Origin of the sequence: Psychrobacter sp. NPDC078409 (genome assembly GCF_050268505.1) — a bacterium.
GTDB lineage: Bacteria > Pseudomonadota > Gammaproteobacteria > Pseudomonadales > Moraxellaceae > Psychrobacter.
In genome coordinates this window covers 346,500-404,170 of the sequence record NZ_JBNNGW010000004.1, presented here as the reverse complement: position 1 = coordinate 404,170, position 57,671 = coordinate 346,500, and the positions used below count along the sequence as shown (strand labels likewise).

The following is a 57,671-nucleotide window of genomic DNA, read 5'->3' as shown; positions in this document are numbered from 1 at the left end:
GAACGCCGCTATTCAGGCATCTATGGCAGGGGAAGCGGGCCGAGGCTTCGCGGTTGTTGCTGATGAGGTACAGCGTCTAGCTGAGCGTTCAGCTAATGCTACTAAGCAGATTGAAACATTGGTAAAAACCATTCAGGCTGATACCAATGAAGCGGTTATGTCAATGGAGTCAACAACTTCTGAAGTTGTACGCGGCGCACGCTTAGCGAAAGATGCGGGTGAAGCACTAGAAGAAGTACAGAGCGTTTCTAATACTTTGGCTGATTTGATTCAAAACATCTCGAACGCTGCATTGCAACAGGCTGAGTCTGCGGGTCATATTTCTCACACCATGAATATCATTCAAGATATTACCTCACAAACTTCTTCTGGAACGATGGCAACAGCCCGTTCTATTGGTGAGCTAAGTGAAATGGCAGCAGCACTACAGGAATCGGTAACGGGCTTTAAGGTATCGAACGACGACGAGCTAGTAGATTATGAAGTGTTAGATACGGAAGGCGCATTGAAAGAAAGCGTTTAATGATTAGTTATCCTTTTAGGACAACGACAGCATTTGATTGTTCTGCGTATTGAATAAATTTGCTGTTGTAAGAGTGATAAAAAGAAGCCGTAATCATAATAGGTGATTTGTCTAGCTTAAATAACGTTAATAAGCCAAATCATCTGCTTAATATAGTTGAGCTGACATTGGGTAATACTTTGATGAAAGTCGACAGTTTGGATGTGCAGCGATGGCAGAAGTACATAGAGCAGGAAACTGGATTTGTGCTGCCAGACATACAGCTACAGTGGCTGGCCAATGCAATCGACTGTACGGCGATGTCGAACGGATTGAGCGTTCAACAATTATGGTATCAACTATCGAAAAGTGATGAGTTGCATCAGCAATTGCTAGATAAAGTACTCATTCATGAGAGTCGCTTCTTTCGACATAGACCCTCTATCGACTTTGTCACAGAGTATGCACTGCAGCATCATAAAGCGGACAACACTGATAGTTTGTTTCGTATTTGGAGTGTTGGCTGCGCAAGTGGACAAGAAGCTTGGTCATTGGCCATGAGCTTAGCCGCACAGCGATGTCAAGGCTATGAAATATTAGGGACAGACATCAGCGAAGAGGCTATTAAGAGCGCACGGTTGGGGCAATATGATAACAGGCAGCAAACTCTAATCCCGCAATTGTGTCAGCCGTTTGTTCAGCCGCTGCCTTCTAAGAGTACATTGAACAGATCGAAGCCTGACACACCAGAAGCGGCTAATAGTATGCAGGAGAATTGGCAGGTAGCGCCTGTATTGCAGCCACATGTCAGTTTTTCTGTACACAATATTATTGAACAAAAACCACCCACTACGCATCTTCAGAATGTGATTATTTGCCAAAACATGCTGCTATATTTTCGTAAATTTGATCAGCGTGATATTTTGGCACGGTTATCAGAGCAGTGCGCGTTAGAGGGATATATTATATTGGCTCCAGGTGAGGCGTTGTTCTGGCGTCCTTCAAATATGCGCCGCATTGCGCACCCACAGGTTAATGTGTGGCAAAAAATTAGTGCCTAAATTAGTGCATAGACGAGTTAGGATAAACCTATGAAAAACCAGCCCAATGACATAGTGACGTTTCAGTGGTTGCTACCATTATTTAATCAGCAGTTAGCACAGATATCTGACGGTTGGCAATTAGGTGAATCTAGCATCGACCATGAACAGCTGATATTAAGTTATCATCAGATTAGCGGTGCGCTCATCATACTTAAACTTCCTTTACTAGCAAATGTTGCTAGCAAGTTGAGTCAACTCGCAGGATTACAAAGTTGTGATGATTTTTCTATTAAAGAGCGCCGTATAGGTCAGTTCTCTCATCGATTGTTGCAACGAGAGATCAATCAGTATGCGCGTACAGGAATCTATCATATAGAGCTGATAAAAAGGGCAGTTGATGAGCTGACCCAAGCTTTGTCTCAACGAGACATAGAAACTGACATTCTTCTAAACATTAGTGATATTCAGTATGAATACACGAATGATCATGCGAATAACGAAAATATTATCAATAGTATTGAAGTGGCCGTGCCTACAGAACAAGCTACCGCTAGCTTGACAAGTGAGCAGTGTCAGCAGTTGCTACTCGTATGGCGTCAGCAAGTACAAGCATTACTAATCACTAATACAAATCAGTCATCAGCACTCAGTACCTTAGAAAAAGCTAGCCAATATCTTAGGCAGACAACACAAGATAGTGGTTTACAAAGACTATGGTGTTTAACTGAATTACTGCTACGTGATCTGGCCCGAAACGAGACACCACTTCCTGAGCGTTATGCTCCATTATTAGGTCAGCTTGATCAAGTTATAGAGTCTTGTGCCCAGTCAAATGAAGTACCTTCAACTATAGTTGTAAGATTGACCACCGCAATCTATGTCGAATTGAGTTATCTAGCGCACAGTAGCAAACGTACTCAGTCTATTTTGGATAAAGTATCTCAAAGTACCACGACAGCGTCTCGTTTTTTACCGCAATTATTAACTCAGCTTGATGCGCTTATTTTCAAGTTAGATGAGCCAGATACTTTGGTAGATCCTTTACAACATATCAGAGAACAGCTCAAAAACCGAGGCTGGACTTACTACGTGTCTCAGGTAGAGTCAATCCTTGCAGATTTAAAACAGTCTCTTGTATCAGAAACGAGTTTTGCGCAAGAGCAATGGCAAATTGAACGCAAGCTGCAAGAGTTATACAACGCTATTTATAGTACTGAGCAAACCATTTCACTTAAGATTGGTGATGCGACCTCTTTCGCTACTGTGCCTGAAGTGATGAATAGTAACGAGACAGAATCAACAGGTAAACATGGCTCTATTCCTACCGACGATGGCCTACGTGAGCTTCGAATTGCAGTAGAAGAGATAAAGCAAAATTTCAACGATTATATGCAACATCAAGATATTGGGTTATTACCAGCGTCTACTGAGTTTACCAGTATTGGTCAAGCTTTTGACGATATGGAATTACCAGAAATCCGTCATACAATAGGTGATATAGGCAATCTATTTGCACAGTTAACTACTCGTAATATTACTACCCCGAGCTGGAGTTTGGTGCAAGCGTTGGCTGAAAGCTTAACGTCTATTGAGCTATTGCTTGATTATCTTGCACAGCAGGTTTTCGACCAGCAGCTGCTTACTTTAGCAAACGAACATACAGCCAGAGCAACACAGCTTCTTGATACTGATATCGATTCACCAGAAGCGCTTAACGAGACTGTGTTCGCTCAAGAGTCAACTGTGACGAATGTTGTACGTTACGATGATAGTGGTGAGATCAGCCCTGTTATCAATATAGACGATACAAATGAAGTTGAACAAGATAGTGTGAGTCTGTCCAACAATATTGAAAGTGATGCACTAAAGCAGGCTCGTGAACACGTGAAGCCTGATAACTTCGACACAGATGAAGATGTCCACGATATCTTTATTGAAGAAGTGACCGAAATCATCACTGATCTTGAAGATTTTCTTCCTATTTGGGCGCAAGACTCACAAGATCTAACCCCATTGACCGAAGTGCGTAGAGGTTTTCACACTCTAAAAGGCTCAGGTCGTATGGTTGGTGCTTTTAGTATCAGCGAGATAGCATGGTCAATCGAAAACCTACTCAATCGTTTATTAGATAAAACATTGCCAGTAACAGATGATGTTGTAAATCTAGTGGTTGATACCACAAAAACTCTACCAGCATTGGTAGCAGATTTTTCAGCGCAGCGACCACCAAGCTTTGATCCTGCGATTACTATTTTACAAAGTAGTAATCTTATGAGTCGGCAGCCTGTGAACACCGGACTAACGCTAGCTGAACTTGCTCCTAAAGAGTTTATGTCAGATGATATAGAATTAGAAAAATCGCTACTAGAAATTGATGATTCTAATAACGATAGTACCGAGTTAGTCACTGACTCGAGTAACAAGGAAGCAAATACCAACGAATATCTATCTACGTTGGATATTCCAGAGAGCCTTGCTCCTTTTATTAGAGAGACCAATCAACTACCAGCCGATGCCAACGATGCAGATCCTGATATCAAAGAGATATTTATAGAAGAGGCCAATGAAGTATTAGCAGAAATTGTGCCGTTGTATGAAAGCTGGCAGAAAAATTTGACCGATCTAGAGGGATTAAAAGATATTCGCCGTGGTTTCCATACCTTGAAAGGTTCGGGCCGCATGGTAGGCGCTAACTATACAGCGGAACTGGCATGGTCTATAGAAAACATGCTTAACCGTGTTTTAGATAACAGTGTCGCTATCTTAGCTGATATGCGTCAGTTAATTACAGATGTATTGGCGACTTATCCTGACATGCTCATAGCATTTGAACAAGGTACTCAAGACTATCCAGCTGTTGTTCCAGTGTGGATTGCGTGTGCTGATGCATATAGCAAACAGCAGGGTAATGGATTTAGCTATGCTGCTTTGTTTGCACAGTCAGTATGTAGTTCTATAGGTGAGATGGAAGAAACAACGCCGTGGTCTGATACGGCTGAGACTGGCAATGCTTATGATGACAACAGTAATGAAGCAATAGACTCTACCTTACAGACCTTTCATTCGGTCAATGAAAAAATGGCAGAGGCAGCGGTTGTCCTTACTCCTCAAACTGAGGAAGAAAAAGCATTTTGTAAGATCTTTATTGATGAAGCAGAAGAGCTGCTTGATTGTATCGAACAGTTTGTCAAAGACAATAGAGAACAGCATCATATAGAAATCACAGATGAAATCGTACGCGCATTTCATACTTTGCGCGGCGCTTCGGGTTCTAGTGCTTTAGCCGCTATCAGCGAAGTCAGTGCGACCATCGAGCATAGCTTGGAGTCATTACAACAACAAGATATAGGCATGAATGCTCAGCACTTAGCAGCATTAGCCCAGTCAGCCACATTAATAGAGGGTTATCTAAATAACTATAAGCAAAATATAGAGCAGCACGATGTATCAACAGAGGACGATGGTTCGCAGAGTCAGCATGATATAGCGTCATTGCAGGCCATGCTTGATGAGCAATATGCGGCTAATGACACTACGGTCATGACCAATAAGAAACCTACAATAGAAGAGTTATTAGACAGTAATATTGATACGTTGCTCGATGCTGAGTGGGAATTAGATGATGCGTTAAATCATACTGATATAGAGCATATTCAAGACTATATAGAGCAGCAAGTTTCACAAATAGCTTCTCTTATGGAAAAAGCGCAAGCATTTCCAAAATTTGTCACAATTTTAGATGAGCTGGGTAATGCGTATCGTTATTTGAGTAATCATATCGATAAAGCCCAAAATCCAGACATTCAAGCAATATTGCATGCAGGTCACGCTCAGCTGATAGGCTTGTTTGATGCCTTAGCTGGAAGTACCTCCTTAAAAATAGATAAACAAGTCATTGATGATCTACAGAGTATTTATCAAGAAAGAGATGAGAACGAGGACGTTGGTTTCATCGTTAGAGCCGTTCCAGCAGCTGACCTACAGTTTGAGACTATTGACACTGATGCCGAGCTGTTAGAAATATTTTTAGAAGAAGCACAAGAGCTTGATACTGCACTAGATGAAAGCTTCAATAAGTGGCGTGCCGATATCACCAATATCAATGCGCTGAAAGTTCTACAGCGTCATTTGCACACGATTAAAGGCGGTGCACGGATGGCCGGTATCCGTAGTATTGGCGATTTGACCCACGAAGCAGAAAGTGTCTATGAGTCTTTTGTGGAGAACCGAAGAGCGCCAACCGCGCAGTGGCTTGAAATCATGCAAATGGTGCAAGACACGATGTCACTACAAGTGATGCATATTGTGAGTCATAAGAAATCTTTCTTTACTCCAGAGCTGATTGAACAGTTGCGTCAGCTTGAAAAAGCAAAAACGTTACCAGAGGTAGTCGATCTAGTCATACCAGTACCGAAAAATCATTTTGAACCTACAGAGCGTAGCATTGCTGCCAATGTTGTTGACAGTGATAATGAGGCATTGAGTACCCTAAGTTTAGATAGCATGATTAAACAATCATGGGCTAACGGACTCCCTGATCCTGATATATTAGCGGTATTTTTAGAAGAAGCAGAAGAGCTTACCAATCGTAATAAGTATCTGCACTTGTTTTTAAAAGACACGAGTAATACCACAGCGTTACAAGCGCTCCAACGTGACTTACATACCATAAAGGGTGGCGCACGCATGGTCACCGCCTCTGGTATTGCTGACTTAGCTCACGAGATGGAATCAGTTTATACAGACTTCGTCAGTAATCGACGTCCAGCCACCAAAAAAGTATTAGAATTACTGGTTGCAAGTCATGACTGGCTGGCTGATGCAGTATTTATTCTCCAACAACATGTTAATCCACCAACGCCTACGTTGTTGATTGAAGCATTGGAGCAGTTTGGTAGAAACCCTGATAGCCTAAAAACGATACCTAAAGAGTCTCTACAAGCCCAGCGTGAAGCAATCCTAATTGCCAAAGAAAACCAAGATTCACAGTATCTTGCAAAAGATATCAGTGAAATGCCGTCTATGCTTAGAGATACTCATGAGGAAGATCAGAGCGCTAGTAGCAATGAGATGATTCGTATCTCAGGTGGTTTGATTGAGCACATGATTAACTTGTCTGGTGAGTCAGCGATTAACCGTGCTCGTATCGATATGGGTATCAGTAGTCTAACAAACAGTATTGAAGAGATGGGTACGACAGTACAACGCTTGGCAGATCAGCTACGTCGTATGGAGATCGAGCTAGAAGCACAAATTTTGTCTCAGATAGATGAGGAGCTCATCGACAATGAAGACTTTGACCCTCTAGAGATGGATCAATACTCTTCTTTGAATCAGCTGTCTAAATCTTTAACAGAGTCAGCATCGGATTTGGTTGATATTAACCATACATTATTAGAAAAAACCCGTGATAGTGAAAGTCTGCTGTTGCAGTTATCTCGTACCCAGACTGAACTGCAAGACGGTTTGATGAATTCACGTATGGTGCCATTCACTCGCTTGACGCCACGTCTGGAACGTATCGTACGTCAAACAGCTAATGAGCTTAATAAGTCTGTTGAACTGACCATCATTAATGCTGATGACGAGATGGATAGAACCATCCTAGAGCGTATTACTTCACCGCTTGAGCATATGTTACGTAATGCTGTCGACCATGGTATTGAAACCACATCGACCCGTCTAAAGTCAGGCAAAGAGCGCAGCGGCCGTATTACTCTTGAGGTACATCGTGAAGGTAGTGAGATCGTCATCCAATTAACAGATGATGGGCGAGGCATTGATGTTGAAGCGGTACGTAGCAAAGCCATCTCTCAGGGTCTAATTGATGCAGACGATAATAGTCTGTCAGACCTTGATATTATGCAATATATTTTCAACGCTGGATTGAGTACTAGTCAGCAAGTGACTCAGATCTCTGGACGCGGCGTTGGTATGGACGTTGTTATTAGTGAGATTCGCCAACTAGGTGGCTCAGTATCCGTCGTTTCAGAGTTGGGTAAAGGCTCAAGTTTTACGATGCGCTTACCACTGACAGTAGCCGTGTCTGACGCGTTGGTTGTTCGTGCTGCAGATCGCTACTATGCGATTCCATTGGTACAGATTGAGCGCGTGGTTCGAGTGAATCCAGAGAAGCTTTATGACTACTATCAATCAAATGATGCCACATTGAATTTTGAAGACACTGAATATCGAGTACGTTATCTAAATGAAATTTTATCAGGCAATAAGTTGAATGAGTTGGTCGTAAATACCAATACTAGCTTACCGCTTATCATTATTAAAAACCGTACTGGACAGAATATTGCTTTGCAAGTGGATCAGATTGCAGGTTCGCGCATAGAAGTTGTTGTCAAACCTTTAGGCCAACAATTATCAAATATTCCAGGAGTTTCAGCTGCTACTATCATGGGTGATGGCTCGGTCATGCTCATCTTAGATCTGATCGCTCTGATGCGTAATGCGCAATTGGTCAAGAATATTACGAAAGCTGCTGATGCTAAAAGAGGACGTATAGAGTCTAAATCTACCATTTTAGTCGTCGATGACTCAGTGACAGTGCGTAAAGTAACCTCACGTTTCTTAGAGCGCCAAGGGTTCAATGTGGCAGTCGCTAAAGATGGTATTGACGCAATTGAAATATTGCAAGATATGACACCAGACATGATATTGCTTGATATCGAAATGCCTCGTATGGACGGATTCGAGGTCGCCACTCAAGTCCGACATAATAGTCGTCTAAAGCAAATTCCGATTATTATGATAACGTCACGTACTGGCGAAAAGCATCGTGAGCGTGCCTTAGAGATTGGTGTGAATGACTATATGGGTAAACCATTCCAAGAAAAAGAGCTGCTTGATAAAATGCAAAAATTACTAGGTGAAGGGGTCAGCCTGACTAATGAAGGATAATGCACGTGTTTTAGCGCTGCGAAAAAAAAATAGAAACGATATTAAAGTGATGGTGGTGGCAGAAGACCATCGCCAGCGCATGGCTTTTTCAGATACGGTACGTGGGTTCGGCTTTATGCTGGTCGGCTGTGTGTCACGAGCACAGTGGCAGGAAACAGGTGAGCTTTCTAATTCAGCTATCGATATTTGGCTGATAGACAGTGACTATGATGATAGTGTGGCAATAGCGACGGTGGCATCCAAACCAGCAGCAGTACTGGTGGGCTTCAGTCAAGCACCGTATCTAAATGAATCCCAAGAATATGCAAAGTGGCAACGTAAGTTAAAGCGTAAATTTGCTCAACTGCTTGACTTGCCAACACTGGTAGATGCTCCAGCTTACAAAAGTGCTGACACTGACTGGCATTATGTCGTATTTTTGGGTGCTTCTATGGGTGGCCCTAGTGCGGTTAAAGAATTCTTAGATAATGTGCCAGCCACACTGCCAATTTGTATTTTATTGGCGCATCATTTCAATCAGTCTATGATTGGTACGTTGCCCCGCATACTTAACCGTCATAATGACTGGCGCTGTAAGATTATCGCTTCTTCACAGCGGCTACGTGCAGGAGAGTGTCTGATAGTTCCTATTGATAAGCAGGTTGTCTGCGATTCAACAGGTCGCGTGATACTATTGGATCAAGATTGGCATGGTGAATATAAGCCTGCAATTGGGCAGCTGCTCAAAAATACCAGCGATGTTCATGGTAGCGAGCTTATTAATATTATATTTTCAGGTATGGGTAATGATGGTTCTCAATACTTGGACCTAATCCAAGACAATAACAGTCAATTATGGGCACAAGATCCGAACTTGAGTGCATGTCCAAGTCAGCCTCAGGCTATCATTGACTCAGGGTATTGTGATTTTGTTGGTAGCCCTACCGATTTGGCAAAAAAACTAACCGATTACATTGGTGAAAGGGCAGCTAGCCGTTCACATTAACTTATTGCGAGTGACGTATGACACAAATTTTGAAACATTCGTTTGAGGCTGTGAGTCTGTTGACTACCAACAACGGTATGCTTGACGTCACTATTGTTCCAGCATTTAACCAGCCGGACTGGATTATTCCAAGTAGCCTAATTTTGAGTGTGGATGAGTCCCAGCAGCAGGTTTCTAGATACGACTGGCAACAACAAGATTTGGCTGTATTTAATTTACTACTGCAAGATCAAGCTCCAGACAAAATGATTGTTTTGGAAGGTAATACGACTGATAACCGTTTTGCCTTACAAACGGCAGGTGACTTGCGTCAGCTGCAAGCACGAATTTCTGAAGTGAAAGATGTAGAGACACCTGAACAGTTTAGTACTACCAATGGCGGAGATTGGGAAGAGTATTTCGATAAAAATGATGTCTCATCCTACCTATATCAAACAGTAATGATTGATGACGAAATCTACTTAGTGCCAGATTTGGATAAAATTGCCTATCACCTGATTGATTTAGATGGCTAGATTCTCACCTGTATTTAAGGTATTCTCCATTCTATAAATAGTAAGCCAGTAATGTTAATGACTTCATCTCTTGAAGAGCATTAGCTGGCTTATAAAACTGATTAGAGATAATTCCTGATAAAGGTAGTAGAGTCACTCATGAATAATGCCAACTCGAATGTATCAAAGTGGTCGGTTAGTAGCCGTATTTTTCATTGGATTAGTGCAGCCTTACTGTTAGCCACATGGATAATGATACTGCTATATGAGAATTTAGATAGCAATCTGTTTATTGGATATCATAAAGCGTTCGGCGTGAGCCTGTTATTTTGGATGATTGCCCGAGTTATCAACCGCATTTTTACCAAGGCGCCACCACCGCTAGCCATGCCAAAATGGCAAACGCTCGTATCACAGCTGTCACATTTTGCTCTCTATGCCATACTGATTGCTATGCCACTGGTTGGCTTATTGATGGCAGTATATGGCGGTCGACCGGTTGATATTTTCGGTATCTTTCAGATCCCTGTATTCGTGACTCCAGATAGAAGCTTGGCTCGTTTTTACAATAACTTGCATACTGAGATTATCTGGCCGATGATTATTGGTTTTACGGTCTTGCATATAGCAGCCGCGTTATATCATCAGTTTGTCAAAAAAGACAATCTTATTGCCCGTATGAAATAATCTATAATCGATAAACATTAAAAAGCCCCAAGTATCAAACTTGGGGCTTTTTTTATTCGTTGTAAAAATACGTACTGTTAGAATGCTATTTCTTATGCTCAGGTAAATTGATATTCATCTCTAACACATCTAAGCTGTCTTCAGAACGATGGTTGATATTGACATCATCAATCTGCACACCGTTAACGTATTTGTTCACGACTTCTAAGATTTCACGTTTCATTTTCTCGATACGATCAACCGTTAAGCGATTGTTCAATCTGTTTTCGCTAGCAACGATAACTTTTAAACGCTCAGTTGCTAAATTTGCGCTACCTGCGTTACTGTTGTCGTCAGTACCAAATAGGCTACTCCAAAATCCTTTTTTCTTAGTCATCATTATCCCCCAAACCAGCGCTGTAATAGACTCTTTTTCTTCACGTCAATGTGACGTAGTGGACGCTCTTCACCCAAGAAACGGGCGACAATGTCTTCATAACATTGACCAGCAACAGAGTCGGTATAATGAATAACTGGTTCGCCATGGTTGGACGCTTCAAGCACTGAATGGCTCTCAGGAACAACCCCAAGTAGTGGAACTTTTAGAATATCATTTGAGATAGTATCGATATCCATCATCTCATTGGCAGCCGCACGTTCAGGATTATAACGAGTGATAATCAAATGCTCGCGAACAGTCCCTTGGTTCTCTTCTACTTTTTTCGTCTGACTTTGTAGAATACCGATGATTCTATCTGAGTCACGCACTGAAGAGATCTCAGGGTTAGTGACAATAATAGCTTCATCCGCATGATACATCGCTAGCTGTGCACCGCGCTCGATACCAGCAGGTGAGTCACAAATGATATAGTCAAACTGCTTTGAGAGTTCAGCCATTACCTCTGATACCCCTTCATCTGTCAGTGCGTCTTTATCGCGCGTCTGACTGGCTGGCAGGATATACAGGTTTTCAAGCTGTTTGTCTTTGACAAGTGCTTGCGACAAGCGCGCGTTTCCAGTGATAACATCAACGAAGTCATAAACAATTCTGTTTTCGCAACCCATGATTAAGTCTAGATTACGTAGACCTACATCAAAGTCGATAACAACCGTTTTATAGCCACGTAACGCCAAACCAGCGGCAAAAGAAGCACTTGTCGTGGTTTTACCCACACCGCCTTTACCTGAAGTGATTACAACTATCTTCGCCACAATGGCACACTCCTATGAATCAATGGGATATCTTTTATATAAATAGCAAAATTACATGTTATTCACCTAACATATATACACTATCTTCGAAGCTAGCCTAGCATAAATAAACAAAAATTTATAGCAGCTCGATACTAAAGCAGAAAAACAACCTATGTATCGCTCAATTAGCCTCTCTGCGTGGTATTAGTAGGGTTATAACTATGTTTTTTGGCTTGTCGAATAGAGCAGCTTAACTACCTTAGTTTTCTATAAAGTCACTTCACGGTGTATTATTTTTAATAGCGTCTTAAGCTTCATCCATCACGGTAAATACTAGGCCTTCGCCTTCTACAAATTTTACTTGCACTGACTTGTCGATGACATGCTCAGGTAAGTTGTCTCGTAAGCAATAGGTTCCTGCTACTGACACCAATGACGGATTAAAAACTTGGCAGAATATACGGGCATCTTTATCCCCTGTTGCGCCTGCCACCAAACGCCCTTGTGCACGGCCATATACATGTAAGCTATTATCAGTAATCGCTTCAGCCCCGCTATTGATACTACTGGTCAAAATTAAGTCGCCACCAACGTGATTGAGGCTTTGTCCTGAACGCAGCATTTGATCATAGATTAAGCTAGTAATATGCTGAGTACTTACCAATGTCTCGGTGGGCATATTAGATAGTGTGGTTTCAGTAGCAGGTTCGCTCGTGGTAGAAGTATCATCGACGCTATGAGCATTAACTGCTTCGGCGTTATCGTTTTCTGGTGATGGTTGGGTAGGGATGGGGGCTTTTTTACTTGGTAATATACGCTCAATACGCTTACCATCTGCTGGAAATATCGCTAAGCGCTGCTCACGTGCTTGCGCATCAAGCATACCTGTCACCACGCCAATAGGCTGCAATCCCCATGCCCATAACAGCTCTACTAGTGCTGACAAATCCTGCTCAACGTCACTATCAATAAGGATAGGGATATTGCTCGATTTATTACTGAGCGTTTCAGTTAGCTGAGCTTCTATAGCTGCTAGATCGCTTGTACTAAACTGTACGCGTGAAAACGTCAGCATCTTGCCGTAGAAAGCTAGCGCTGGTGCAGTCTGGTTATCGTTAGCTGAAACTGTCATATACAAACCCTTAAAAATAATTCTGTCACGGTATTATGTCTCTTATTACATCATGCTATTAGACAGCTAAACTATAGATTTAGCATATCTTGGTGCTTCCATTGCTGCACTTTTACTTGCGCTTCAAACGCAGTCAAACTGTCATCAATGATACTAGAAATTAAGGTATCTAGCGCTGTATTATTGGTATCTATTTGCGCAATACCGCTAGCAATTTCCATCATTAATATATCCAAGCGCTTAGGGTCTAAAAGTCGCTTGTTTAATGCATTTACGACATTCTCACCGATATTGTGCCCGACGTGATGCAGCTGTGATTCAATCAGGCTGCCCGCGATAGGTATCATGCGTAGATAGCGGCGCAATTCAGGTGTGTTGGCCAATCCTTCTTCAATAGCATTACCCATTTCGCTCGCCAATATACTGCCACCACCTGATGAGGCGGTTAGTTCCTGCAGTTTCGGTGCAAGCTCTGTACGCAGCATGGACAATACAGCCGCTTCAATCTCATTTCGATTTTTTGCAATCGTCGACTCAATGAATGATTTATGCGTGTCTGAACTGGTTAGCTCTTGTCGAAAGTTCTGTATCGCTGTCAAAATAACGCGATCGGAGAGCTCTTCTAACAGTAGATCAATATAGAACTTGATTCGGTTGATCCACGACTGCGGCAGTACTTGATAACCAAGCTGATATAGACGTCGTCCGATAACGACCGCTCGCAGCAGTCGCAAAGCACGTAGCTGCGGAAAACAGCCTAATACTTCGTACCAATGAACGAATGGGAAAAAGAACCAGCGATAATAGACTTTTTGTTTGATGGCAATCGCCCAGCGCAATAGCAACTCAACGACCAAAAAGATAGTAAAAAACCCTCCAGCAGTGCGTAGAGGATCATGTAGAGTGCTCTGATACCAATTGAGCGCTTCACTGATGGTTAGCCATTCTGCAGCATTACTACTAAAATTGCTCATCAAAATAGCGTCGATACTGATCAATAGCAGATCAATACTGATGGCAATAATCATGATGATATCGTAAGTGAGCTTAAAGCGACTCGGCTTTGGATGGTTAGGTTTTGGTGGCTCATCACTTATTGGATAAGGAGGCTGACTCAAAACAGATTCGGTAGCTAACGGCGAGCTAGTAGTAGAGGTGGGCACAGTCATACCTTATAAGTAATAAATGGCACAAAGAATGGGTCAGAAATCGATATTTACTACCATTTACTATTAAAGTAGACATCGAAAATCTATGAGTTCATGATTAGTCACATTATCAATGAATAAGGCTAAAAAACAACCCATCTTTGATTAAAATTTACTTATGATGCATGGCTGTTTTAACAGTAAACATCACAAGTAAGATATGACTATTGTGACACTCGTACCCGTAACTTTGTTCCTCAATAACTTTTTATCTCGTTATCGATATTTACTACTTAGTACGCTTGCATAGACTGTGCTTGGTATTTTATAAAATTTAACAGTCAGCCAGTTTAATATTGCTGAGTATCCTTATTAGGCATCTTGCGTTTTGGGATTGGTTTCAAAATCTGCCAACATAGTGCTAATTCGTTCATCTTTTTGACGCCACACCTGTTCAACCCAGTCGAACATTTGAGCTTTTGCATCCTCGTCATTTTCGTAGCCACCTTGCTTGATACTTTCGAACAACGCATCTGGTATATCGATGTAGCGCAAGTCAACGCCCAAACGTTTAATATTGCCTTTCCAAAGATCCCCGTAGCTTGGCACACCATCAGGGTATACGATTGTCATGTCTAGTATGCCATCGATATCTTCACCTAGTGCGCTGATAGCCAATGATAATCCGCCTGCACGAGGTTTTAATAAGTGCGTATAGGGCGATTTTTGCTGCGCTTGTTTGGCTTTGGTAAAACGAGTACCTTCCAAATAATTTAATAAGGTAAACGGTTTGTCTTTTAATAGGGCGCAGGCACGTTTGGCTTCTTCGATGTCTTTGCCTTTTAGTGCAGGGTTTTTGGCGATGGCTTCTTTTGAGTGTCGGCGCATCATTGGAAAGTCTAAAAAGTAAAAAGCTTGACCAACGATAGGGATGTAGATTAGCTCAAACTTAGTAAAAAATCGCGTGAGTGGCAAGCGTTTTTCGCCAATATACTGCACGATGCTGGTATCGACCCATGATTGGTGGTTGCTCACCAGTAGGTATTTACCATTAGTATGAATATCGTCCGGTAGGTTGATACGCCAATCTTTGCGAGGCAACATGTTATCGATCAAGGCACTGTTGCTACTGATCCAGTGAGTAGCAATTTTTATGACGGCTTTGTCTGCAATAGAGGCACCAGTAATGACCTTGCCAACACCCATTAGCCATAAAGGAATACTACCACCGAAGCTATTGGCGGCGATGACACCAGTGGCTGTTGCAAGCGACACAGCTTTGCCCAGTTTAGGCGAACGTTTATGCATTTTTCGAATGGTAGATGTCAATCGCATGCTCAATCCTTTTCAGTCTATCTGATTAATAATTAGCCGTATGTCGCTGAATCTGTCCTAGTCAAGTCAGGAATATTATGAACGTAAAGCTTTAAATCATGACTATTTAAAGCGGATAAATTCAGCGATATAATTTTAGCAGAAACATGTTGTAGTGTACGGTTGTAAACGTGACTAGTGGTAGCAAGGCGCGAAGATTTGACCTATAAAATCATTGAAATATAACCTGCACTTCTCATACATAGGTATGACAAAATATTACACAGAGATAGGTTGTAGTTGCCATAATAATGGGGAATGTAGATAAGTACTTAAAAAAGATTAATGGACAATCTTTATAAAAAGCACGATTTTTTAAACTTAAGAGGAAATATTATGCGTAATACTTTAATGATTGCAGCAGTAGCATCAGGTCTGGCACTTAGCGGTTGTACAACAGATCCAAACACTGGACAACAGCGTTTAAATAAAGCTGCTCTAGGTGGTTTAGTTGGTGCAGCAGGTGGTGCAACTATCTCAAAAGCAACAGGCGGCGACAAAACTGGTCGTGATGCGGCTATCGGCGCAGCACTAGGTGCAGGCGTTGGTTACTACATGGAGCGTCAAGCTCGTCAGCTTGAGCAGCAAATGGCTGGCACAGGCGTAACTGTCGAGCAAAACCCAACTACTGGTAACATCGATTTGGTTATGCCAGGTAGCATCACGTTCTCATTTGACGATGCAACCCTTAGCTCATCATTCAAGCCAACGCTTGATAAGCTTGCTTCAACGATGAATCAGTACAACCAAAACACAATTACTATCGCTGGCCACACTGATAGCAAAGGTTCAGCATCTTATAACATGGGTCTGTCACGTGATCGTGCTTACTCAGTTGCTAATTATTTAACAGCTCGCGGTGTTGCTTCAAACCGTGTAAATGTTGTTGCTTACGGCGAGTCACGTCCAATCGCAGACAACAACACCGAATATGGTCGTGGTCAAAACCGCCGTGTTGAATTAACAGTTAACGCACCACAGAGCGTAAACTAATCAATAGTTATATGTAGCTATTGAGTATGTGCTAGATATTTGAGCACATATATTTCAAAAAGAGTCAGCAATATGCTGGCTCTTTTTTTGTGTTTTCAGTTTGAATAAAATAGTGATGATTGATAGATATAGTTAATATTAAATTAAATATTGATAATGATTATCAATAACACTATAATTTGTCAGTGTTTGCTATCAATGCAATATTAAACGTCTTATCGTGCGCACTGAGAGTCAATGTGCATGGCTAAGATAGCCTGCTGTAACATGGCTTGTTTATCAAAATAATTGAGGCTACTTAACCAAAACGAATTTTTTGCTATATTTCTTGAGGATATGTATGACGATTACCACAGTAAAGAGCCGTAAGCTTTTACCAACTACTTTAGCTGTTGCACTTGCAGGATTGTTAATGGTGTCAGGCTGTACAAAGCAAGCCGATGAAGACACCAATGCTGCGACAGAAACGCAAACAGAAGTAGCAAACGCAGAGACGGCTGATAATACAGAGATGACTGCTGCCGAAAAAGCACATATTGATAGATTGATTATCAGTTATGCAAATATGGCACACGCCGCTTATAAAGATTCGTTAGATACGGCTAAAGCGCTACAAACTGCGGTAGAAACATACGTGGCCACCCCAACACAAGAAAACCTTGATGCTGCAAAGGCTGCCTATAAAGCAGCACGTCAACCGTATTCACAAACTGAGATTTTCCGTTTTGATGAAGGCTTTGTGACTGCCAATGACAAACGTGCTATCAACAGTATCGATAGCTGGGAAGGGCAGATCAATGCTTGGCCACTTGATGAAGCACTGATTGATTATGTTGGTGATGACTACGAAGGCGAATATAACAGCCAAGAAAACATCATCAATAGCGACAGCATTACTGTTGGTAGTATCAAGCAAGATACCAGTACGATTACGCCTGAGCTACTCGCAGAAATGAATGAAATCGGTGGTAGTGAAGCCAACGTAACGACTGGCTATCATGCGATTGAATTTATGCTGTGGGGTCAGGATAACAATGGCGTAAAAGAAGGCGCAGGTAATCGTCCAGTCACTGATTATGTGACTGAAGCCGGACAGTGTACTAGTGGTGAGACCGTCAATGAAGATGCCGGTATCTGTGAGCGCCGTGGTGAATTCTTAACTGCTGCAACTCAACTATTGGTTGATGATTTGACCGCGATGGAAGCCCAGTGGCAGCCTGATACTGAAAATACCTTGCGTAGTGATTTGATAGCGCGCAAATATGACAATGGTCTGCGCCAAATTATGTATCAAATGGGCAGCCTAGCACTAGGTGAGCTTGCTTCTGAGCGTATGCAGGTCGCTTTTGTTACTGGCTCTACCGAAGATGAGCACGAATGCTTTAGTGATTTGACCCATTTAAGCTATGCCAATAATGCGCGCGGTATCCAAAACGTCTTTAATGGTAGCTATACAACAGTCGCTGGTAAGACAGTGGGCGGCTACGGTATCAAAGATTATCTAACGGATAACGGCCACACAGAAGCTGCTGATAAATTGGCTGCTGAGTTCAACAAAGTAGAAGGCGCGTTTAACGTTATCGTTGAAAAAGGCGAAAAAGACGGCATCAAGATTGACCAGATGATTGCAACTGTCGGTCAAGCCAGCCAAGAAGGCATCTCTGCTGAAGAACAAAACGTCCGTCGTGGATGGGTTGAAGCGGGTATCACTAGCTTACAAGAGCTGACGGCCAGTATCGAAAACGCTGCAAAAGCCGTTGGTATCGATAATCTAGACGCAGATGCAGGGTCACAGTTTTAAGAAAAAATTTAGGCTAGCGGTCCTTATCTATAAGCTAGCGGCACTTATTTAAAAGCCTTTCATTGGCTTTGCGACGTTTTATTAGTCGTTATAGGTCAGTAACCGCTGTTTATTAGATACTTAGATTAGATATAATACGTGCGTTGTCAGCCACCGTTGGCAACGCATTTTTACGAGCATTAAATAAGCCAGTTGGCCGGTGTACCATTTCATTATATGTCGATAAGCAATGATTGTGACGACATATAATGAAATGGTATGACAAAATTTTAATGGTTCTACTCTAGCGCTAAGGCACTGAATTTCTATGAACGCCAATTATGTTAACCCCTCTGATTCTCCTCTTGCTACTCAAATCCTACGACATATACCTTCTAAGCTTGCGCTAATTATCGCCAGTGCTATGGCCATCAGTGCGTGTCAACCATCTGAAAGCGTTTCTGACGACACTTCTGACCATGTTTCTGATAATACTTCAGAGCAGGCCTCAAGTAATGAAAGCAGCAGTGAAAAAAGCCAAGCGCTGTCGTCCGAACATGTCAAAAATATAGAAGCACTGGCAGGCGTGCCGATGCAGCAACTGGTAAGCTTTGACCCTCAAGAGATCAAGCAGGGCGGTGACTCTGGTATTAGCATTAGCAGTGCTGAAAGCTACTCAAAGCCTTCATCGAATCTAGCAGCTTCTCGAAAAGGGTCGTTCTTTATTGGTAACGCGTTCTTTAAGCAGCCGTGGGTCGTTGCACCTGCTAGTACTGATAGTCGTGATGGGCTGGGTGCATTATTTAATGTGGCCGCTTGCCAGTCGTGTCATGTCAAAGATGGGCGCGGTCATGCGCCGATGACTGCCGATGACGATGCTGATAGTTTGTTAATTCGTCTGTCTATGCCAGCGACGACCGATGAGCAGCGCCAGCAGCTACAGGATTCGCTGATTGAAAAGGTGGCTCATCCTATGTATGGTGGCCAGCTACAAGATCGCGGTATTCAGGGCGTGCCTGCTGAAGCGAGAATTGCGGTGCAGTGGACAGATAAACCAGTTACCTTTGCTGACGGATATGTCGAGACGCTGCGTGCACCAACGTTTAATTTGACCAAACCTGGTTACGGTGCTTTTGACGATGACATGATGGTATCACCGCGTGTGGCGCTACCGATGATTGGGCTTGGGCTGCTAGAGCAAATACCTGACGATGACATTAAAAAACAAGCCAGCGACAGTAATGATAGCGATATCAGTGGTAAGTTTAATTGGGTCATGGATCCACAAACGGGCAAGCGTGCGCTTGGACGATTTGGGTGGAAAGCGGGTCAAACCAAACTTATTACTCAGAACCAAAGTGCCTTTAACGAAGACATGGGTCTGACGTCGAACATCCGTCCTAACGAATCCTGTATGCCAACGCAGACCGCTTGCCTAAATGCAGCGACAGGTGCTGATGAGCAGGGCAATGGTAAGTCACCTGTGGAAGTAAACGATGAGGTCGCGAAATTTGTAGAGTTTTATACTCGCAATTTAGCAGTGCCGCATCGCCGTAATGCAGATGATAAGCTTGTGCTGGCTGGCAAAAAGCGTTTTTATGACATGGGTTGTCAAAGCTGTCATACGCCAAGATATCAGTTGCCAAAAACCGACGATGATCATCTTGAGCAGCATGGACAAGTGATTTATCCTTACACAGATTTGCTGTTGCACGATATGGGCGATGATCTCGCTGATCGTACGATTGCCGATAAGCTACCACCGAAAAGTGCCCAAGTTGAATTTTTAGCCAACTCTTATGAATGGCGTACGCCAGCACTTTGGGGTGTAGGGCTTGCGCAGACAGTTGATCCTCAAGCAACGTTTTTGCATGATGGCCGTGCCCGTACGTTGATGGAAGCTGTTTTGTGGCATGGCGGAGAAGCCGAAAAGCAAAAGCAACAAGTATTGAAGTTAGACAAGCAAGGTCGCGCAGAGCTTAATGCGTTCCTAAAGTCGCTGTAATAAAGTCGCTATTATAAAATCAGTATAAAAACGCTATAAATTACTACCTATAACATTACCGAGAAACCTATGAAAATAAACCACGCTTTGGCAATGGCGCTATCTGCATTGAGTGCTGGACTGCTGATCAGTTGTGTCAAACCTGCCGATGACAACAAAACTGCAGATGTAGACAGCCAAAAAGTTGTGCAAGACAGTACAGCTACTGACAGCTCAGTAGAAAATAGCAAAGAAAGTACTGAGCAAATCGTTGCAGTAGATATCAGCCCTGAGACTGCAAAAACGTATTTGACGCATGTGGCAGACGATATCGTGATTCCTGCGTATGCTGATGCAGCAAAGCAAAGCGATCTGTTGAACGAATTGGCGCAGAAGCATTGTACCCAAGCTCCAGTAAGTGGCGATGAGCTACAAGCATTACGTGCGCAGTGGCTAGTGTTGGCACAAGCATGGTCAAGTGCTGAGATGGTCAACTTCGGTCCTGCGACTGCTAGCATGAGCAATCTATACATCAACTACTATCCTGACGAGCGCGGACTCGTACACAGTGGCGTGGCTGACTTAATCGCTGCCAATCCAAAACTAACGCCAGAGCAACTTGCTGGCGAGAGCGCTATCGTACAAGGTGTACCAGGATTAGAAGAAGCTTTGTTTGCTAATGATAGTCTAGACGCTGGTCAGTGTGCTTATGTGATTAGCGCCAGTAGTGCGTTGAGCACGCGTCTAAAAGACATCGAGAAAAACTGGCAGCAAAACGCGACTGATTTATTGGCAATAGACAAAACAGCAGAGAGCGATAGAGGCCTAAATCAGTGGATTAACTCTCTACTGTCATTGATTGAGACTATGAAGTCTAATGCCATTGATCAGCCGCTCGGTCTGACAGGTAAAGCAAAAGGTCATCTGCCTGCTGCTACTGCTGGTCAGAGCCGCGCTATTATCAATGCTAAGTTAGATACTATCAACAAAGCCATGACTGACCCAGTACTGACGGCTATTCTTGGCAGCAATGATGAAAACAAAGTTTCGGATAATTTATCGACCGCATTAGCTGATACAACCGCATTATTAGCACAAATGCCAGAAGATTTATCGGAGGCTAATAAGGATGATCAACAAGCGTTATACGATCATCTGACTGATGTCACTCGTCTGATTAAGCGCCAGTTAATCCCAGCACTTGGTATCCGTGTGGGCTTTAACAGCACTGATGGCGATTAGACAATGTCTACTATCGAAGCGGGTACAGCAGTGTCAGCAGTCCAGACTCATGACCAGATGAACAGGTCTAATCGGTCTGGGAGAACTTCGTCAGCTCATGAGCTTTTGACGACTTCAGTGCTGACAGCAGTGGGTACGGCGGCGCTAGTCGGTATTCACCATCGTTATCGTAAGCAGCAGCATCCAGATGCCAGTCTACAAGATTATGTAGATGGTATTCGTACGCAGTTGCAGGTATTACGAGCGGCACCTGATTCAACGCCGAAGCTTTCACGCTTACGTTATGCTTGTGAGCAAGCAGCGGCAACATGGAAGCAGACTTATCATGCTGTAGGTGATGATAAAAGTAACACGCTTGACTTTGCTGTCATGCATACGACAACGATGCTGGCGCGCCCAGTCAGCTGGGTCAGTGGCGTTGCATCACTACCAAAAGATCATGCTACATCAGGCCAGAGTGAGCACGACTTTGGCGTGGTAGGTATTGATGCTGACAGACAAATCGTTTGGCAGACGACTATGCCTGAGCGTGTCCACGACATCGTTGTTCAGCCTCTGCCTGTCAATATATATGAAGCTCAAACTCAGCATAGCACTGTTGATCAAAGACGTGATGTCGTCGTCATGGGTCGTCGTCCAAGCGAAAGATTCTGGGTGCTTAATACTTCGAATGGGCAAGTACAACATGCAATTACAGCTGATGTAGACCGTCACTTTTATGGTCATGCTTGCTACAGTTTAGATGGCAGCTTGCTCTATGTAACTGAGAACGACACAGTGAGTTTGGCAGGTAAAATTGGTATCTATGATGCCAATGACGCTTATGAAAAAGTAGCAGAGTTTGATTCATATGGTATCGGGCCGCATGAGCTGATTATGCATCCTGATAGCGAAACGCTCGTCATTGCAAATGGTGGTATCAAAACCGAGCAGGCTTCACGCGAAGAGCTCAATCTAGATACCATGCGACCATCACTGGTTTATCTGAATCGTCATGATGGCACATTGCTTGAGCAAGTGACTCCAGAGCATAATCAGATGAGTGTGCGCCACTTAGCCATGCACAATGACGGCACAGTGATGATCGGTATTCAGTTCCAAGGTGAAAAACATATCAATGTACCGTTAGTGCTGACTCATAAACGTGGTGATGCCAGCTTTACACCACTCACTATGCCAAATAATCAATGGCAACGCTTTCACCAATATATCGCTAGCGTGGCGGTAGATAGTGAGCGTAACCTACTGTGTGTGACCACGCCAATTGGCGGCTGTGCGGCAATTTATGATTTACATACCCGAGAGCTAATTGATGATATAAGCCTGCCAGATTGTGCAGGGGCTTCGGTGTTAGCTAATTCTAGTGCTTCAATGAGTAAAATTGATAAACATACCGAGCCGACAGGATTTATTGTCAGTGATGGTCAAGGTCAGTTAACAGCGCTAAGAGTAAATACTTTACCAGAAGTAAAGTTAGACGTAGGCGACATTGAACTTCATGAGCGGATTATAAAAGACAGTCAACTGCATATGATGTCGTTTGACAACCATTTGCAAGCACTATAATACATGACGTTCAATAAGAACGGCAGATGAACAGGTATGGCGATTAATAACAACTATTACTAGAACGGTAGTAATAGTCAGCCAAGGAGATAGAGCATTAGCTTAGACACCAATTTAGACACTGTCAGACAGCAGCTTGCACAAGCAGGCATCGAGCTACATATCAGTAAAAAGCGTGTTAAAAATATCAATTTTCGCTTAAAGCCTTATACGTTGATGGTCTCTGCACCGATGCATGTCAGCGCATCACAAATATTGCATGCTGTGGCTAAGCGGGTGCCTTGGGCTATTGAAAATCACCCGCAGGTATTAGAACAATATAGACGTAGACACAATACGTCATCAGACTTTTTAACTGCTAATAACTCAGTTTTATTATGGGGTGCAGAGCAGTCATTTACGCTAAGCCCCGATCAAAAAATTACCTATTATCGGCAACAACTCTCCGAAGTCACACCTGCACTATTTGAAAAGTGGCAGCCAATCGTTGGCGCTTATGCCAATGAGATACGGTTAAAAAAAATGCACACGCGCTGGGGCAGCTGCAACACGCGCGCAAAGCGAATTTGGCTATCGGTTTATCTTCCTGCCTATCCTATCGAATGCACCGAATACGTAATCGTTCATGAGCTGTGCCACTTGCATCATGCCAACCATAGCCGTGCGTTTTGGCAAACCGTTGCCACAGCGATGCCAGATTACCAGCAATGGCATAACATCCTAGCGGGCAAGACAGGACAGCTGGACTAAACCTATCATTTAACTATCTAAATAGCCCTAATAAATATCTCGATATCATCTGTGTAACATTCATTATGCAGAGCATTAAGTCCTATTTTTATCATCATTTTTTAAAATAGGGATACGCCTTTAAAATAAGGACACGTCTACATAAGCCTGATATGATAAGGAATAACGGTACAAATTGTTTCGTTTAATCAGCAGGTTTATATACAGGGATGTCATATGGAAAACGTCAACCAAGCGGATTTTTGGCAGCAGCGTTATGAAAAGAACAGCATCGGTTGGGATATGGGGCAGGTATCGCCGCCGCTCAAAGCTTATATCGACCAGTTACCTGAGAGCGCAAAAGATCAGGCGATACTAGTGCCAGGTGCGGGTAATGCTTATGAAGTGGGCTATCTATATGAGCAAGGTTTTACCAATGTCACGTTGGTTGACTTTGCCCCTGCACCGATTGAGACGTTTGCAGAGCGCTATCCTAATTTTCCTTCTGAGCACCTGATCTGTGCGGACTTTTTTAGTTTGTTAGCTGAGCAATATCAATTTGATTGGATACTTGAGCAGACGTTTTTTTGTGCGATTAATCCATCACGCCGTGATGAATACGTGCAGCAGATGGCAAAGCTGTTAAAGCCACAAGGTAAGTTGGTTGGGTTGTTGTTTGACACGGATTTTGGACGGGAAGAGCCACCATTCGGCGGCAGCAAGGAAGAGTACAAACAACGTTTTCAAAGTCATTTTGATATCGATATTATGCAGCCCAGCTATAATTCACATCCAGCACGGCAGGGTAGTGAGCTATTTATAAAGCTGCGAGCGAAGCAAGCTCGTACTTGATATTATCTCGAGCTTGCGTCTCTAACTGATTATAATAATGGTCAGTCAGATAGAGTTTGGGATGTGCTAGTAATCCTTGTAACACTGCAGTGCGCCCATCACGGTAGCTGTCATCGGCGACGTGTGCATATTCTTGACGTATCGCCTTTGCATACTGCCTGTAGGTAGGCCAAGGCGCACCCAAAATACTCAAATCCATATCTAACAGATACGCAGCATCATTATATTTGTCACTGTCTACCAACGTATCTATCTGATGATTAGCCGTCATCATAATGAGAGCGTGAATCTGTTGGCATTGCTCTGGACTGAGATATGAGCTCAAGGCATCTGTCGCAAAATCTGCACTTTTTAACTCGTTATCGGAGCGTGTTGGGTCATATATCACATCATGATAGTACAGTGCCAATGCAATGATATGCGGCTCAGACAGAACCTGCTCAATATTCTCAAACTGAACTAATAACTGCTCAATGTGATTGAGTGTATGATAAGCACGTTGTGGTTCGCCATAGCGCGTCACGATATCTTGCCAAAGCCTATCTATTTGCTTTGGCGAGATATCGCTGGTCATAGCTGACAAGTGCTGTGCAAAGTACTTGCCAAGCACATCATGCTTATTTGAGACAGTTTTCATATGTCGTTTTTCACTATGACCGTGGTAAAAATGGTTTGGTTATTCTTTGTTAGCTACTGCGTCTTTAAATGCTTTGTTAAATACATCACCTAGCAAGCTAACATCATCGACACGCGCATAGTTTAGACGGGTGACAAAGGCAATATGGCGATGCGGCCCATCTTCAGCCAATGGTATGGCGACGGCATTTTGGTTTTGCAGGTGTAGCTGATCGAGCGCCATTTCAGGCACGAGCGTTGTGCCCATATTGGCAAGCGCCATTTGAATCAAAGTATTTAAACTGGCATCTGAGAAGCTTGATTTCATTTGTGCGCGGTCGAAATGACAGACAGACAGAGTCTGGTCAGTTAGGCAATGGCCTTCACCAAGTAACATCAGGTTGGCAGTTGCTAGTTCATCAGCATTGATGGTATCAAGCTTGGCATGCATGTCGTCTTTTGGGAACACGGCAAAGAAGTCTTCACTCCAAAACTCAAAACTATGCAGCCCATCTACCGCATACGGCAACGCAATGATAGCCGTATCGATATGACCATAGCGTACTTGCTCAAGCAACCGCTCTGTCTGTTGTTCGACGATGGTCATACGGAACTCTGGATATTGAGCACGCAGCGCAGGCAGTACTTTTGGCAGCAAATAAGGTGCAATCGTCGGAATGATACCGACAGTCATAGGATAGGCAAGCGGCGTCTGATGGCTATGAGCACGCGTGGTCAAATCACTCACCTCAGAAAACACTCGCTGCGCACGCGTTAGGATGTCTTGACCGATAGGGGTAATCAATACCTGCTTATTATTACGCTCAAAAATCTGAGTATCTAGCTGTTTTTCTAATTCTGCGATACCCAAACTCAGTGCAGACTGCGAGATATTGCAATCCTCAGCAGCACGTTTAAAATGACGATGTTTGGCGACGGCTAGGGCAAACTCAAGTTGTCGTAAAGTAATCATAAAACCTCTCTTTTAATGGGTTTTTAATGCAATTTATTATGTTTGGTCAACCTTTATAAGGTAGCAAATTACCAATTAAGCACCAATGATAAAATGTAGAGATAATAGTTTAACAAGTTTAATAAAACAAAACATCACATTAAAAACTTTTAACTGGATTAACCATAGAATTCGCGTATAGTTTGTCAAGTAGCCCAGAGAGCTAGAGGGCTAATTGAAAAAACCATATAAATAATTTCCAATTTACTTAACTATAGAGGAGCCAACCATGGCGTCTATCATCAATCAAGAAATCCCAGAATTTTCAGCAGATGCATACGTAAACGGTGAGTTCAAAACCATCACTTCAGAAGACGTAAAAGGCAACTGGGCAATTTTCCTATTTTACCCAGCTGATTTCACGTTTGTTTGCCCAACTGAGCTAGAAGACATGGCCGCTCATTATGACGAGCTAAAAGGCCTTGGTGTTGAAGTGTACTCAGTATCTACTGACACGCATTTCACGCACAAAGCATGGCATGATTCTTCAGAAGCTATCGGTAAAGTACAATACCCAATGATCGGCGATCCTACTGGTAAAATCACCCGTGGCTTCAACGTCATGATTGAAGAAGCAGGTTTGGCTGAGCGCGGTACATTCTTAGTAGATCCTGATGGCTTGATCCAAGTCGCTGAAATACATGCTGGCGGTATCGGCCGTAGCGCGAAAGATATGCTACGTAAAGTAAAAGCAGCACAGTATGTTCGTGAAAACGACGGCGAAGTTTGCCCAGCAGCTTGGGAACAAGGCGGCGACACATTGAAGCCAAGTCTTGACCTAGTTGGTAAAATCTAAGTAGACATTTCATACTTAGATAAAAGTAGCGCCGTATCTTAAACATCTGATTTAAGGCAGTGCTACAAATAAAGACCCCATTAACATAAGTTGATGGGGTCTTTTTACGTCTTAAACATAGGTATTGTTAGAATTATTTTTTTAGCATATCTCTAAGTATAGACGCAATATTAAGCGCGAGACTGTGCCTTATTTTTATCAATGGTTTTATAAATCTCGTCTTTAAGCTGTAGCTTTCGTCGTTTCATTTGTTCGATTTCTTCGTCGCGACTGGCATGCTTGACCACATCGTTTTCAAGCTTATTAATTTGCCTATCTAGAGTCGTATGCTCGTCAAAGATACTCGCAAAATGCGTGTCCTTTTGCTTAAGCTCATCGATAATATCACTGTGATCTTGCCATGTGTCTGTCATTGTCATGTTGTCATCCTTGTTATTTAGTGCAGGCTTAGAATAAGCGTAAGCACGTTATGGTTAAGACGCTTATGATGGTGAGACTTTTTTTGGAAGGGGTGAAAGTTTAATGGTAATAAAGATAGTTACTTCACGATATTGATAATGCATATTGCTATCAATACCATTCGATTGTAGCGAAAAAATAGACCATGTACCATCACTATCATTTGTTTGTGTATTTGTATTTAATTATTTAAAACAATAAACGATTGGTTTTATAAAACATAAAGTTTGAGTTTCTCAGCTTGCCGAAACTCGCTAAACGCTTGATAATAGACACATCAAAGGGCAAGAGCCCACTACATATAACCTTTTATACAAAATTATTAACACCAACTATTTCGTATTTAGACGCGTAGCATGACAGCTGCCGTTACATATTCAGTCATAATGAGGAACAAACATGATAGATCAGAATTTATTAGATGCCGTTAAGAGCTATAGCGAAAACATGACACGTCCAATTACCTTTGTACTAGGTAATGGTACGCATGTAAAACGTGCAGAATTGGTAGATTTTTTGACCAAGATTGCTGGAACAACAGACAAAATCAACTTCGATGCAGAAGCAACTGACGATAGTTTGCCTAGTGCGATTAGTTTCAAAGTAGTCAGTCACATTGATGGCGAATCAAACGACACTGGTATCGTATTCAGCGGTATCCCAGGTGGTCATGAGTTTACGTCATTGATTTTGGCCATTCTGCAAGCGGGTGGTCATACGCTAAAGTTGGATGAAGGCATCCAAAAGTTAGTTAAGCGCTTTAATAAGCCATTACAGTTCCAGACCTACGTGTCATTGTCATGCCATAGCTGCCCAGAAGTTGTTCAAGCATTGAACCAGTTCGCGCTATTAAATGATGGCATCAGCAATGAGATGATCGACGGTGCATTGTTCCAAGAGCAAGTAGAAGCGAACAAAATCCAAGGTGTACCAGCTGTATTTTTAAACGGTAAGCCATTTGCTAACGGCCTAATCGACACTGCTAAATTGATCGGAAAACTGCAAGAGCAGTTCCCTGACTTATTGTCAGAAGTAGAAGACGATGCTGAGCAATTAGAGCAGCAAGACGTTACTATCATCGGTGCTGGCCCTGCAGGTGTGGCTGCTGCTATTTATACAGCGCGTAAAGGCTTAAAAGTTACAATGGTTGCTGATCGTATCGGTGGACAGGTAAAAGACACGCAAGACATTGAAAACTTGATTTCAGTGCCGCTAACCAATGGTACAGATTTATCTACTAACTTTGTTAAGCACTTGGCTGAATACAACATCACATTAAAAGAGCATGTGAGCGTTAAAGAAATTGGCGAGACTGAAGAAGAGAACTACAGTATTCACCTAAACACTGGTGAGACATTTAATACTCGTAGTATTATCTTAGCGACAGGTGCTCAGTGGAGAAAGCTTGGTGTACCGGGCGAAGAAGAGAATATCGGCAAAGGTGTGGCTTTCTGTGCGCATTGTGATGGCCCATTCTTCAAGGGTAAAGATATCTCAGTAATCGGCGGCGGTAACTCAGGCGTTGAAGCAGCACTAGATTTGGCAGGTATCGTTAATCACGTTACTGTACTCGAGTTCGCTGATGAGTTGAAAGCTGACCAAGTACTGATTAATAAAGCCAAAGAGAAAACTAACATCGAGTTCATTACCGGTGCAGCGACACAAGAGATCAAAGCGACTGATGGCAAAGTATCGTCTATCGTCTACCAAGATCGCAGCACAGGTGAGACTCATGAGCGCGATTTATCAGGGGTGTTTGTACAGATTGGTTTAGTACCAAACACTGGATTCATCAAAGGCTTCGTTGATCTAAACCGCTTTGGTGAGATCGAAATCGATGAGCGCTGCCGTACAGATCGTAAAGGTATCTTTGCTTGTGGTGATGTAACCACCGTGCCATTTAAGCAGATTAACATTGCGATGGGCGAAGGTAGTAAAGCGGCACTGTCAGCGTTTGAATACTTGGTCATGCAGTAAGCTGTTCAGTTTAGTTTCAGTATAAAAGGCCACCTCGGTTGAGGTGGTTTTTTTGTGCTATTGCATAAATACTTTTATATAGAGGAAGTCCTAATATTTAGAAAGTGGTCATTTGTATGAGCCAATAACCCGATTTCACTCAGAAAATATCAGTATTTACGTTACAAATTCGACATTTGCATTACAAACTCGTGTTGTTGATGCAATAATGTATGCAATAAAACCTAACATAGCGTCATGAACTATAAGGAAAGTAGGCATGGAATACATTGAAGCTTTTTTCGCCCTAATTGGGGATCTAACGTGGGGCTGGGCACTCGTGCCTATGCTAATTATCTTTGGTCTATTATTTACCATCGTAGGTAGGTTCGCTCAGTTTAGATATTTTAAACGTATGTTCCGTGTGTTCAAAACGGATGAAGTAGGAGACGACGGGATTTCTGCCCGTCAGGCGTTGCTCGTTTCTATCGGTGGACGTGTAGGCGGCGGTAACATTGCTGGCGTTGCGGTTGCCATCTCTTTAGGAGGACCGGGAGCGGTATTCTGGATGTGGGTTGTGGCTTTAATTGGCATGATGACCAGTATTGTCGAGTGTAGCTTAGCCCAGCTTTATAAGCGTAGAGACAATGATGGTAACTTTCGCGGTGGCCCTGCGACCTATATCTTACATGGGCTAGGTAAAGACTATCGCTGGCTCGCTGTCATCTATGCGATCTCGCTACTACTGTCTTTTTCTATAGGGTTTGTGGCGTTCCAAGGCAACACGGTAGCAGGCTCAGCACTTGAAAGTTTTGGGATTGACCGCTGGATAACGGGTCTGGTTCTGGTGATTGCAGGTGGATTTATTGTCTTTGGCGGTATTCAGCGCATTGCAAAAGTAGCCGACGTTGTCATTCCTGTTATGGCATTAATCTATATCAGTATGGCACTTATTATTATTGCGTTTAACTTTACAGAACTGCCTGCACTGATGGTAATGATTGTCAAAAATGCTTTTGGCATTGAGTCTGTCGTGGGCGGTGGTATTGGTGTGGCGATTGAGCAAGGTATGAAGCGTGGTTTATTCTCTAATGAAGCAGGTCTAGGTTCTGCGCCTAATATTGCCGCCACCGCTTACGCCACTCATCCTGTTAGTCAGGGTATCTCGCAATCACTGTCTGTGTTTATTGATACGATAATCGTATGTAGTGCCACCGCATTTATGATTTTACTGAGCGGCGTATATCAACCAGGTGCTGAAGTCGATGGTATTGTACTGGCACAGCAAGCGCTCACGACCCAGCTTGGGGATTGGGCACAGTATATTCTCACCATATCGATATTGCTATTTGCCCTAAGCTCTATCATGTATAACTATTATATGGGTGAAAATGCCATTAATTTCTTGGTCAAAAAGAATATTAAAATGGCGACTCTGATTTTGCGAATTGTGGTGATTGCGGTATTATTCTTGGGCGCAGTGGCTCCTGCAGCAACCGCAGTGTTCTTCTTCGCTGATCCGTTGATGGGCGTGCTAGCGCTAGCAAACTTATTGGCCTTGATAATGTTGTTTCCGCGAGCTAAGCGTCTACTTGACGACTTTGCAAGTCAGTTAAAATCAGGGATTAAAGAGCCGTTATTTGATGCGCAAGAGTATGAAAAACTGGATCTCGATCTGAGCGCATGGGGTAAAAAAGCGGTAAAAGAGGCGTTAGACCAAAAACAGTAGTACTCGTAGGATTTATTTGTTATGAAAGAAAAAAACCACTTTAACTGAGTTGAAGTGGTTTTTTTATGCAAGATATTATTTATGCCTAAAATGAATGGTTATTCGCCAATACGCCAACTATCGACATTATCTCGCCTGCTTCATCTTCTTCAATAATACGAGTTTCTATCAGTGCTGATTGTTGCCATGCCTGTATGTGTGGATGATTTAACATAGTTTGGCAATACTGCTTGGTAAGTGGCTGCAAAGTAATATCAGATGCATCAGCATAAGTCTGTAATCGCAGCACCACTGGAGCAAAAAACACATCAGCTGCTGTGAAATCTCCGAATAAGAAACTGTCTGCTGAGCGAGTTTTTAAACAATCGGCAAAAATGTCTTCGATACGAGCAATATCAGCCAAACAAGCATTACTTGGTTGTATCTTAGCCGTTGCTCGTATATTCATCGGCATCTCGTTACGAATACCTGTCAATCCCGAATGCATCTCAGCCACGATGCTTTGGCAGTAGGCGCTATTTATTCTACTTTGATTACTATTTCTTTTTTCAGCGTTAGATTTATCAACACCTGTCCAAATATCAATATCCGTAAAGTACTCATTGACATGCATAGCAATAGCTAAGGTGTCCCAAACGGTTATTTTATTATCTTTTTCGCCATAGACTAAAATAGGTACTTTACCTGTTGGCGAATGTGATTCGAGCGTTGGAAGTGCTGATGGATGAAACAACTCAACAAGCTGCTCATCAAAATCAACATTGAATGCTTTGAGCAACAGCCATGCTCGTAGCGACCAAGATGAGTAGTTTTTATTACCAATAATTAATAACGGTTTTTCCATCATAGAGTCCTATTAAGCGATAACAGTAGCATTTTATTATGTACTCAATATTGAGTATTGACCAGTCTATAAACCGAGCTATATTTCTATCATTTAGATCCTATTCCAAAAAAAGCGCCCCTCCAATGTTTGGAAGGGCGCTTATTTAGACGGGCAATTATTTAGAAGGGCGCTTTTTATTTCTCGTACTTACTACAATCAGTTCTTGTTTTTGATTAGGAAAATAACGGGCAGCGCAACGACATACATCAGCACACCGTACAAAGCAGCAGGCAGTGCTATAACTGGCAGTGTGCTCACACCCATGATGATGGGGGCTAAGGTAATAGCCGTCGTGCTATTTTGGATACTGGTTTCTATCGAGATGGTTTTGGTATCATACCAGCTGAGCTTTAGGACTCTAGAGATCGAGATGCTAATAGCGAATAAAATAGCAATGATAAAGATCAGCTCTAAACCAATTTGAGTGAATTGTGTTTGTAGTAGTTGCCAGTTAGAGGCAATAGCAGCAAAGACAATTAGTACAAAAAACACGCTAGCCAAGCCGTTAAGCAGACTGCTGCGACGTACCATAAAGTCCGTAAATTTGTGGCGAGCAAGCATACCAAGAGACACTGGCAATGTGGTCAATAAGAACATGACTAGGCCAATCTTTATCGCGCTAATAGAGTTCGCCTGATCTTTCATGAAATGATCAAAAGCCAACGTGATTAAGATAGGCAATGTAATGACCGATAGTATGCTGACTACACCGGTCAACGCGATAGAGAGCGCGACATTTCCTTTGGCATAGTAGGTCAGCATGTTGCTAGTGACGCCGCCGGGACAAAAACTAATCAGCATAATCCCAAAAGCGATCGCTGGTGGCGGAGCCGTTACTAACACGACTGCGAGCGCAACCAACGGTACCAACACAACTTGATTGATTAAGCCAACAAAGAACGCTTTTGGATATTTGGCAATGACCTTAAAATCACTCAGTTTTAGCCCTGCTCCTAGAGTGAACATAATGTAGGCAAGGGCTAGTGGCAGTAATGCTAGCGCGGTATTATTCATCAAACATTCCTTGTAAAACTAAAATGCCATATCAAGATGGCGTTTTGAAAGTAAATAGCAGCGGGGCAACCTTGTCACCATACAGCTGCTCACATTCCATGTGTTTTGGTATTTAATCGTCTAGCTATTGAGGTGTCTCAACCACTGCTAGCTCATGCATATCAAATGATAATAGCGGTATTACGCTCGCTTAGTAACCCACTTGTCGTGACTATCGAGGTTGGTCAAGGTTGTTGGAAGCTATCGGGAAATGATTAGGCAGTGACTAGGTAGTGAGCGGGCTGTTTGTAGTTAATGCAACTTTGAGCATAATGATAAGCGCAGTAAAAAGCCCACAAGATTCTGTGGGCTAAATACTTTAGTTGTTTAATCAGTTTGTACTGCTTTAGTCGTCTAGTAAGTCCATTTGCTTAGCGGCTTCATAGATACCGTTTGAGCGGTTACCTGTGCGGCAAAAAATCAGCATTGGCTGCTCAGCTTGATTAAAGAAATCTGCAAACGTTTCAACGTGAGTTTGATTCAGCTCATTACCTGCAAAAGAAATCTCTTTATAAGCAAGACCAGCTTCTTTGGCTGCTGCTTCGATTTCGGCACTGGTTGGCTGATTTGGCTCTTCACCATCAGGACGATTATTAATAATGGTCTTGAAACCATTTTCGGCAATCATAGGCACTTGGTCAGGCGTGATTTGTCCGGTAAAGCTAACTTCATGGCTCATAAGAGCTCCTTTTTTTTATTGGTGTTGTTGGGTTTATAAAACGTGTTGGTTCGAGCGACGGTTGTTATAACAGACCTTGCATCAATGCGCTTTGGTACAGTAGCTTGGCGCGTGCCCCAGTACCGCAAAACATTAATATAGGCTTGGGCATTGAGTGATAGAAATCGGCAAACTGCTCGACCGTCAGCATACTTAGACGCTCATCATCAAACGGTAGATGCTGATACGCTAGGTTTGCCTGTTCGGTAGCCGTTGCCAAATCGCAGCTATTAGGCTGTGTTTCAATCTCGGCATCTGGGCGAATATTAAGCACTGAGCGATAACCAAGCTCAGCAATCTTAACGCATTGGCTTGGGTATATTTGCTTATAAATCGTTAAATCATCGGTCATAAAATAGGTTCAGTTATATTTGTTAAAGTATATTTATTATTGAGGGTTGGCTAAGAATATCAAAAGACTATAAATCAGCATTTTTTAGGCCGATTTCTAGGTTAATTGATTCCCTATTTAGTGCGTCTAGCATAACACAGGCGCTATCGTAGCGATATTGTGTTGTAAGCGACAATAGTAATTGAGATTGAGTGAAACTAATGTAGCAGCGACTTTGTTATGAACAAAATATAGATTACTTTAACGCATCGACAGCATCTAAGGTACTCAGATAGACTTGCCCTGATAGCTCGCTAATCAATGGGGTGTGACCGATGATGTCCATCACAGGACCTTTGATAAAGCTAAAGTGTAAGCGCTTGTTTTGCAGCGCAAGCTCTTTATTTAAAGTACTAAGCATTTCTTGGGCGGTCAGATCTATGTGATTGACGGCGGCCATAATCAATATAATTTCATTGGCAGCGGGATATTGCTGCATGGCATTGAGGATGCGTCGATGTACAGATTCACTATTACCAAAGAACAAACTCTCATCGATACGCAACATCAATAAATTGTTAAAAGTTACGACGTCATGGCGATTGATATTACGAAAATGTCCTGTACCGCCCAGCTGACCAACAATGGCGACATGTGGCTTACTCGACTGCCAGATGAGACTGGCGAATGACACCATGAGACCAATGACAAGTCCCGTGTTTAGACCAAATATCAGAACACCGACGAACGCAGCCAAAAAGCTAGCACCATCTAAGCGATCGCGCTGCCATGCGGATTTTAAGGTCGCAATATCTATCAGGCCAATGATAGAGGCCATGATAGTTGCGCCCAGTAGCGCATAGGGCAGTGGGGCTAGCGCATTGCTAAAGGCTATTAGTGCGGCAATCATTACCAGTACGGTGACGAGACTGGCAAGTGGTGTCTTCGCGCCTGAGTCGGCATTGATAGCCGTACGCGAAAAGCCTCCTGCAACTGCAAAACTTTGGAACAGTCCACCAGACAGGTTGGCCAGACCCAGTCCAGTCAGTTCACGATTGGCATCAAAGCTCTCACCGCGCAAACGAGCATAGGTGCTGGCAACTGAACTGCTCGACACAAATATGATCAGTGCCATTAATCCTGCGGTTGGCAATAGCTTCAGCGCTTCTTGTAAGTCAGAGATATGCGGTAACGTAAAGCTCGGCAGACCTTGTGGAATACGACCGATGGTCGCGACACCATGCGTGCTCCAATGCAGTGCCATACTAAGTACGATAGCAATGCCAAGTAGAATAAGCGGAAATAAGCGCTCTGCCCATTTGGCATACGACGATGATAGCCACGTCTGCCATATCCACTCACTTGCATAGCGATTGGCAACCAATAGCGCAAATGCGGTAATACCGATAGCTAAGGTCAATGGATGCAGCTGGCTGGCATAGCGTTGCATGGTAGATAGATACCCAATCAAACTATTGCCAGTGACCGGAATGTCGGTCAGATATTTGAGCTGACTGACAAATATAAGGACCGCTGCACCGCTTACAAACCCTGCAGACACACCGCGACTGATAAACTGCATGATCCAGCCAAGTTTTAACCGTCCTGCAATCCACAGCAGTGCACCTACCATCAGTGCCAATAGGCTGGCCATCAGTGCATACTGTTCAGTGCCTTGCTCGGCATAAGGCAGTAAGCCACTGGCTGTCATGATAGCGGTAATGGCAACAGGTCCTACGGCTTGCACGTTGCTAGAGCCGAGCCAAGCATAAACGAGGACAGGTACGATCGCTGCATATAGGCCATAAACAGGCGGCAGTCCTGCAAGCACTGCGTAACCTAGGCTCTGCGGTATGACCAACACACCCACCACTATGCCTGCGACGAGATCAGTCGGCAATGCTGAGAGCTGGTATTGACGCAGCCAAGCTGGAATCAGATGAGCGACGATAGAGGACATATCAATCACCACAGTAGATAGTACAAATAATTAGGCGAGGGCAGCGTTATTCTGCTTTGGCACAAAAACGTTGATACAGCAAATCGAGTACAGCTAGCGCATCCTCGCTTGCGATACTATAGTAAATTTGCTTACCTTCGCGGCGTGTGGCGACCAGCTCGTCTTTACGCAATATACCCAATTGCTGCGATAAGCTCGGCTGTCCAACCCCGACCAAATCCTCCAGCTCACCGACGCAATATTCACCTTGGGTCAATTGACAGAGAAGAAGGAGGCGATCAGGGTGCGATAGCGACTTTAGTAGTTGGCTGGCTTGTAGCGATGCTTGCTGCATTTGCTTGGCAAGATCGGCAGGTACTAAATCTGCAGTATCAGATGACCCATCGTCAGTGGGACTGCGAGTAGGTGTACCTTCGGCTGAAATAGAAGTAGTCAGAACAAATTCCTTACATTAGATGGTAACAAATGTCATGATGTTTTGAACAATATATAGTTGATTATCAATGATATCACGCTACATAGCAAGTTATCATTAATTACATTATATAAATTGATAAATTGTATGGTGGTTGTTATATTGGTGGCATCAGATAAGTCGTAGGAACGCATTATATACGACTGAATATCATATTTAAGGGTTAATTAAAGATAAAAATCCCTATGATCAATATATGTATAAATAACTTATGTATAAATAATCAAAGAGGCCGCCATGCAAGTTCATTCTTTTTTAGATAGCGATACAGAAACCTATACCCACGTACTTGCTGATACTGAGCAAAAATTATGCGCCATTGTCGATCCTGTATTGAACTTCGATGCTAAATCAGGCCGAACCAATACTAGCAGTGTCGATGAAGTGATTGAGTTTGTACGTGAGCAAGATTGGACGCTTAAGTATATTATCGAGACCCATGCGCATGCAGATCATTTATCTGCCGCCATCCATGTAAAAGAAAGCCTTGGCGGACAGTTAGTCATCGGTCAGCATATCACCGAAGTACAAAAAATCTTTAAGCAAATTTTTAACTTTGACACCAGTTTCCGTACTGATGCCAGCCAGTTTGATATCTTGACAGACGAAGGCGAGACCTTAGAGCTTGGCAATATTACTATCACTGCGATGTATGTACCCGGTCATACGCGTGCCGATATGGCCTATCTAGCCGCTGATAATGAGAAAACAGTGGTATTCGTTGGGGATACGTTGTTTGCGCCTGATGTCGGTACAGCCCGCTGTGATTTCCCTGGCGGCGATGCCAAAACGCTTTATCAATCTATTCAGAAGCTGCTAGCACTTCCTGAAGATACCGTCATGTATCTGTGTCATGATTATCCGAGCAAAGGTCGTCAGCATTGCCCAACGACGACGGTAGCCGCGCAAAAACTAGAAAATATCCATGTCAAAGACAGTATAAACGAAGCGGAGTTTGTGCAGATGCGTGAGCGCCGTGATGCGACTTTAGATATGCCTCGTCTTATCATTCCTGCTGTACAAATCAATATCGATGCCGGACATTTCCCCGAGCCAGAAGACAATGGTACGCGCTATCTAAAAGTACCGATCAATGTCCTTGGTGGATAAGTTAAACAGTTTAATAGATGAAAATCATTACCCGATGCAGCTCTACGTAAGTATCGTATGATTGATATCTATAAGAATGCTAACCTGTAGACTGTCTGTTTTTAGATGTTATGTATGACCAACTCAAGCACTAAGTCGGCAATAACTGGAGAAAGCAATGAACCCTTACGAGCGCTATGTGTTGCCAAAGATGATAGATATTGCCTGTAGTACAGGTAATGTGATGAAAGCACGTTCCAAAATTGTTCCGCAAGCGCTTGGTAACGTGTTGGAGATTGGCATTGGTAGCGGTCTGAATTTACAGTTTTATGATCCTGACAACGTCTCTTCTATTATCGGTGTGGATCCAGCGGCTCAAATGCAGTCGCTGGCTCGTGAGCGTGCAGCTGGCATTGGCATTCCGGTTGAAGTGATAGCCGTCGATGTACAAGGTATCCATGCCGATACGGATCAATTTGATACGATTGTGATGACTTTTACCTTGTGTAGCATTGATGATCCAATAGCGGCGCTTCAAGAAATGGCGCGAGTGTTAAAACCTAACGGACGCTTATTATTTTGTGAGCATGGCGTAGCGCCAGATTCTTCAGTTGAGCGTTGGCAGCATCGATTGACACCTTTTTGGAAACCTATAGCAGGTGGGTGTCATTTAGATCGCGATATTCCGGCGCTTATTAGAGAAGGTGGGTTTGCTATTGATGAGTTGAGCGAAGCGTATTTGCCCGGTCCACGACCAATGAGCTATGTGTATAGCGGTGTGGCACAGCAAATCGCATAAAGGATAAGCCCAATTAACTATGCTAAAATTATTCATGTAATCAACGCAACGACGACTACAGCTATAACTACAGCAAGCAACGTAAATAGCCTTTAGATAAGAGCGTTCATGAACAGTATTTAAGACAATAAAATAATTAAAATAGGAATTAAAGAATGAGTGAGCAAAGTTTTCATCTAGTATGCCCACATTGCCAAGCAACCAACCGTGTGCCTGCTGCACGATTAAGCGCTGCGCCAAAATGCGGTAAATGTGGCCAGCCATTATTGACTGCCAGTCCGCATGAGCTAAATGCGCAAACAGCCAATAAGGTCATCCAAAAGAACGATGTGCTAACTATCGTGGATTTTTGGGCGAGCTGGTGTCAGCCTTGCATCATGATGGCGCCAGAATTTAAGAGCGCTGCTAGTCAATTACCGCAAGTAGTCTTTGCTAAGGTACAAACGGATAAATACGAGCAGGCAGCCGCGCCTTATAATATTCGCAGCTTGCCAACGATGGTTGCTTTTAGAAATGGTAAGGAAGTCGCTCGACAGTCGGGCGCATTACCAAGTCATCAAATCATCCAATGGGTGCAAAGCTTACAGTCGTAGTATTAGTCAGACTAGATTACTTCTTCTCCAAGCTATTTATCCAAATACTTATATTTTCTTATAAAAAACCGTAGCTATTATAAAAAAGCCAATACGCGATCTGCATATTGGCTTTTTTGCTGTGTCATGTACTATTTTACGGTGTCAGGCACTATCTTAATCATTTAGATAGCTTTGCATTTGCTTAAACTTACTCACCATAAATCTTAATGCCATTGGCAAAGCTACAACGCTGAATGCGCGCCGACTGGACAATTGCATCACGCTCACCATAGAGACGCGATAATTTCGCATCACGTGCTTTGGTATTGTTACTTTTGCCTAGACCAAAGCTGATATTCGGCGAGATACCCCAGCGTCCGGCAGAGACACCAACACCGACGCCTGATGCCGATAGGGTAGATTGCTCATTGCGAGCCGCTTCGACATAGCGGTTGACGCGAGTGTACTCTTGGCCAAGTGCTTGGCAATTATAATTTTGATAAGTACTTGGCGGTACATATTGCGGGGTGATGTTACCAGTAGAGGCACAGCCTGAGAGCGCAAAAATGCCAGCTAGTAGTGTCGCTGTCGTAAACGTTTTCATAATGGCTCCAGTGGCTAAGTGATTGTATTTATATCTATTTAAGATAGCAAAAATAGCGCAATTAAGATATTGAAAATCCATCGATGATGAAAAATTTTCGCATCATGTCATCAAAATATCGACAGCTTTCTAAAACGGTTGCTTATTAAAACAGAAAATCGCTTATTAAAATAAGTTTGCTGGTTTGGCAAAGGCAAGTATTACGATCCCGATATAGGCAACGGCAGCGATAAGAATACCTGTTTTTCTTTGTACAGGTGTCGCATCAACCTTAAATGCTTTAATGCTTGAGCTAATAGCCGCGATAAGTAAAATGATTTTGGCAAACACCCACTGGACAGGAGCGTTGACACCCATCAGTTGCATTAGCATCATTGCACCTGACAGGATAAGCAGGGCATAGATAATATGCGTGGCTATTTTGACTGCTCGTGGTGCGCGGCGGTCTGCGCTGAGTACTAAGTAGCTTTGATATAAAAATAGCACAACAGTCAGCGCTGCCATCAGCATATGTAGATGTTTCATTGAATATTGCTCCCTCTAAAACTGCAGTATATAGGCTAATTTAAAATATGTAGTTGCGATTCAAACATAATCGGCTATTTGTTTTGACCAGCACATAATGGACTCGCAGGGCTTTGACCTTGCCATTCTGTCGGAGTATAGGCATGGATAGCGAGGGCATGTACTTGGCCGCCTTGCGAGGTGAGTAAAGGCGTGACTAAGCCGTATATAAGCTGATGACGCCCGACCAGTCGTTTACCTTCAAATGCATCGCTAACGATAGTGAGTTTAAAGTGGCTTTCTTTACCTTCAAAGTAACCGGCATGCGACATCGACTCATTGAGCAGTTCGATGTGCTGCGGCGCAAGCGCTTGTAATTCGGCATGAAGTGCGTCGGCAGTAGGTGTGGTACTCATAACAATCCTTCAATGTATTTTGCGCAATTTGATTGGGCAATCTTCAAATAATATTTATCGGCATTATAACAGACACTATAAGCGGGATAGCGTGCGATTGCCAAATCGAACAATTGCAAACCCTGCCGATTACAGTGCTTATCAACTACAGTGCTTATCAACTGCAATGCTTGTCAATTATAAAACCTGCAATGTCTGGCTATAACTAAAAAAGCAAAGCACAACGCTTTGGCTGTACTTTGCTTCTATGATATCTAAACACGCGCTGCTAAAGCGTAAAGGTAGTTAATTAGCTACTTATTAGCGGCGCGACTGTTGATATAGAGGCGTAACTTTTGGCATCAATGACTGTAACTCTGCGATACGGCTGCTGCTCGTTGGGTGAGTGCTGAGGAATTGTGGTGGCTCACCTTGGCTTGCTTTTTGCATTTTTTGCCACAGGGTAACAGCCGCCTGAGGGTTATAACCTGCGCGTGCCATCAGCTCGAGACCGATCTGATCGGCTTCGCTTTCTTGAGTGCGACTGTGGGGTAGGCTCAAGCCTAAATTACCAGCAGTACCAGCTAGCTCAGCCTGTCCTTGTGATAAGCCAAATATACTGGCAGCCAGACCGATACCAGTTTGAGTCGCATACTCGCGTGACAGACGCTCGCGTGAATGCTCACGTAGTGCATGAGATATTTCATGACCCATGATGGCAGCAATCTCATCATCAGTGAGGTTCAGACGATCGATGATGCCTGAATAAAACATAATCTTACCACCCGGCACCACAAATGCATTTAGATCGTTAGACTTGATGGTGTGTACTTCCCATTGCCATTTGGCTGCATCTGCGCGGTAGACACCAACTTGACCGACTAGACGGTTGGCAATATTTTTTAAGCGGTTTAGCTGAGCAGTATTGGTATCTAGCACACCTTTTGATTTTGCGTCTTGTATTGTTTTGGCATAGCTTTGAGCAGATAGCGCCAATACTTGCTCACTAGACACTAATAGCAACTGCTGACGATCAACACCAACTGCGCCAGAATTGGTAGTGCTGGTACAACCAGTTAAGGTCAGTGCTGACAATGAAGCGGCCATCACTGTCGTGGTTAATAACTTCTTCATAAAATATCCTCTCTATAAGATGGAAAAACGTAAAGTCAAACAAGTTAAAAAATAGTGCAGCAGATGTGGGAGCCGTGTTTATTGATCTTTTAGTAGTGCTTATTCATCCGCTTAAACAGTAAAAGTTTACCTTAACTGCCATTAGACATAAGTATAATAATGTTAACCACCTAAAACCAAGATAGGAAAAGTAACAATAAAGCGTATGATTGTAAGTGCGATATCTTTTTATTAGAGTGCAAATAGTGAGTTTTTACTTTATCGATTGTCTTATGACCGTTATAAAGCTAAAGGAAGTAAAGCCCAGACTTAAGGTTCTATAATTAATGTGAAATATTTTTTATATTATCAAAATTAATTCCTGTTTTTAAATCAATTGCTTATGTTGATTTATCCGATAAAAAGGGCATTTAGCTAAAAATATTAGAAATAAATTCTAAAAAAGGTGTTGACACCCACAGAATATTTGCTAAAATAGCCAGCCTATCGAGACGGAGTAGTTGTTAACAACGCTACGGATTGATACTAAGCGGGAATAGCTCAGTGGTAGAGCATAACCTTGCCAAGGTTGGGGTCGAGAGTTCGAATCTCTTTTCCCGCTCCAAATATGGCTTGAAAAAGCGCAAAAAGCCTCACTTCACAGTGAGGCTTTTTTTTATGTGTAAAATCTGTCCTAAGTCAGCTAATAGCAAAAACTAAAGCTAACTATAAGCAAGACAGAGTCTAGCCATAATAAATACTGAAGAATTGACGCATAACTTAAATATTTGAGCAAATTAAACCTATAGCAACATAAGGGCATCCAATGCCACCAAAACCCCTCACATTAATCAGTGCCAAGCTCGCCTTTATCATATCCGCCATCGTTATCGGTATCATGGGCATCACCATGATCGGCTTTGGCTGGGTACCGCACTTGTCTCTTATATTGGCCATCTGTGTACTACTGGCTATTGGTATGTACAAAGGACTCAGCTTTGATGACATGCAAGCACAAATGGCCTCAGGTGTTATGCGTGGTATCGGTGCTATCTACCTGTTCTTCTTTATTGGTCTGATGGTTGCGGCTCTGATGATGTCAGGTGCTATACCTACGCTCATGTATGTAGGCTTTCAGCTGATCTCACCTGAATACTATTATATTTCTGCCTTTATCTTAACCTCTATTATCGGTATTGCACTGGGTAGTAGTTTGACGACTGCAGCGACTTTGGGCGTAGCCTTTATTGGCATGAGTAATGCGTTTGATGCCAATGTGGCGATAGCGGCTGGGGCAGTGGTATCAGGGGCATTCTTTGGTGATAAGATGTCACCATTGTCTGATACTTGTACGATTGCGTCATCCGTCGTGGGTATTGATCTGTTTGAGCACATTCGTAATATGATGTATACGACAGTCCCTGCATGGATATTGACGGTGATATTGTTTTGGATGTTCTCAGGACAAACGACCAGTGCTGATCTGAGTCAAGTGACTATATTGCAAGGTCAGCTGATAGACAGTGGTCTGGTACATGGATATTCGGTACTGCCATTTGTGATATTGGTAGGGTTAGCGCTGTTTCGGGTCAATGCGATTTATACGATTATCTGTACGATTGCCGCGGCACTTATTATTACTTATGTACATAGCTCACCAAGCTTTGGTCAATTAGGTGGTTACTTGTTTGCAGGCTATGCTCCTGCTGAGTCATTAGAGCTAGGGGAAGTAGGTGGTATGCTGTCGCGTGGCGGTGTACAGAGTATGTTCTTTACTCAGGCGATTGTGATACTGGCATTAAGCTTAGGTGGTCTATTAACGGCATTAGGGATTCTGCCAGCACTACTATCTGGTATTAAAGACACATTGACGACTTCAGGGCGAGCGATATTTGCGGCAGCGATGTCGGCACTAAGCATTAACGTGCTGATCGGTGAGCAGTATTTGAGTATTCTATTGTCTGGTACGGCGTTTCGGTCAACGTTTGAGCGCTTACACTTACATCCTAAGAATTTGTCTCGGACGATTGAGGATGCAGGAACGGTGATTAATCCATTGGTGCCTTGGAGTGTGTGCGGGGTGTTTATCAGTCAGGCGCTAGGGGTGCCAGTATTAGATTATCTGCCTTATGCGTTCTTCTGTTATTTGTCGTTACTGCTGACACTGCTATTTGGATTTACGGGGCTGACGATTAGTCGGGTTAAAGAGGGGACGGCGACCCAAAATCAATAGCAATTGATATCGTTAGGGATAATAAGAGTGTTGACTAATATTGATCCCAGTACGGATTGTCACCGAATTGCTCGGCAATAAAATCAATCAAGTAACGACAACGCTGCGACAAAAAACGATTTTTTGGATAAACAGCATAAGCGGTTAGGGTTGGCAATTGATAGTGTTGGAAGACAGGTACAAGCTCGCCAAGTGCCAGTTGTTTATAAGCTATAAAGGTTGGCACAAAGGTAATGCCATGACCTTTGACTGCCAAATCTACTAAGAACTCACCATTGGTGGCTTTGATTTTGGCATCTATCATACGATGATGACTTCTGCCTTCAGTATCCACCAAGTTTATACTATTGGTTTGACCGAGACTGTATTGCAAAAGCGCATGGTTGTCTAAATCGTCTAGCGTCTCAGGCATGCCCATTCTTGCCAAATAATCGGGACTGGCGCAAATCACACAACGAATCAATGCCAACTTTTTCGCTTGATAGCTAGAATCTTGTAGCTCGCCGATTCGAATGGCCAACTCATAGCCTTCTTCAATCAAATCGATACGTCGGTCAGAAAAATCCAGATCGAATCTCAGATTGGGATGTTTATTGGCGTATTTATCAATCACATCGTTCAAATGCATGAGTCCAAAGGACAACGGCGCTGTCATTTTTAGCGTACCTTCAATACGCATAGGAGCGTCAGTAGTATGCTCATTGATAGCGTCAACTGCACGCAAGATATTGTTCACTTGCTGATAATATTGCTCACCAGCTTGCGTCAATTTAGATTGGCGGGTAGTACGGCTGATTAATTGACTGCCTAAACGCTCTTCCAACTCTTTAAGTCGGCGACTGACGGCTGATTTTGCAATATTTAACTGCTCAGCAGCTTTGGTAATACTACCTGCCTCAACAATGCGTACAAACATCGCCATGTCTTCTAATTGACCCATTATCGATGCCTCATGATTGTTCTTACACCAAGAACTTATATTTGTGATTATTGCTGTTTGTCCCATGCTAGTCAACGCCTATAATCGCGCTATTCTCTACTTAGAGACATGATTAAACACACTTTTGGAGCATTATTATGGACAAGTTACAGCAATTTAGCGCACCGCTCGGTCGTCTATTATTGTCAATCATTTTCATCTTTGCAGGCATTGGTAAAATCACAGATTATGCGACTACTCAAGGCTATATGGAGTCAGTAGGTGTGCCTGGTATGTTATTACCATTGGTAATCGCGTTTGAGGTACTAGGTGGTATCGCTATCTTGCTAGGTTATAAAGCTCGCCCAATCGCTTTCTTGTTTACTGGGTTTAGCATCGTGTCAGCTATTCTTTTTCATCAGTTCTGGGTTGATGAGTCACAGATGATCTCATTTATGAAAAATATTTCGATCGCAGGTGGGTTTTTGATGATTTTTGCTCATGGTGCGGGTGCTTACTCAATAGACAATAAGCGATAAACAATCAATAGCTGAGTTACCTCTTATACGCTTACGAAGAACAATCATAAAGGGGTAGTTTCAAATAAAGAGCGTCATGAACATTTTCACAGAAAATTTCAACAGCAGACAGTTTTTTATATAAGCATAACTTAAAGTAATTTATATAAAGTTAGCTGTGCTAATATATGTAAAAAATCTGTAGTACATTAGAACTGCTCTAATTGTTCTAAAAAACAGAATAGTTAATTGCATTTAGTGTTGTTTATCTATGTAGAATTAATAATTATAATAAGCCCATTGTTTAAATAGATTAATCGATAATAAGTATATAGAGGATTAATCTGTTGATAGCTAAGGACGAATTATGAAAACAATCTATCATGCAGCAGACTCACGTGGCGATGCCAATCATGGCTGGCTTAAAAGCAGACATACCTTTAGCTTTGCCAATTATCATAATCCTGAGCGTGTGGGGTTTGGTGCCTTACGCGTTATTAATGATGACTTTGTCATTGGCGGTCAAGGGTTTGGCAATCACTCGCACCGTAACATGGAGATTATCAGTATTCCTCTATCCGGCAAGCTCGCTCACGGCGATAGTATCGGCAACGAGGGCGTCATAGAAACTGGTGAAATTCAAGTGATGTCAGCGGGTACAGGCATTACCCATAGTGAAATGAACGGTGACGATGCAGAGGCTGTGAGGTTTTTGCAGATTTGGGTGATACCAAACAAAATGGATGTCGCACCGCGTTATCAGCAAGTGCATATGGGCGACATCATGCGACCTAACGAGTTTAGCCAAGTGCTATCACCTAATGCCGATGATGCAGGGGTTTGGATTCATCAAGATGCTTGGTTTAGCATGGGTAGTTTTGACGAAGGTATATCGCAAACTTATCAGTTAAATGATTCTAACAACGGTGTCTACGTATTTGTCATCAGCGGTGAAGTCGTAATAAATGGCCAAATCCTGTCTACTCGTGACGGCTTTTGCATTTGGGATATTCAGAGCTTTACGATGGACGCAACAGTAGCTAGCCGTGTACTAGTGATGGAAGTACCACTATTTATGTAGTCAAGAGCAAAGCACTTCATCAATTAGAGTGTTCATACCAACAATCACTCATATTAAAAATTATTTTTATTAACAATTATTTTACTAACAACATGGAGAAACACTATGTCAGATTTAACAACACTACAGCAGCTAGCAGAGAAACGTCGTTCTATCTATGCGCTAAGCAACCAACTGCCAGTAGCTAACGACGAAATCGTAAAAATAGTTGAACATGCTATTTTGCACACGCCATCGTCGTTTAACTCGCAATCGACACGTATCGTTGTATTGTTCGGCGATGACCATCGTAAATTGTGGGACATGACCGAAGATACGTTACGTGAAATCGTTGGTGATGAAGAGAAGTTCAAATCGACCAAAGAGCGTGTCAATGGTTTCCGTAATGGTGCTGGTACTGTATTGTTTTTTGAAGATCAAGCAGTCGTTAGAGGTATGCAAGAAGCCGCACCACTATATGCTGACAACTTCCCAATCTGGGCAAGTCAAACCAGCGCCATGCATCAGTATGTTATCTGGACGGCACTAGCCAGTATCGATGTTGGCGCAAACTTACAGCACTACAATCCAGTAATCGATCAAAAAGTAGCTAATGCTTGGGATATCGACAAAGACTGGACACTAAATGCACAATTGGTATTTGGAACGATTGAGCAGCCAGCGGGCGAAAAAGCATTTAAGCCAGTCGAAGAGCGTATGAAAGTTTTTGGTGCGTAAGATAGGGTAGTCTATTTTATATAACCCTAAAATTTTAATAGTCTCAAAATCTTAATAGTCCCAAAAGCTTACGTAAAACAAAAAGCGCCACTCAGTAATTGCTAGGTGGCGTTTTTTTATTGGTAATATTCTAGTGTTGAGGGTCAAGATTGTAGATTTTATCAAATAGCTTACAGCTAAGATCCATTCTTACAGAGTCCAACGACTATTTACGCTGCATCAAACTATTAGCCACCCATGCTGGACCGATTAACAAAAACTGTAAATCTTTAAAGAAAGAAGGTTTTTTGCCTTCGATTTTATGACCGATGAATTGTCCAATCCATGCAACGACAAATACCGCTGCCCATGCTCTAAAACCCCATGGCATCGCTGCCATCACTGATAGACAGATAAGAATAAACATACCCATCGCTAAAAACAGTGGCGTAGACAGGCGTACATAAAACAATAATACCAATGCGCTTAGTACCAAGGTAAACCACACAGATAGTGACATGCCCATACCTAACAGACTGACAAAGATTGTCGGCACACATAGCCAATGGATTTTTTTATTGACCAAGTTTTGATGACTGACAGAATACTCACTAAGCCATTGCTCTAGCGTACGTTTGGACATTTTTGGTTGACGAGACATACTAACCTCCCTGTTAGTAAATAAGATAAGTAACTCATACTAGCTAATGGACTCGCTACTGATCTCAGTATAAGAACGATTGTTAACATCAGTTGTAGCACTAATTGCGCCTGTCTACCATGTTATCTGATAGACGGCACAGTCAAGTTCACTCGTACTATTGATACTATATCAGCAAGGGTTTATTCAAACTCCCAGGGGGTTTTTCTATAAGAGACGCATTATCCCTGCTCGCTGCGATGCCATTCATACAGGCCGATAAAGGCGTTTACTTGATACACCATAGTCTGAATAGCAAAGATATAGTTACCAGACATCAGATTCACAATGAGCCAGACGAAGTTGACGATAATCCACAACCACCAGTTAAATGAATAACGCAGAATCATAGCTGCCTGAGCGGTAATAGAAAGCACAAAGGCAATCACATTAATCCAAAAGAAAGAGATAAATCCCAAAAACAGACTACTATCATCCTGTACGACCGCATAGCCGTAGCTCGCTAATAAGTCATTTACCGTAGGGAACAGTGCAAGTCCAACGATGATGAAGGCAGCGGTAATCAACCAAACAGCTTTACTTGCTGATTTAGGTATCATGTCGCCATCAGGATCGGTGTGCTTCGACCAATAAAAGATACCGTAAACATGGGTAAAAAAGTTAAATAGTGGAGCAAGCATCAAACCAACTGCGCCAGACGTTGCCTGCACAATGACTTCGCCAGCCGTTGCCCCCATACCAAAGCCATTGCCCATGACGTTTTTGCGGAATGATAGCGAGACCACGCAAACCAAACCAATGAACGAGACCGCTAAATAAAACCAATCAAGCGTGGTATGGTCTGTCGTGAGCCAAAAACCTGCGGACAAAGCAATAACACCGCAAATAAACCAAATGATAATCCATTGCATCGCCCATTTTCCGGTGATGTTGTCCAATAGCTGAATACGCATCGCTTTTCCCCTCAAGTAAATACTGATATCAATATAGTGCTAACTACCATGTGCTAGTTGAATAACGTGTGCTAGTTGAATAACATATGCTAGTGAATAAATTATTATAAATATGCTCAGTACAGTTTATGATTTTTTGCCATAGATATATTGATTAATCAATAGTAGTGCTTGCTGATAGCGAGCATCATAGTCAGGCTGATCAATCATATGCGGTGCAATATCGTGACGCGCAAAAATATCTATCAAACGCTGCTCAAAGCGTCCACGCGCTTCAGGCGTACCCAAAGATCGCATACCATCATCAACCCATGGCGTATTGTTATCTAACATAATGGTGTGGTCTAAACGAAATTCATCGATACAAGCAGCCACAAAGGGATGTGTTCGACCCTCATACTCTTCACAAAATGCTTGCGTAGTGACAAAGTCAGTATCAACGATGGTGATAGGGGCCGTTGCATTGGCTTTAGCTTCTCGGATTGCCTCAGCATGGTCGAGACAAATAGGGCCATAATCACTGTACTGTAATCCAACCTCGCTACCACCCAAATCTGTACCAACATACAGACGCCCCATTTCTAGGGCAAAGCTGGCACCATAATAATTGGCAAGCTTATGGACTAGCGTTGTTTTACCTGAGCTTTCACCGCCGACGATAGCGACAGTCTTGGTATAGTCGGCGCGGGCTTGCGGATGAAGTGCTGACCAATGGGCAACGGGATCACGCGCAATCGCATAAGAGTCAAATTCCGGCTGTAGCGGCGTAGTAACGACTGGCAAAAGCAGCTGCTCTTGTATGTCATTGCGAGTGAGCGGATGGTTTTCCGCCATAAACAATACAGTCTCTGTTGATAGTGATAAGGCGTCCATCAAACGTTGCAATTTGGCATTGCTAGCAGCGACATCGATACTGGCATCATTACTGGCGCTATACAGATGTTCGTGCAGCGGTAGCTCTATCTCATGAGTAGTATGAATATGAATAAATGGCAAGTCGGCACAGGCCATCTGTAGCCAACGCGCTTTGTCTTGTAGGGTAATGGTAAAATCAGGATGCGGCGATGGATGCGCCATAATGACGATATGCAAGGTCTTGGCTTGTCCTGCTGCATCCAATATGCTGCGCATCTGCCCTAAATGCAGCGGCTCGAAATGTCCAATCATCAATCCAGTGTCGTACATAGTTATCCTTATTATTTTTTATTCTAATCTTAGTGTTCTATCTCTATTCCAAAAAATACGGTCAATGCTGTCTAAGTTAGATAATCCAAACTAGACATCTATCAAGATCCAAATCAGAAATCTATTAAGAATCGTAATACCAACCACGTTCTTTACTTCTACTATTTTTCATAAAGGTATTCTTATCTAATAGTTGAGCACTGTCCTAGCTTTCATCATAGAATATCTGAAATATGAGTTGCTTATCAGCATGGTATAAAGCTTTTGGATGATTTGCAGGTGGGTTATTGTAAAAATAGGGTATATCGCACGTACACGGAATCGCACGTTTTTTAATTGAGGATTTTTTAACTGAGCAAAGTTGGTTAGCTAAAAAGTTATCCGGACTATCAAAATTTTCATTCGATTTTAGCGTTATAAAGCTAGCTTATCTCTTTGATTAAATTAAAAATAACAAGATACGTGAAGCGAGATTGCAAGGTTGTAGCAACAAAGATCGTTTTGAAACATTTTGAAATAACTATTTAAAATCAGGGGCTTGCATGGTGCTATGACAGATTAGGGTAAGCTTGAGTAGCATAAACTCACAAAGTACTGCTATACCTTCAACAGATAAATCCTGAATTATTGATATACTGATTCGTAAGTTAGCAAAGCAAGATAATGTTTTAGCTAAATACGTAAGACAATCAGAAAAATAGAATAAAAAATAAACAAGAATAGAAAATAGAGAGGTATTTGATTTGGCTAAGTTAGCAAAATTACATCGCTCACCAAACAATCGCATGATAGCAGGTGTGATGGGTGGCATTGCAGAATATGCTGGTTGGTCGCCAACATGGGTGAGAGTATTATTTGTCATTATCTCATCGTTAAGCGCAGCAGTACCAGGCATTTTGATTTATATCATCCTATGGATAATCATGCCAAAAGCTAATAGTCAGTCTTATCAATAATAGGAGCCTGATAATTTTTTTCAAAATTAGCTTTTTTAGAATTAGGTTTTTTGAACCAGTTAAAGAGTCAAGTTTAAGTTAGACGTAGTTGCTAAAAACAGTAGACCTCCAAAAAATAAAAAGCCTGATTAATCAGGATGCCCAAGATACAATTTTCCTCCTGCCCGAATGCTAGCGCATTTGGGTATTTTTTTATTTATTGTATTAGTGCGACTTCCATGATGATTTGCCTAAAAATACGCTATACAACTGAGGTTTTGTGCCCACTATGCAAATTTAGTTGATGTAAATATGGATAAAATAGTCAATTTTTAGTAAGGTGAGCAGGCAGATAGAGTCGTTGCCGAATAGGTCGCGCGAGCGCTATCAGAGATTTATTTAATAATACTCATTTCACAGTGGCTTTACTATGAAAACCGAAACTATGACATCCCAAGCGATAACCCCGATGACACAAGATAAAGACTCTCAACCGATGACTTTTCAAGATTTAATCTTAACTTTGCAAAATTATTGGGCCGATAAAGGCTGCGTTGTATTGCAGCCCTACGACATGGAAGTCGGTGCAGGTACTTTTCATACCGCGACGTTTTTGCGCTCGTTAGGTCCTGAGCGCTGGAATGCGGCGTATGTACAGCCATCACGTCGTCCTACTGACGGGCGCTATGGTGATAACCCGAACCGCCTGCAGCATTATTATCAGTTCCAAGTCGTGCTAAAGCCAAATCCACCTAATATCCAAGAGCTGTATCTGGACTCACTACGAGCCATTGGTATTGATCCATTGGTGCATGATGTGCGCTTTGTAGAAGACAACTGGGAGTCGCCAACGCTTGGTGCGTGGGGACTTGGTTGGGAGATCTGGTTAAACGGTATGGAAGTCACGCAGTTCACCTATTTCCAACAAGTTGGCGGTATTGAATGTTTCCCAGTCACTGGCGAAATCACTTACGGGCTTGAGCGATTGGCCATGTACGTACAGGGCGTCGATAGCGTTTATGATTTGGTCTGGGCAGACGGTGAGTTTGGCCGTGTTACGTATGGCGATGTCTTTCATCAAAACGAAGTCGAGCAGTCTACCTACAACTTTGAGCACGCTGATGTGCCAATGATGGGTGAGATGTTTGACTTTTATGAGCAACAAGCCGACAAATTGGTCGATGCAGGATTGCCACTACCAGCTTATGAGATGGTACTAAAAGCATCTCATGCGTTTAACTTACTTGATGCACGCGGCGCTATTTCAGTGACTGAGCGTCAGCGTTTTATCCTACGTGTGCGTACGCTTGCTCGTAAGGTTGCTTTTGGTTATGTCGAAGCTCGTGCCAAATTGGGCTTTCCGTTGGCTGATGAAGAGCATCGCCAAGCCGCACTCGATAAGTATTTACCAAAAGAAGACGTGGCAGCAGACAGCTTAGCAGCAGACAACTCAGCAAAAGAAACTACTGACACGAACCAATCTACTAACGATAAATAGGAGCATCCCATGAGTACTATTCTATTTGAACTGGGGTGTGAAGAGCTACCTCCAAAGAGCCTAAAACCATTACGTGATGCGCTACAAGCCAGTGTCACTGAGCAATTGACGGCAGCAGATATCACCTTTGATAGTATCAAAGCCTTTGCTGCTCCGCGCCGTTTGGCCATTCAGATTCAAGGTATTAGCGATAAGCAGCCTGATCGTACTGAGCAAAAACGCGGACCAGCGATTAAAGCGGCGTTCGATGCAGAGGGTAACCCAACACGTGCGGCCATGGGCTTTGCCAAAGGCTTGGGTATTGAAGCCAGCGAGCTTACGACGATTAATACCGACAAAGGTGACTATGTCGGTTTTGAGCAGACTATCCGTGGTCAAGCGACCACTGAGTTACTGCCTGCAATTTTTCAAACCGCGCTAGATAATCTGCCGATTGCTAAGCGTATGCGCTCAGGTGCTAGCCGCAACGAGTTTGTGCGTCCAGTACAGTGGGCAGTATTAATGCAGGATGATACTGTCATCGATGCCACTATCCAAGGTCATCAGACTGGTACGCAAACGCGTGGTCATCGCTTCCACAGCCCTGACTACCATAACATTGCTCATGCCAATGATTACGAGCAATTGCTAGACGGTCTGAAAGTAGTAGCAGATTTTGATAAGCGTCAAATGCTGATCAAAAACCAAGTAAAAGCTTTAGCGGATGAGGTTAATTCCGATGCCATCGTACCGCAGGATTTGTTGGACGAAGTCACCGCATTGGTTGATTTCCCGATTGCGCTACGAGCAAGCTTTGAAGCGCGCTTTTTACAAGTACCGCAAGAGGCACTTATCTCGACCATGCAAGCGGATCAAAAATATTTCTGCTTAACCGATAAAACTGGCAAATTACAGCCTTACTTTATCTTTATTACCAATATTGAATCAAAAGATCCTAACCAGATTATCGAAGGTAATGAAAAAGTTGTGCGTCCACGTTTGGCTGATGCAGAGTTTTTCTTCTTGCAAGATCAAAAGCAGCCGTTGTTTGCGCTCACAGAAAGCCTAAAAAATCGCGTATTCCAAGATAAGTTGGGTACGATTTGGGAGAAGTCTGAGCGTATTGCTAAGCTTGCTGCGTTTATCGCCACGTTGATGCAGCAGCAAGGCCACGATATCAATGTCGATGAAACCGTACGTGCGGGTATTTTGTCTAAAGCAGATTTGGCCAGCTCGCTCGTCGGCGAATATCCTGAATTACAAGGTATCGCAGGTACTTATTATGCACGTTTGAATGATGAGCCAGAAGCGGTCGCTGCCAGTTTAGAAGAGCAGTACCTGCCCAAGTTTAGCGGTGATGTATTACCACAGACACCGATTGGCATCTGCTTAGCATTGGCTGATCGTTTAGATACGCTCGTTGGTATTTTTGCGATTGATCAAGCACCGACGGGTTCAAAGGATCCGTTTAGTTTACGTCGTTCTGCTATTGGTATCTTGCGTATTTTGATCGAAAAGCAGTTGCCGATTAATCTAGTTGCGCTCGTTGAGCAAGCGATTAAAGGCTATAGCGATGCTGAAGGAAGTAAGATTGCCAAAATGGGTGATACTTTTACCCAAGTCATGGCATTCCTAAACTCGCGCTATCGTGCGATGTATACAGAACAGGGCGTTAGCGTCGATACGATTCAAGCAGTGCAAGCGATTAACCCGCATATGCCGCTTGATTTTGATCAGCGTATCCGTGCAGTTCAAGCATTTAGCGAGCTGTCACAAGCGTCGATGTTGGCTGATTCAAACAAACGCGTTGCTAATATATTGGCCAAGTCAGAAGTAAGTGTGGCTGATACAGTCGATGAAGCGCTATTGTCTGAATCTGCTGAGCAAAACTTATATGCAAATGTGAAGCAAGCACAGACAGTGGTACAACCATTGCTTGAGCAAGCAGACTATACGCAAGTATTGCAAACGCTGGCTAGCTTAGATGAGCCGTTGACCCAGTTCTTTGATCAAGTAATGGTCAACAGTGAAGATGCTGCGCTTAAAAACAATCGCTTGGCATTGCTAAAGCAAGTTCGTGCCTTGTTCTTGACGGTAGCTGATATCAGTGAGCTACAGCTGTAACCCTGCTAAAACCTGATAGTTACTTTAACCTGATTGTTGTTTTAAATTGACGGTTACTTTTGATAAAAAACCTGGCTTATCGTGGCCAGGTTTTTTTGTTATACAATTGACGGATTTGTTGGTAGGTTTATCTAGTGGATATAACCAGTCAATTAGTGCAATCAGCAATTAAACGGTAAAAGCATTGTATTATCGCTATTATTGACGGTAAAATTTATGCTATCAAGACTTGTTAAATAATTTTATTTAGTAGATTTCATTATTTCTCACGTTTACCCGTCATCGAAGGAGCACTGCCGTGTTTGCTGTTATTATCGTCATCCTTATTATTTGGGCTTCAATGTGGGCTTTTTATAAGTTTATGTACCCGCGTGCACCTAAAAGCATGATGCCAAAAGAAGGGGATGTGACCACTCCGCGTCAGTGTAATTTCTGTGGCAACAGCTTGGCTGAATATCGCGGTGTACTTGAAACCAAACCAAGTACAGCTACCGATGGCAATGTTGAAGCGAACCAAGAGTTATTCTTTTGCAATTATGAACATCAGGCAGACTTTCATGCAGGCAAGACCTACACGCCTTATGCATAACTAGACAAATAATTGACCAAAAAAAGCGCCTAACTTTATTGGCTAGGCGCTTATGTGTTTAATACAGTACGATGCATCTACAGAATAGAATGAGCATCTTTCATGATTTTATTGAGCAATGCCTCGGACTGTTTGTCTTTCTGCAAGCGATCTTCATCACTTCTTTGATTGGCATGGATTTTTTCATACAAGTTTAAGCAGCACAGTACCAGTATGCTTTCTTGGCTAAGGCTTGGCGCATCTCTTTTTAGATCGAGCGCATAGTTGTTGATATACGAAACCGCTGACAGTAGCTCTTCTTGCTCATGTACTGGACAAAAGATTGGATAAGTAACCCCAGCAATCGCAATATCGACTTTCTTGATTTGTGGTTCTGGCGCTTTAGGTGTTTTGGTATTAGATTGTGCCATGGCGCTTGATATATTTGATGCTGCTGGTGCTGTTTTTTGCGCTGGCGCACTTGTTACTGGTGCACTTGGCGCTTGAGTATTTTTTGGTTGTTTTTCTATCGATTTGCTTTGGTCATCGGTCATGATAAATCCTACAATGTCTGGTCAGTGAAATGAGTGATATCAGATTTTACAAATAGCATTTGGCAGTTGAATAAACAGTACGTCTTTGCTATCTGCTACAAGAATGCGTTAGCCTTCTGCTTGATCGATACGAGTTAGGCGTTGTAATACGACTTGCGTACGCTCGGCTGCCAATTGGTTCTTCTTTTGTAGTTCACTGTTTTGTTGTTTGATATCGCTATACTGCTGCTTTAGCTCATTATTGTGTTGTTGCAGCTCGCTGTTTTGTTGTTGTAATTGGCTGATCTGTTTTTGCAGTTTGTCTTGTTCTTCACCGATCATATGGTGCGCTTCTGCAAGACTCTGATAGCGCTTGTCGAGATCGTTCAATTGTTTTTTGGCACCGTCACGTTCGTTATGACTGTTATCTAATTTGGTTTTTAGTGCGGCAAATTCTTTTGAATCAGTAACAGGGTGTTGTTTTAAGCTGCTAAGTTCAGCACTGACAAGCTGATACTGTTTTTTGATGTCGAGTACCATTTTTTCTAATATTCTAAGTTGATCATACATAGTCAGTTTTTATCCTTAACAAGTAAGCGTGAATGAATTTTGTTCGCTGCATTTAATAATGCCATAGGTGACCGCATAATATCTATATCAACAAAGTAATTACAAGCATCAGGCTTTGTCTTTTCACTTTTATTTTTCGATGATTTGTTCATGACATTTTATCGCGACTATTTTTATTTTATGAGCAGTAATCAATTACTAGGACATCTATTATGAATGATAATATCTCTGGCTGGAATACTTGGCTGACTGCGTTTGATGATTGGACTGACGTGTCTATCAGCGAAGTGCATGGCATGATGACAGGGCTTATGACGGCTTGTAATGCGCCGGACGAAGCAACTTGGGCTAAGGTGTTTGAGGAGCTTAGCTTTGCTCCATTACCGGAGCCTGCATTGACCTTGCTGACAGAAGAAGCGGAAGACATCGTGTTTCAGCTAAAAGACAAAGATGATGCCTACGCGTACATGCCGCTCATCCCGGATGATGAACATGATTTATACGAGCGCGTGATGGCTTTGAAACAGTGGGCAAACGGTTTTATGACCGGTTTTGGTATTACTGATTGTGGTTTGACCAGTGAAGAAAACGAGATGCTATCTGATTTGGCTAAGATTGGCGCAATTCGTCTCGAAGATGATGAAGATTTTGAAGGTGGCGAAGAGTCTTATCTTTATATCTATGAATTTGCTCGTATGGTACCAGTAAGCTTTGCCACACGTAAGCGTAAGGCTGTCAAAGGTATCGCGCTCATCGCAGGTTTGTCTATCGATGCCAAAACAACTAAAGAGCTACAGGCAGAAGGTAAGCTACCAAAACCAATGCCGCCAGTGGTTGATGTGATGAATCATAACAATCCATCGTAAGGCAGCTCTGACACATCATAGTTCTGAAAATTGTAGTAAGGATATTTTATGATCCAAAATAACAGTAGTAATAGCGACAATGTCAGTAATAGCGATAACGTTGATAGTAGCAGCGATGTTCAGATGAAAAGTGTCGAGCACCCTACTCAGAGCCTCGATTGGCTAACACGTCTCATCGCCTTTGATACGGTCAGTCGTCACTCTAATTTGGCCTTGATTAACGATGTAAAGTCATACTGTGAGCAGATGGGTTTGACGGTAGATTTGACCTTTAATGAAGCTAAAACCAAAGCTAACTTGTTTGTGACTGTACCAGCTGGTGAAAACGCTGATATTATCAATAACGGTCTGGTCTTATCAGGTCATACTGACGTTGTGCCAGTCGATGGACAAGCGTGGTCTTCAGAGCCATTTACCGCGACGATACGTGGTGATAAGCTATATGGTCGCGGTGCATGTGACATGAAGGGCTTTATCGCTTGTGCGCTCACGTTATTGCCGCAAGCCGTGCAGTTATCGAATAGCGGTCAGCTACGTCGTCCGTTGCATTTGGCATTGTCGTTCGATGAAGAGGTTGGTTGTTTGGGTGCGCCATTGATTTTGGCAGACCTAAAAGCACGCGGTATCACGCCTGATTATTGTATCGTTGGTGAGCCCACTAACATGGCTATGGTAGTTGCACATAAA

At 42.8% G+C, this 57,671-nt stretch carries 52 protein-coding genes, 1 tRNA gene and 1 pseudogene (2 of these 54 cut by a window edge); 30 read left to right on the top strand and 24 right to left on the bottom strand.

The features are described 5' to 3' along the window. From ACQKC9_RS10515 to ACQKC9_RS10490, 6 genes and pseudogenes are all read left to right on the top strand, one after another. Positions 1 to 523: pseudogene (locus tag ACQKC9_RS10515) on the top strand (methyl-accepting chemotaxis protein) (its annotated part extends 764 nt beyond the left edge of the window); the annotation flags it as partial. A gap of 182 nt (positions 524 to 705) precedes the next feature. Further along, complete coding sequence (locus ACQKC9_RS10510) at positions 706 to 1,563, top strand: CheR family methyltransferase (RefSeq protein WP_427621736.1); 858 nt, start codon at positions 706 to 708, stop codon at positions 1,561 to 1,563. Positions 1,564 to 1,593: 30 nt separating this feature from the next. Beyond that, positions 1,594 to 8,457 (top strand): Hpt domain-containing protein, encoded by a 6,864-nt coding sequence (locus tag ACQKC9_RS10505; protein ID WP_427621734.1) that lies wholly within the window; start codon positions 1,594 to 1,596, stop codon positions 8,455 to 8,457. Beyond that, positions 8,447 to 9,442 (top strand): chemotaxis protein CheB, encoded by a 996-nt coding sequence (locus ACQKC9_RS10500; protein WP_427621732.1) that lies wholly within the window; start codon positions 8,447 to 8,449, stop codon positions 9,440 to 9,442. The genes ACQKC9_RS10505 and ACQKC9_RS10500 overlap by 11 nt, the downstream gene beginning before the upstream one ends. 17 nt (positions 9,443 to 9,459) lie before the next feature. After that, entirely contained in the window at positions 9,460 to 9,957 is a 498-nt protein-coding gene (locus ACQKC9_RS10495) for a hypothetical protein (protein ID WP_427621731.1), read from the top strand. Between the two features lie 138 nt (positions 9,958 to 10,095). After that, positions 10,096 to 10,623, top strand: a complete 528-nt coding sequence (locus tag ACQKC9_RS10490; RefSeq protein ID WP_427621729.1) for a cytochrome b — start codon at positions 10,096 to 10,098, stop codon at positions 10,621 to 10,623. A gap of 85 nt (positions 10,624 to 10,708) precedes the next feature. Here ACQKC9_RS10490 and minE read toward each other — a convergent pair whose 3' ends face one another. The 5 genes from minE to ACQKC9_RS10465 all read right to left on the bottom strand — a co-directional run bounded on the left by minE (position 10,709) and on the right by ACQKC9_RS10465 (position 15,411). After that, on the bottom strand, positions 10,709 to 10,999 hold the full coding sequence (gene minE / locus ACQKC9_RS10485) for a cell division topological specificity factor MinE (RefSeq protein ID WP_057762631.1): 291 nt from the start codon (positions 10,997 to 10,999) through the stop codon (positions 10,709 to 10,711). Between the two features lie 2 nt (positions 11,000 to 11,001). Further along, a complete protein-coding gene (gene minD, locus ACQKC9_RS10480) occupies positions 11,002 to 11,814 on the bottom strand; it encodes a septum site-determining protein MinD (protein ID WP_057761560.1) in 813 nt (270 codons plus the stop codon). A gap of 289 nt (positions 11,815 to 12,103) precedes the next feature. Beyond that, the gene (minC, locus tag ACQKC9_RS10475; RefSeq protein ID WP_427621728.1) at positions 12,104 to 12,928 is read right to left on the bottom strand and encodes a septum site-determining protein MinC; all 825 of its coding nucleotides are present in this window, start codon (positions 12,926 to 12,928) and stop codon (positions 12,104 to 12,106) included. A 71-nt stretch (positions 12,929 to 12,999) separates the two neighbouring features. Further along, complete coding sequence (locus ACQKC9_RS10470; RefSeq protein ID WP_427621726.1) at positions 13,000 to 14,097, bottom strand: hypothetical protein; 1,098 nt, start codon at positions 14,095 to 14,097, stop codon at positions 13,000 to 13,002. 351 nt (positions 14,098 to 14,448) lie between these two features. Then, positions 14,449 to 15,411 (bottom strand): acyltransferase, encoded by a 963-nt coding sequence (locus tag ACQKC9_RS10465; protein ID WP_427621725.1) that lies wholly within the window; start codon positions 15,409 to 15,411, stop codon positions 14,449 to 14,451. Positions 15,412 to 15,786: 375 nt separating this feature from the next. Here ACQKC9_RS10465 and ACQKC9_RS10460 point away from each other — a divergent pair, with 375 nt between their 5' ends. From ACQKC9_RS10460 to ACQKC9_RS10430, 7 genes are all read left to right on the top strand, one after another. Continuing rightward, positions 15,787 to 16,443 carry an OmpA family protein gene (locus tag ACQKC9_RS10460; protein WP_057761553.1) on the top strand — a complete coding sequence of 219 codons (657 nt, stop codon included), beginning with the start codon at positions 15,787 to 15,789 and terminating at the stop codon, positions 16,441 to 16,443. A gap of 340 nt (positions 16,444 to 16,783) precedes the next feature. Continuing rightward, positions 16,784 to 18,244 carry an imelysin family protein gene (locus ACQKC9_RS10455; protein WP_427621724.1) on the top strand — a complete coding sequence of 487 codons (1,461 nt, stop codon included), beginning with the start codon at positions 16,784 to 16,786 and terminating at the stop codon, positions 18,242 to 18,244. Positions 18,245 to 18,551: 307 nt separating this feature from the next. Then, complete coding sequence (locus ACQKC9_RS10450; RefSeq protein ID WP_427621723.1) at positions 18,552 to 20,228, top strand: di-heme oxidoredictase family protein; 1,677 nt, start codon at positions 18,552 to 18,554, stop codon at positions 20,226 to 20,228. Positions 20,229 to 20,297: 69 nt separating this feature from the next. Continuing rightward, positions 20,298 to 21,449 carry an imelysin family protein gene (locus ACQKC9_RS10445; protein ID WP_427621722.1) on the top strand — a complete coding sequence of 384 codons (1,152 nt, stop codon included), beginning with the start codon at positions 20,298 to 20,300 and terminating at the stop codon, positions 21,447 to 21,449. A 3-nt stretch (positions 21,450 to 21,452) separates the two neighbouring features. Further along, positions 21,453 to 23,015: a DUF1513 domain-containing protein gene (locus ACQKC9_RS10440; protein WP_427621721.1), complete on the top strand. Its 1,563-nt coding sequence runs from the start codon at positions 21,453 to 21,455 to the stop codon at positions 23,013 to 23,015. 216 nt (positions 23,016 to 23,231) lie between these two features. After that, positions 23,232 to 23,765, top strand: a complete 534-nt coding sequence (locus ACQKC9_RS10435; protein WP_427621822.1) for a M48 family metallopeptidase — start codon at positions 23,232 to 23,234, stop codon at positions 23,763 to 23,765. A gap of 216 nt (positions 23,766 to 23,981) precedes the next feature. Next, on the top strand, positions 23,982 to 24,596 hold the full coding sequence (locus ACQKC9_RS10430) for a methyltransferase domain-containing protein (protein WP_427621719.1): 615 nt from the start codon (positions 23,982 to 23,984) through the stop codon (positions 24,594 to 24,596). Here the strand turns inward: ACQKC9_RS10430 and ACQKC9_RS10425 are convergent. Beyond that, a complete protein-coding gene (locus ACQKC9_RS10425; RefSeq protein ID WP_427621717.1) occupies positions 24,562 to 25,233 on the bottom strand; it encodes an HD domain-containing protein in 672 nt (223 codons plus the stop codon). The two genes, ACQKC9_RS10430 and ACQKC9_RS10425, sit on opposite strands and share 35 nt — an antisense overlap. A gap of 39 nt (positions 25,234 to 25,272) precedes the next feature. Beyond that, a complete protein-coding gene (locus ACQKC9_RS10420) occupies positions 25,273 to 26,184 on the bottom strand; it encodes a hydrogen peroxide-inducible genes activator (protein WP_427621716.1) in 912 nt (303 codons plus the stop codon). Positions 26,185 to 26,452: 268 nt separating this feature from the next. Here ACQKC9_RS10420 and ahpC point away from each other — a divergent pair, with 268 nt between their 5' ends. Beyond that, positions 26,453 to 27,019, top strand: a complete 567-nt coding sequence (gene ahpC / locus ACQKC9_RS10415) for an alkyl hydroperoxide reductase subunit C (RefSeq protein WP_057761534.1) — start codon at positions 26,453 to 26,455, stop codon at positions 27,017 to 27,019. A gap of 170 nt (positions 27,020 to 27,189) precedes the next feature. Here the strand turns inward: ahpC and ACQKC9_RS10410 are convergent, their stop codons facing one another. Further along, entirely contained in the window at positions 27,190 to 27,438 is a 249-nt protein-coding gene (locus ACQKC9_RS10410; protein WP_057761532.1) for a YdcH family protein, read from the bottom strand. Between the two features lie 439 nt (positions 27,439 to 27,877). Here ACQKC9_RS10410 and ahpF point away from each other — a divergent pair, with 439 nt between their 5' ends. Further along, entirely contained in the window at positions 27,878 to 29,455 is a 1,578-nt protein-coding gene (gene ahpF, locus ACQKC9_RS10405) for an alkyl hydroperoxide reductase subunit F (RefSeq protein WP_427621715.1), read from the top strand. 259 nt (positions 29,456 to 29,714) lie between these two features. Further along, complete coding sequence (locus ACQKC9_RS10400) at positions 29,715 to 31,163, top strand: alanine/glycine:cation symporter family protein (protein WP_427621714.1); 1,449 nt, start codon at positions 29,715 to 29,717, stop codon at positions 31,161 to 31,163. A gap of 85 nt (positions 31,164 to 31,248) precedes the next feature. Here the strand turns inward: ACQKC9_RS10400 and ACQKC9_RS10395 are convergent, their stop codons facing one another. The 6 genes from ACQKC9_RS10395 to ACQKC9_RS10370 all read right to left on the bottom strand — a co-directional run bounded on the left by ACQKC9_RS10395 (position 31,249) and on the right by ACQKC9_RS10370 (position 36,445). Then, a complete protein-coding gene (locus ACQKC9_RS10395; protein WP_427621713.1) occupies positions 31,249 to 32,007 on the bottom strand; it encodes a glutathione S-transferase family protein in 759 nt (252 codons plus the stop codon). A 198-nt stretch (positions 32,008 to 32,205) separates the two neighbouring features. Beyond that, positions 32,206 to 33,063, bottom strand: coding sequence for a bile acid:sodium symporter family protein (locus ACQKC9_RS10390; RefSeq protein ID WP_427621711.1), 858 nt, complete (start codon positions 33,061 to 33,063; stop codon positions 32,206 to 32,208). Positions 33,064 to 33,448: 385 nt separating this feature from the next. Beyond that, positions 33,449 to 33,781: a TIGR01244 family sulfur transferase gene (locus tag ACQKC9_RS10385; RefSeq protein WP_057761521.1), complete on the bottom strand. Its 333-nt coding sequence runs from the start codon at positions 33,779 to 33,781 to the stop codon at positions 33,449 to 33,451. Positions 33,782 to 33,845: 64 nt separating this feature from the next. Further along, complete coding sequence (locus ACQKC9_RS10380; protein WP_057761519.1) at positions 33,846 to 34,172, bottom strand: beta-lactamase hydrolase domain-containing protein; 327 nt, start codon at positions 34,170 to 34,172, stop codon at positions 33,846 to 33,848. Positions 34,173 to 34,407: 235 nt separating this feature from the next. Next, the gene (locus tag ACQKC9_RS10375; protein WP_427621710.1) at positions 34,408 to 36,111 is read right to left on the bottom strand and encodes a SulP family inorganic anion transporter; all 1,704 of its coding nucleotides are present in this window, start codon (positions 36,109 to 36,111) and stop codon (positions 34,408 to 34,410) included. Between the two features lie 46 nt (positions 36,112 to 36,157). After that, positions 36,158 to 36,445: an ArsR/SmtB family transcription factor gene (locus tag ACQKC9_RS10370; RefSeq protein WP_057761516.1), complete on the bottom strand. Its 288-nt coding sequence runs from the start codon at positions 36,443 to 36,445 to the stop codon at positions 36,158 to 36,160. Between the two features lie 378 nt (positions 36,446 to 36,823). On the opposite strand from ACQKC9_RS10370, the gene ACQKC9_RS10365 reads away from it, so the two are divergent. From ACQKC9_RS10365 to trxC, 3 genes are all read left to right on the top strand, one after another. Continuing rightward, on the top strand, positions 36,824 to 37,696 hold the full coding sequence (locus tag ACQKC9_RS10365; protein WP_201568721.1) for an MBL fold metallo-hydrolase: 873 nt from the start codon (positions 36,824 to 36,826) through the stop codon (positions 37,694 to 37,696). A gap of 157 nt (positions 37,697 to 37,853) precedes the next feature. Next, positions 37,854 to 38,474, top strand: coding sequence for a class I SAM-dependent methyltransferase (locus ACQKC9_RS10360; protein ID WP_427621708.1), 621 nt, complete (start codon positions 37,854 to 37,856; stop codon positions 38,472 to 38,474). 155 nt (positions 38,475 to 38,629) lie between these two features. Next, complete coding sequence (trxC, locus tag ACQKC9_RS10355) at positions 38,630 to 39,067, top strand: thioredoxin TrxC (RefSeq protein ID WP_102091852.1); 438 nt, start codon at positions 38,630 to 38,632, stop codon at positions 39,065 to 39,067. 190 nt (positions 39,068 to 39,257) lie between these two features. Here trxC and ACQKC9_RS10350 read toward each other — a convergent pair whose 3' ends face one another. From ACQKC9_RS10350 to ACQKC9_RS10335, 4 genes are all read right to left on the bottom strand, one after another. Then, positions 39,258 to 39,653, bottom strand: coding sequence for a hypothetical protein (locus tag ACQKC9_RS10350; RefSeq protein WP_102091853.1), 396 nt, complete (start codon positions 39,651 to 39,653; stop codon positions 39,258 to 39,260). A gap of 165 nt (positions 39,654 to 39,818) precedes the next feature. After that, the gene (locus ACQKC9_RS10345; protein WP_427621706.1) at positions 39,819 to 40,178 is read right to left on the bottom strand and encodes a SirB2 family protein; all 360 of its coding nucleotides are present in this window, start codon (positions 40,176 to 40,178) and stop codon (positions 39,819 to 39,821) included. Between the two features lie 74 nt (positions 40,179 to 40,252). Then, positions 40,253 to 40,573, bottom strand: coding sequence for a BolA family protein (locus ACQKC9_RS10340; RefSeq protein ID WP_290175894.1), 321 nt, complete (start codon positions 40,571 to 40,573; stop codon positions 40,253 to 40,255). A gap of 300 nt (positions 40,574 to 40,873) precedes the next feature. Then, the gene (locus ACQKC9_RS10335) at positions 40,874 to 41,686 is read right to left on the bottom strand and encodes a M48 family metallopeptidase (protein ID WP_057761502.1); all 813 of its coding nucleotides are present in this window, start codon (positions 41,684 to 41,686) and stop codon (positions 40,874 to 40,876) included. Between the two features lie 529 nt (positions 41,687 to 42,215). On the opposite strand from ACQKC9_RS10335, the gene ACQKC9_RS10330 reads away from it, so the two are divergent. Beyond that, positions 42,216 to 42,290, top strand: a tRNA-Gly gene (locus ACQKC9_RS10330). Between the two features lie 201 nt (positions 42,291 to 42,491). Next, the gene (locus ACQKC9_RS10325) at positions 42,492 to 43,898 is read left to right on the top strand and encodes a Na+/H+ antiporter NhaC family protein (protein WP_427621704.1); all 1,407 of its coding nucleotides are present in this window, start codon (positions 42,492 to 42,494) and stop codon (positions 43,896 to 43,898) included. 34 nt (positions 43,899 to 43,932) lie between these two features. On the opposite strand, the gene ACQKC9_RS10320 is transcribed toward ACQKC9_RS10325, so the two are convergent. Continuing rightward, positions 43,933 to 44,838 carry a LysR family transcriptional regulator gene (locus ACQKC9_RS10320; protein ID WP_427621703.1) on the bottom strand — a complete coding sequence of 302 codons (906 nt, stop codon included), beginning with the start codon at positions 44,836 to 44,838 and terminating at the stop codon, positions 43,933 to 43,935. A 137-nt stretch (positions 44,839 to 44,975) separates the two neighbouring features. On the opposite strand from ACQKC9_RS10320, the gene ACQKC9_RS10315 reads away from it, so the two are divergent. The 3 genes from ACQKC9_RS10315 (at position 44,976) to ACQKC9_RS10305 (ending at position 47,133) form a co-directional block, all read left to right on the top strand. Next, a complete protein-coding gene (locus ACQKC9_RS10315) occupies positions 44,976 to 45,356 on the top strand; it encodes a DoxX family protein (RefSeq protein WP_427621701.1) in 381 nt (126 codons plus the stop codon). A gap of 346 nt (positions 45,357 to 45,702) precedes the next feature. After that, the gene (locus tag ACQKC9_RS10310; protein ID WP_427621699.1) at positions 45,703 to 46,416 is read left to right on the top strand and encodes a pirin family protein; all 714 of its coding nucleotides are present in this window, start codon (positions 45,703 to 45,705) and stop codon (positions 46,414 to 46,416) included. A 105-nt stretch (positions 46,417 to 46,521) separates the two neighbouring features. Continuing rightward, complete coding sequence (locus ACQKC9_RS10305) at positions 46,522 to 47,133, top strand: nitroreductase family protein (protein ID WP_427621698.1); 612 nt, start codon at positions 46,522 to 46,524, stop codon at positions 47,131 to 47,133. A 205-nt stretch (positions 47,134 to 47,338) separates the two neighbouring features. Here ACQKC9_RS10305 and ACQKC9_RS10300 read toward each other — a convergent pair whose 3' ends face one another. The 3 genes from ACQKC9_RS10300 to nadR all read right to left on the bottom strand — a co-directional run bounded on the left by ACQKC9_RS10300 (position 47,339) and on the right by nadR (position 49,911). Beyond that, on the bottom strand, positions 47,339 to 47,773 hold the full coding sequence (locus ACQKC9_RS10300) for a DUF962 domain-containing protein (protein WP_427621697.1): 435 nt from the start codon (positions 47,771 to 47,773) through the stop codon (positions 47,339 to 47,341). A 221-nt stretch (positions 47,774 to 47,994) separates the two neighbouring features. After that, positions 47,995 to 48,726, bottom strand: coding sequence for a nicotinamide riboside transporter PnuC (gene pnuC / locus ACQKC9_RS10295; protein WP_238052837.1), 732 nt, complete (start codon positions 48,724 to 48,726; stop codon positions 47,995 to 47,997). A 126-nt stretch (positions 48,727 to 48,852) separates the two neighbouring features. Then, on the bottom strand, positions 48,853 to 49,911 hold the full coding sequence (gene nadR, locus ACQKC9_RS10290; protein WP_427621696.1) for a multifunctional transcriptional regulator/nicotinamide-nucleotide adenylyltransferase/ribosylnicotinamide kinase NadR: 1,059 nt from the start codon (positions 49,909 to 49,911) through the stop codon (positions 48,853 to 48,855). Positions 49,912 to 50,654: 743 nt separating this feature from the next. Here nadR and ACQKC9_RS10285 point away from each other — a divergent pair. The 4 genes from ACQKC9_RS10285 to ACQKC9_RS10270 all read left to right on the top strand — a co-directional run bounded on the left by ACQKC9_RS10285 (position 50,655) and on the right by ACQKC9_RS10270 (position 55,036). Continuing rightward, entirely contained in the window at positions 50,655 to 50,867 is a 213-nt protein-coding gene (locus ACQKC9_RS10285) for a PspC domain-containing protein (RefSeq protein ID WP_057761485.1), read from the top strand. 475 nt (positions 50,868 to 51,342) lie between these two features. Beyond that, positions 51,343 to 52,344 (top strand): glycine--tRNA ligase subunit alpha, encoded by a 1,002-nt coding sequence (gene glyQ / locus ACQKC9_RS10280; RefSeq protein ID WP_102092582.1) that lies wholly within the window; start codon positions 51,343 to 51,345, stop codon positions 52,342 to 52,344. 9 nt (positions 52,345 to 52,353) lie between these two features. After that, entirely contained in the window at positions 52,354 to 54,447 is a 2,094-nt protein-coding gene (gene glyS, locus ACQKC9_RS10275; RefSeq protein WP_427621694.1) for a glycine--tRNA ligase subunit beta, read from the top strand. Between the two features lie 298 nt (positions 54,448 to 54,745). Then, complete coding sequence (locus ACQKC9_RS10270; protein ID WP_224737782.1) at positions 54,746 to 55,036, top strand: hypothetical protein; 291 nt, start codon at positions 54,746 to 54,748, stop codon at positions 55,034 to 55,036. 77 nt (positions 55,037 to 55,113) lie between these two features. Here ACQKC9_RS10270 and ACQKC9_RS10265 read toward each other — a convergent pair whose 3' ends face one another. Both ACQKC9_RS10265 and ACQKC9_RS10260 read right to left on the bottom strand, forming a co-directional pair. Further along, on the bottom strand, positions 55,114 to 55,569 hold the full coding sequence (locus ACQKC9_RS10265; RefSeq protein ID WP_427621693.1) for a cell division protein ZapA: 456 nt from the start codon (positions 55,567 to 55,569) through the stop codon (positions 55,114 to 55,116). Positions 55,570 to 55,677: 108 nt separating this feature from the next. After that, the gene (locus ACQKC9_RS10260; RefSeq protein ID WP_057761479.1) at positions 55,678 to 56,118 is read right to left on the bottom strand and encodes a hypothetical protein; all 441 of its coding nucleotides are present in this window, start codon (positions 56,116 to 56,118) and stop codon (positions 55,678 to 55,680) included. A gap of 212 nt (positions 56,119 to 56,330) precedes the next feature. Here ACQKC9_RS10260 and ACQKC9_RS10255 point away from each other — a divergent pair, with 212 nt between their 5' ends. Together ACQKC9_RS10255 and argE are read left to right on the top strand one after the other, a co-directional pair. After that, positions 56,331 to 56,984: a UPF0149 family protein gene (locus ACQKC9_RS10255; protein WP_427621692.1), complete on the top strand. Its 654-nt coding sequence runs from the start codon at positions 56,331 to 56,333 to the stop codon at positions 56,982 to 56,984. Positions 56,985 to 57,107: 123 nt separating this feature from the next. After that, on the top strand, positions 57,108 to 57,671 hold the 5' portion of the coding sequence (gene argE, locus ACQKC9_RS10250) for an acetylornithine deacetylase (RefSeq protein WP_427621821.1). It continues 648 nt past the right edge of the window; the window shows 564 of its 1,212 coding nt (coding positions 1–564); the start codon lies at positions 57,108 to 57,110; its stop codon lies beyond the right edge, outside the window.

Coding starts and splice junctions, on each gene's coding strand:
- ACQKC9_RS10510 (WP_427621736.1), top strand. CDS start 706: ATGAAAGTCGACAGTTTGGATGTGCAGCGATGGCAGAAGTACATAGAG.
- ACQKC9_RS10505 (WP_427621734.1), top strand. CDS start 1,594: ATGAAAAACCAGCCCAATGACATAGTGACGTTTCAGTGGTTGCTACCA.
- ACQKC9_RS10500 (WP_427621732.1), top strand. CDS start 8,447: ATGAAGGATAATGCACGTGTTTTAGCGCTGCGAAAAAAAAATAGAAAC.
- ACQKC9_RS10495 (WP_427621731.1), top strand. CDS start 9,460: ATGACACAAATTTTGAAACATTCGTTTGAGGCTGTGAGTCTGTTGACT.
- ACQKC9_RS10490 (WP_427621729.1), top strand. CDS start 10,096: ATGAATAATGCCAACTCGAATGTATCAAAGTGGTCGGTTAGTAGCCGT.
- minE (WP_057762631.1), bottom strand. CDS start 10,999: ATGACTAAGAAAAAAGGATTTTGGAGTAGCCTATTTGGTACTGACGAC.
- minC (WP_427621728.1), bottom strand. CDS start 12,928: ATGACAGTTTCAGCTAACGATAACCAGACTGCACCAGCGCTAGCTTTC.
- ACQKC9_RS10470 (WP_427621726.1), bottom strand. CDS start 14,097: ATGACTGTGCCCACCTCTACTACTAGCTCGCCGTTAGCTACCGAATCT.
- ACQKC9_RS10465 (WP_427621725.1), bottom strand. CDS start 15,411: ATGCGATTGACATCTACCATTCGAAAAATGCATAAACGTTCGCCTAAA.
- ACQKC9_RS10460 (WP_057761553.1), top strand. CDS start 15,787: ATGCGTAATACTTTAATGATTGCAGCAGTAGCATCAGGTCTGGCACTT.
- ACQKC9_RS10455 (WP_427621724.1), top strand. CDS start 16,784: ATGACGATTACCACAGTAAAGAGCCGTAAGCTTTTACCAACTACTTTA.
- ACQKC9_RS10450 (WP_427621723.1), top strand. CDS start 18,552: ATGAACGCCAATTATGTTAACCCCTCTGATTCTCCTCTTGCTACTCAA.
- ACQKC9_RS10445 (WP_427621722.1), top strand. CDS start 20,298: ATGAAAATAAACCACGCTTTGGCAATGGCGCTATCTGCATTGAGTGCT.
- ACQKC9_RS10440 (WP_427621721.1), top strand. CDS start 21,453: ATGTCTACTATCGAAGCGGGTACAGCAGTGTCAGCAGTCCAGACTCAT.
- ACQKC9_RS10435 (WP_427621822.1), top strand. CDS start 23,232: ATGGTCTCTGCACCGATGCATGTCAGCGCATCACAAATATTGCATGCT.
- ACQKC9_RS10430 (WP_427621719.1), top strand. CDS start 23,982: ATGGAAAACGTCAACCAAGCGGATTTTTGGCAGCAGCGTTATGAAAAG.
- ACQKC9_RS10425 (WP_427621717.1), bottom strand. CDS start 25,233: ATGAAAACTGTCTCAAATAAGCATGATGTGCTTGGCAAGTACTTTGCA.
- ACQKC9_RS10420 (WP_427621716.1), bottom strand. CDS start 26,184: ATGATTACTTTACGACAACTTGAGTTTGCCCTAGCCGTCGCCAAACAT.
- ahpC (WP_057761534.1), top strand. CDS start 26,453: ATGGCGTCTATCATCAATCAAGAAATCCCAGAATTTTCAGCAGATGCA.
- ACQKC9_RS10410 (WP_057761532.1), bottom strand. CDS start 27,438: ATGACAATGACAGACACATGGCAAGATCACAGTGATATTATCGATGAG.
- ahpF (WP_427621715.1), top strand. CDS start 27,878: ATGATAGATCAGAATTTATTAGATGCCGTTAAGAGCTATAGCGAAAAC.
- ACQKC9_RS10400 (WP_427621714.1), top strand. CDS start 29,715: ATGGAATACATTGAAGCTTTTTTCGCCCTAATTGGGGATCTAACGTGG.
- ACQKC9_RS10395 (WP_427621713.1), bottom strand. CDS start 32,007: ATGGAAAAACCGTTATTAATTATTGGTAATAAAAACTACTCATCTTGG.
- ACQKC9_RS10390 (WP_427621711.1), bottom strand. CDS start 33,063: ATGAATAATACCGCGCTAGCATTACTGCCACTAGCCCTTGCCTACATT.
- ACQKC9_RS10385 (WP_057761521.1), bottom strand. CDS start 33,781: ATGAGCCATGAAGTTAGCTTTACCGGACAAATCACGCCTGACCAAGTG.
- ACQKC9_RS10380 (WP_057761519.1), bottom strand. CDS start 34,172: ATGACCGATGATTTAACGATTTATAAGCAAATATACCCAAGCCAATGC.
- ACQKC9_RS10375 (WP_427621710.1), bottom strand. CDS start 36,111: ATGTCCTCTATCGTCGCTCATCTGATTCCAGCTTGGCTGCGTCAATAC.
- ACQKC9_RS10370 (WP_057761516.1), bottom strand. CDS start 36,445: ATGCAGCAAGCATCGCTACAAGCCAGCCAACTACTAAAGTCGCTATCG.
- ACQKC9_RS10365 (WP_201568721.1), top strand. CDS start 36,824: ATGCAAGTTCATTCTTTTTTAGATAGCGATACAGAAACCTATACCCAC.
- ACQKC9_RS10360 (WP_427621708.1), top strand. CDS start 37,854: ATGAACCCTTACGAGCGCTATGTGTTGCCAAAGATGATAGATATTGCC.
- trxC (WP_102091852.1), top strand. CDS start 38,630: ATGAGTGAGCAAAGTTTTCATCTAGTATGCCCACATTGCCAAGCAACC.
- ACQKC9_RS10350 (WP_102091853.1), bottom strand. CDS start 39,653: ATGAAAACGTTTACGACAGCGACACTACTAGCTGGCATTTTTGCGCTC.
- ACQKC9_RS10345 (WP_427621706.1), bottom strand. CDS start 40,178: ATGAAACATCTACATATGCTGATGGCAGCGCTGACTGTTGTGCTATTT.
- ACQKC9_RS10340 (WP_290175894.1), bottom strand. CDS start 40,573: ATGAGTACCACACCTACTGCCGACGCACTTCATGCCGAATTACAAGCG.
- ACQKC9_RS10335 (WP_057761502.1), bottom strand. CDS start 41,686: ATGAAGAAGTTATTAACCACGACAGTGATGGCCGCTTCATTGTCAGCA.
- ACQKC9_RS10325 (WP_427621704.1), top strand. CDS start 42,492: ATGCCACCAAAACCCCTCACATTAATCAGTGCCAAGCTCGCCTTTATC.
- ACQKC9_RS10320 (WP_427621703.1), bottom strand. CDS start 44,838: ATGGGTCAATTAGAAGACATGGCGATGTTTGTACGCATTGTTGAGGCA.
- ACQKC9_RS10315 (WP_427621701.1), top strand. CDS start 44,976: ATGGACAAGTTACAGCAATTTAGCGCACCGCTCGGTCGTCTATTATTG.
- ACQKC9_RS10310 (WP_427621699.1), top strand. CDS start 45,703: ATGAAAACAATCTATCATGCAGCAGACTCACGTGGCGATGCCAATCAT.
- ACQKC9_RS10305 (WP_427621698.1), top strand. CDS start 46,522: ATGTCAGATTTAACAACACTACAGCAGCTAGCAGAGAAACGTCGTTCT.
- ACQKC9_RS10300 (WP_427621697.1), bottom strand. CDS start 47,773: ATGTCTCGTCAACCAAAAATGTCCAAACGTACGCTAGAGCAATGGCTT.
- pnuC (WP_238052837.1), bottom strand. CDS start 48,726: ATGCGTATTCAGCTATTGGACAACATCACCGGAAAATGGGCGATGCAA.
- nadR (WP_427621696.1), bottom strand. CDS start 49,911: ATGTACGACACTGGATTGATGATTGGACATTTCGAGCCGCTGCATTTA.
- glyQ (WP_102092582.1), top strand. CDS start 51,343: ATGACTTTTCAAGATTTAATCTTAACTTTGCAAAATTATTGGGCCGAT.
- glyS (WP_427621694.1), top strand. CDS start 52,354: ATGAGTACTATTCTATTTGAACTGGGGTGTGAAGAGCTACCTCCAAAG.
- ACQKC9_RS10265 (WP_427621693.1), bottom strand. CDS start 55,569: ATGACCGATGACCAAAGCAAATCGATAGAAAAACAACCAAAAAATACT.
- ACQKC9_RS10260 (WP_057761479.1), bottom strand. CDS start 56,118: ATGTATGATCAACTTAGAATATTAGAAAAAATGGTACTCGACATCAAA.
- ACQKC9_RS10255 (WP_427621692.1), top strand. CDS start 56,331: ATGAATGATAATATCTCTGGCTGGAATACTTGGCTGACTGCGTTTGAT.